51 protein-coding genes, 1 tRNA gene and 1 pseudogene (2 of these 53 running past the window's edge) are annotated in these 57671 nt (G+C 62.8%); 32 read left to right on the top strand and 21 right to left on the bottom strand.

The annotated features are described in order from the left end of the window. Window positions 1-348, top strand: partial view of a DUF2157 domain-containing protein gene (locus BGP85_RS15565; RefSeq protein ID WP_103448745.1) — the end only. 693 nt of this gene lie to the left of the window's left edge; only the last 348 of its 1041 coding nucleotides appear in the window; the start codon falls outside the window, past its left edge; the stop codon is at window positions 346-348. Window positions 349-391: 43 nt separating this feature from the next. Here BGP85_RS15565 and BGP85_RS15560 read toward each other — a convergent pair whose 3' ends face one another. Next, the gene (locus BGP85_RS15560; protein WP_060482851.1) at window positions 392-814 is read right to left on the bottom strand and encodes an OsmC family protein; all 423 of its coding nucleotides are present in this window, start codon (window positions 812-814) and stop codon (window positions 392-394) included. Window positions 815-1005: 191 nt separating this feature from the next. On the opposite strand from BGP85_RS15560, the gene crp reads away from it, so the two are divergent. Beyond that, window positions 1006-1650, top strand: coding sequence for a cAMP-activated global transcriptional regulator CRP (gene crp / locus BGP85_RS15555; protein WP_103449863.1), 645 nt, complete (start codon window positions 1006-1008; stop codon window positions 1648-1650). Here the strand turns inward: crp and BGP85_RS15550 are convergent. The 4 genes from BGP85_RS15550 to BGP85_RS15535 all read right to left on the bottom strand — a co-directional run bounded on the left by BGP85_RS15550 (window position 1647) and on the right by BGP85_RS15535 (window position 4940). Continuing rightward, the gene (locus BGP85_RS15550) at window positions 1647-2351 is read right to left on the bottom strand and encodes a lipoate--protein ligase family protein (protein WP_103448744.1); all 705 of its coding nucleotides are present in this window, start codon (window positions 2349-2351) and stop codon (window positions 1647-1649) included. The two genes, crp and BGP85_RS15550, sit on opposite strands and share 4 nt — an antisense overlap. A 106-nt stretch (window positions 2352-2457) precedes the next feature. Next, window positions 2458-3291 carry an indole-3-glycerol phosphate synthase TrpC gene (gene trpC / locus BGP85_RS15545; protein WP_103448743.1) on the bottom strand — a complete coding sequence of 278 codons (834 nt, stop codon included), beginning with the start codon at window positions 3289-3291 and terminating at the stop codon, window positions 2458-2460. Next, the gene (trpD, locus tag BGP85_RS15540; protein WP_103448742.1) at window positions 3288-4337 is read right to left on the bottom strand and encodes an anthranilate phosphoribosyltransferase; all 1050 of its coding nucleotides are present in this window, start codon (window positions 4335-4337) and stop codon (window positions 3288-3290) included. The genes trpC and trpD overlap by 4 nt, the downstream gene beginning before the upstream one ends. Window positions 4338-4346: 9 nt before the next feature. After that, window positions 4347-4940 (bottom strand): aminodeoxychorismate/anthranilate synthase component II, encoded by a 594-nt coding sequence (locus BGP85_RS15535; protein ID WP_054885201.1) that lies wholly within the window; start codon window positions 4938-4940, stop codon window positions 4347-4349. Window positions 4941-5315: 375 nt separating this feature from the next. On the opposite strand from BGP85_RS15535, the gene estP reads away from it, so the two are divergent. Then, complete coding sequence (estP, locus tag BGP85_RS15530; protein WP_103448741.1) at window positions 5316-7196, top strand: esterase EstP; 1881 nt, start codon at window positions 5316-5318, stop codon at window positions 7194-7196. A gap of 32 nt (window positions 7197-7228) precedes the next feature. Here estP and trpE read toward each other — a convergent pair whose 3' ends face one another. The 9 genes from trpE to BGP85_RS15485 all read right to left on the bottom strand — a co-directional run bounded on the left by trpE (window position 7229) and on the right by BGP85_RS15485 (window position 17878). Then, complete coding sequence (gene trpE, locus BGP85_RS15525) at window positions 7229-8710, bottom strand: anthranilate synthase component I (protein WP_103448740.1); 1482 nt, start codon at window positions 8708-8710, stop codon at window positions 7229-7231. A gap of 70 nt (window positions 8711-8780) precedes the next feature. Continuing rightward, entirely contained in the window at window positions 8781-9599 is an 819-nt protein-coding gene (locus tag BGP85_RS15520; protein WP_103448739.1) for a phosphoglycolate phosphatase, read from the bottom strand. Further along, on the bottom strand, window positions 9596-10270 hold the full coding sequence (rpe, locus tag BGP85_RS15515; RefSeq protein WP_103448738.1) for a ribulose-phosphate 3-epimerase: 675 nt from the start codon (window positions 10268-10270) through the stop codon (window positions 9596-9598). The genes BGP85_RS15520 and rpe overlap by 4 nt, the downstream gene beginning before the upstream one ends. Before the next feature lie 93 nt (window positions 10271-10363). Continuing rightward, window positions 10364-11191, bottom strand: coding sequence for an ABC transporter permease (locus BGP85_RS15510; protein WP_079226329.1), 828 nt, complete (start codon window positions 11189-11191; stop codon window positions 10364-10366). Window positions 11192-11202: 11 nt separating this feature from the next. Further along, window positions 11203-12450, bottom strand: a complete 1248-nt coding sequence (locus tag BGP85_RS15505) for an ABC transporter permease (RefSeq protein WP_103448737.1) — start codon at window positions 12448-12450, stop codon at window positions 11203-11205. Window positions 12451-12510: 60 nt separating this feature from the next. Then, the gene (locus tag BGP85_RS15500; protein WP_103448736.1) at window positions 12511-13545 is read right to left on the bottom strand and encodes an ABC transporter substrate-binding protein; all 1035 of its coding nucleotides are present in this window, start codon (window positions 13543-13545) and stop codon (window positions 12511-12513) included. Between the two features lie 40 nt (window positions 13546-13585). Further along, window positions 13586-14710 carry an ABC transporter ATP-binding protein gene (locus BGP85_RS15495; RefSeq protein ID WP_103448735.1) on the bottom strand — a complete coding sequence of 375 codons (1125 nt, stop codon included), beginning with the start codon at window positions 14708-14710 and terminating at the stop codon, window positions 13586-13588. 140 nt (window positions 14711-14850) lie between these two features. After that, window positions 14851-15480: a response regulator gene (locus tag BGP85_RS15490; RefSeq protein ID WP_103448734.1), complete on the bottom strand. Its 630-nt coding sequence runs from the start codon at window positions 15478-15480 to the stop codon at window positions 14851-14853. 10 nt (window positions 15481-15490) lie between these two features. Next, entirely contained in the window at window positions 15491-17878 is a 2388-nt protein-coding gene (locus tag BGP85_RS15485) for a PAS domain-containing sensor histidine kinase (RefSeq protein ID WP_103448733.1), read from the bottom strand. 95 nt (window positions 17879-17973) lie between these two features. On the opposite strand from BGP85_RS15485, the gene BGP85_RS15480 reads away from it, so the two are divergent. Next, on the top strand, window positions 17974-18972 hold the full coding sequence (locus BGP85_RS15480; protein WP_103448732.1) for an alpha/beta hydrolase family protein: 999 nt from the start codon (window positions 17974-17976) through the stop codon (window positions 18970-18972). Between the two features lie 34 nt (window positions 18973-19006). Here BGP85_RS15480 and BGP85_RS15475 read toward each other — a convergent pair whose 3' ends face one another. The 3 genes from BGP85_RS15475 to BGP85_RS15465 are packed head-to-tail and all read right to left on the bottom strand — an operon-like array spanning window position 19007 to window position 21460. Further along, window positions 19007-19771: a TerB family tellurite resistance protein gene (locus BGP85_RS15475; protein WP_103448731.1), complete on the bottom strand. Its 765-nt coding sequence runs from the start codon at window positions 19769-19771 to the stop codon at window positions 19007-19009. A gap of 1 nt (window position 19772) precedes the next feature. Then, complete coding sequence (gene murU / locus BGP85_RS15470) at window positions 19773-20444, bottom strand: N-acetylmuramate alpha-1-phosphate uridylyltransferase MurU (protein WP_103448730.1); 672 nt, start codon at window positions 20442-20444, stop codon at window positions 19773-19775. Next, window positions 20441-21460, bottom strand: a complete 1020-nt coding sequence (locus tag BGP85_RS15465; RefSeq protein ID WP_103448729.1) for an aminoglycoside phosphotransferase family protein — start codon at window positions 21458-21460, stop codon at window positions 20441-20443. Before BGP85_RS15465 ends, murU begins: the two co-directional genes overlap by 4 nt. Before the next feature lie 130 nt (window positions 21461-21590). Between BGP85_RS15465 and BGP85_RS15460 the strand changes: the two genes are divergently transcribed. From BGP85_RS15460 to BGP85_RS15410, 11 genes are all read left to right on the top strand, one after another. Further along, window positions 21591-24389: an LPS-assembly protein LptD gene (locus tag BGP85_RS15460; protein ID WP_103448728.1), complete on the top strand. Its 2799-nt coding sequence runs from the start codon at window positions 21591-21593 to the stop codon at window positions 24387-24389. Next, entirely contained in the window at window positions 24370-25689 is a 1320-nt protein-coding gene (locus tag BGP85_RS15455) for a peptidylprolyl isomerase (protein ID WP_103448727.1), read from the top strand. Before BGP85_RS15460 ends, BGP85_RS15455 begins: the two co-directional genes overlap by 20 nt. Next, window positions 25686-26675: a 4-hydroxythreonine-4-phosphate dehydrogenase PdxA gene (gene pdxA / locus BGP85_RS15450; RefSeq protein WP_103448726.1), complete on the top strand. Its 990-nt coding sequence runs from the start codon at window positions 25686-25688 to the stop codon at window positions 26673-26675. The genes BGP85_RS15455 and pdxA overlap by 4 nt, the downstream gene beginning before the upstream one ends. Beyond that, complete coding sequence (gene rsmA, locus BGP85_RS15445) at window positions 26672-27460, top strand: 16S rRNA (adenine(1518)-N(6)/adenine(1519)-N(6))-dimethyltransferase RsmA (RefSeq protein WP_103448725.1); 789 nt, start codon at window positions 26672-26674, stop codon at window positions 27458-27460. The genes pdxA and rsmA overlap by 4 nt, the downstream gene beginning before the upstream one ends. 134 nt (window positions 27461-27594) lie before the next feature. Beyond that, window positions 27595-27975 carry a Co2+/Mg2+ efflux protein ApaG gene (gene apaG, locus BGP85_RS15440; protein ID WP_027917463.1) on the top strand — a complete coding sequence of 127 codons (381 nt, stop codon included), beginning with the start codon at window positions 27595-27597 and terminating at the stop codon, window positions 27973-27975. Beyond that, a complete protein-coding gene (locus tag BGP85_RS15435) occupies window positions 27975-28841 on the top strand; it encodes a symmetrical bis(5'-nucleosyl)-tetraphosphatase (protein WP_103448724.1) in 867 nt (288 codons plus the stop codon). The genes apaG and BGP85_RS15435 overlap by 1 nt, the downstream gene beginning before the upstream one ends. Window positions 28842-28855: 14 nt before the next feature. Beyond that, complete coding sequence (gene glpE / locus BGP85_RS15430) at window positions 28856-29185, top strand: thiosulfate sulfurtransferase GlpE (protein ID WP_103448723.1); 330 nt, start codon at window positions 28856-28858, stop codon at window positions 29183-29185. Between the two features lie 284 nt (window positions 29186-29469). Then, a complete protein-coding gene (locus tag BGP85_RS15425) occupies window positions 29470-31392 on the top strand; it encodes a PrkA family serine protein kinase (RefSeq protein WP_060484777.1) in 1923 nt (640 codons plus the stop codon). 141 nt (window positions 31393-31533) lie between these two features. Further along, complete coding sequence (locus BGP85_RS15420) at window positions 31534-32805, top strand: YeaH/YhbH family protein (protein WP_103448722.1); 1272 nt, start codon at window positions 31534-31536, stop codon at window positions 32803-32805. Beyond that, on the top strand, window positions 32802-34370 hold the full coding sequence (locus tag BGP85_RS15415; RefSeq protein ID WP_103448721.1) for a SpoVR family protein: 1569 nt from the start codon (window positions 32802-32804) through the stop codon (window positions 34368-34370). The genes BGP85_RS15420 and BGP85_RS15415 overlap by 4 nt, the downstream gene beginning before the upstream one ends. A gap of 54 nt (window positions 34371-34424) precedes the next feature. Further along, window positions 34425-35537 carry a multifunctional CCA tRNA nucleotidyl transferase/2'3'-cyclic phosphodiesterase/2'nucleotidase/phosphatase gene (locus BGP85_RS15410; protein WP_103448720.1) on the top strand — a complete coding sequence of 371 codons (1113 nt, stop codon included), beginning with the start codon at window positions 34425-34427 and terminating at the stop codon, window positions 35535-35537. Here the strand turns inward: BGP85_RS15410 and folK are convergent. Next, entirely contained in the window at window positions 35527-36036 is a 510-nt protein-coding gene (gene folK / locus BGP85_RS15405) for a 2-amino-4-hydroxy-6-hydroxymethyldihydropteridine diphosphokinase (protein ID WP_103448719.1), read from the bottom strand. The genes BGP85_RS15410 and folK overlap by 11 nt on opposite strands. Further along, window positions 36027-36383: a dihydroneopterin aldolase gene (gene folB / locus BGP85_RS15400; RefSeq protein WP_103448718.1), complete on the bottom strand. Its 357-nt coding sequence runs from the start codon at window positions 36381-36383 to the stop codon at window positions 36027-36029. The genes folK and folB overlap by 10 nt, the downstream gene beginning before the upstream one ends. Before the next feature lie 74 nt (window positions 36384-36457). On the opposite strand from folB, the gene plsY reads away from it, so the two are divergent. Beyond that, entirely contained in the window at window positions 36458-37027 is a 570-nt protein-coding gene (gene plsY, locus BGP85_RS15395; RefSeq protein ID WP_103448717.1) for a glycerol-3-phosphate 1-O-acyltransferase PlsY, read from the top strand. Window positions 37028-37042: 15 nt separating this feature from the next. Here the strand turns inward: plsY and tsaD are convergent, their stop codons facing one another. Then, window positions 37043-38068, bottom strand: coding sequence for a tRNA (adenosine(37)-N6)-threonylcarbamoyltransferase complex transferase subunit TsaD (tsaD, locus tag BGP85_RS15390; protein ID WP_103448716.1), 1026 nt, complete (start codon window positions 38066-38068; stop codon window positions 37043-37045). Window positions 38069-38272: 204 nt separating this feature from the next. Between tsaD and rpsU the strand changes: the two genes are divergently transcribed. From rpsU to BGP85_RS15310, 16 genes and pseudogenes are all read left to right on the top strand, one after another. Then, window positions 38273-38488 (top strand): 30S ribosomal protein S21, encoded by a 216-nt coding sequence (gene rpsU / locus BGP85_RS15385; RefSeq protein ID WP_003255575.1) that lies wholly within the window; start codon window positions 38273-38275, stop codon window positions 38486-38488. Between the two features lie 288 nt (window positions 38489-38776). Beyond that, on the top strand, window positions 38777-40759 hold the full coding sequence (dnaG, locus tag BGP85_RS15380) for a DNA primase (protein WP_103448715.1): 1983 nt from the start codon (window positions 38777-38779) through the stop codon (window positions 40757-40759). Between the two features lie 67 nt (window positions 40760-40826). Continuing rightward, the gene (gene rpoD, locus BGP85_RS15375; RefSeq protein ID WP_103448714.1) at window positions 40827-42677 is read left to right on the top strand and encodes an RNA polymerase sigma factor RpoD; all 1851 of its coding nucleotides are present in this window, start codon (window positions 40827-40829) and stop codon (window positions 42675-42677) included. 118 nt (window positions 42678-42795) lie between these two features. Next, the gene (locus tag BGP85_RS15370) at window positions 42796-46539 is read left to right on the top strand and encodes a bifunctional diguanylate cyclase/phosphodiesterase (protein WP_103448713.1); all 3744 of its coding nucleotides are present in this window, start codon (window positions 42796-42798) and stop codon (window positions 46537-46539) included. Window positions 46540-46555: 16 nt separating this feature from the next. Then, window positions 46556-46632 (top strand) — tRNA-Ile (locus tag BGP85_RS15365). Window positions 46633-46749: 117 nt separating this feature from the next. Next, window positions 46750-47211 carry an Lrp/AsnC family transcriptional regulator gene (locus tag BGP85_RS15360; RefSeq protein ID WP_103448712.1) on the top strand — a complete coding sequence of 154 codons (462 nt, stop codon included), beginning with the start codon at window positions 46750-46752 and terminating at the stop codon, window positions 47209-47211. 138 nt (window positions 47212-47349) lie between these two features. Further along, window positions 47350-47451 (top strand): annotated as a pseudogene (locus tag BGP85_RS29300) (toxin); the annotation flags it as partial. Between the two features lie 159 nt (window positions 47452-47610). Continuing rightward, window positions 47611-49293: a flavin monoamine oxidase family protein gene (locus BGP85_RS15350; RefSeq protein WP_103448711.1), complete on the top strand. Its 1683-nt coding sequence runs from the start codon at window positions 47611-47613 to the stop codon at window positions 49291-49293. Window positions 49294-49308: 15 nt separating this feature from the next. Further along, a complete protein-coding gene (locus tag BGP85_RS15345; protein ID WP_103448710.1) occupies window positions 49309-50103 on the top strand; it encodes a carbon-nitrogen hydrolase family protein in 795 nt (264 codons plus the stop codon). 57 nt (window positions 50104-50160) lie between these two features. Beyond that, window positions 50161-52440 carry a pyrroloquinoline quinone biosynthesis protein PqqF gene (gene pqqF, locus BGP85_RS15340; protein ID WP_103448709.1) on the top strand — a complete coding sequence of 760 codons (2280 nt, stop codon included), beginning with the start codon at window positions 50161-50163 and terminating at the stop codon, window positions 52438-52440. A gap of 169 nt (window positions 52441-52609) precedes the next feature. Then, window positions 52610-52681 (top strand): pyrroloquinoline quinone precursor peptide PqqA, encoded by a 72-nt coding sequence (pqqA, locus tag BGP85_RS15335; RefSeq protein ID WP_003243383.1) that lies wholly within the window; start codon window positions 52610-52612, stop codon window positions 52679-52681. Window positions 52682-52761: 80 nt separating this feature from the next. Continuing rightward, window positions 52762-53673, top strand: a complete 912-nt coding sequence (pqqB, locus tag BGP85_RS15330) for a pyrroloquinoline quinone biosynthesis protein PqqB (protein ID WP_103448708.1) — start codon at window positions 52762-52764, stop codon at window positions 53671-53673. A 28-nt stretch (window positions 53674-53701) separates the two neighbouring features. Continuing rightward, entirely contained in the window at window positions 53702-54439 is a 738-nt protein-coding gene (gene pqqC, locus BGP85_RS15325) for a pyrroloquinoline-quinone synthase PqqC (RefSeq protein ID WP_181004558.1), read from the top strand. Then, complete coding sequence (pqqD, locus tag BGP85_RS15320) at window positions 54436-54711, top strand: pyrroloquinoline quinone biosynthesis peptide chaperone PqqD (protein ID WP_103448706.1); 276 nt, start codon at window positions 54436-54438, stop codon at window positions 54709-54711. The genes pqqC and pqqD overlap by 4 nt, the downstream gene beginning before the upstream one ends. Further along, a complete protein-coding gene (gene pqqE, locus BGP85_RS15315) occupies window positions 54683-55831 on the top strand; it encodes a pyrroloquinoline quinone biosynthesis protein PqqE (protein ID WP_103448705.1) in 1149 nt (382 codons plus the stop codon). The genes pqqD and pqqE overlap by 29 nt, the downstream gene beginning before the upstream one ends. Then, complete coding sequence (locus tag BGP85_RS15310; protein ID WP_103448704.1) at window positions 55797-57620, top strand: S9 family peptidase; 1824 nt, start codon at window positions 55797-55799, stop codon at window positions 57618-57620. The genes pqqE and BGP85_RS15310 overlap by 35 nt, the downstream gene beginning before the upstream one ends. Window positions 57621-57652: 32 nt before the next feature. Here the strand turns inward: BGP85_RS15310 and BGP85_RS15305 are convergent, their stop codons facing one another. Then, a protein-coding gene (locus BGP85_RS15305) for a YqaE/Pmp3 family membrane protein (RefSeq protein WP_009681539.1) crosses the window boundary here: on the bottom strand, window positions 57653-57671 show its end. The gene runs 140 nt beyond the window's last position; 19 of the gene's 159 nt are visible here — the last part of the coding sequence; its start codon lies off the right edge, out of view — the gene reads right to left on this strand; it ends in the stop codon at window positions 57653-57655.

The raw sequence follows: 57671 nt of genomic DNA, 5'->3' as shown, positions 1-57671 counted from the left end.
GCCGGCCTGGCGGCATTCTGGGGTGGGCTGACGATGATGGACAGCGACAGCGAACTGGGCAAAGCGCTGTATTGCCTGATCAACCTGGGCCTGATGGGCATGGCGGTGCTGTTGCGCCGGCCGGTGTTCATGGTCTTCGGAGCGTTGGGGGTGGCGGCTTATCTGGGGTATCTGTCTTACGAAGTGTTTGCCGAATCGCTGCTGTTCCCGGTGGCGCTGACTTTGATCGGGCTGGCGGTGATTGGCTTGGGGTTGGGATATCAGAAGCGGCGGGAGCAGTTGAGCCAGGCGCTCAGAAGCAGCTTGCCGGAATGGTTGTTGGTCGCCCTTCCGGCCCTGCGCGACTGACTGGAAATCGCCGGGGCTGCTGTGCAGCCCCAAAATCTCGAAGTCAGCCCAACTCTACGATTTCGTAGCCATGGGTAATTTCAACGCCGGCACGCTCAAGCATGATCGACGCCGAGCAATACTTCTCTGCCGACAGCTCCACCGCACGCTTGACCTGAGCCTCTTTCAGCCCACGGCCTTTGACCACAAAGTTCATGTGGATCTTGGTGAACACCTTCGGGTCTTCACTGGCACGGTCGGCTTCCAGGAACGCTTCGCAGCTTTCCACCGCCTGGCGCGACTTCTTCAGGATGCTCACCACGTCGAAGCTGCTGCAGCCACCGAGGCCGAGCAGGAGCATTTCCATCGGGCGCACGCCCAGGTTGCGGCCACCGGCTTCGGGTGGGCCGTCCATCACCACCACGTGGCCGCTCCCCGATTCACCGAGGAACATCGCTTCACCGGCCCACTGGATGCGTGCCTTCATCTGTCCGTACTCCTGGATTTCGCAAAAGGGTGTCAGCTTAAGCCTTGTATGCCTGTCGGAAAAGCTCAATGCGAGTCGCTTTAGTGTCAAATTTTCCAGCGCTGTCTGATAAGCTGGCGCCAATTGACTGGCGCGTCGCGTCAGACAAGGCCTAACAAGAGCCTATGCCTCGCATCGAACAGGATTTCGTGATGGTTGCCTCAGCCCTACCCGCCAAGATCAAGAACATCGACAAGCTGCTGGTTCACTGCCAGCGCCGCCGCTACACCGCCAAAAGCAACATCATCTGCGCCGGTGACCCTGCCGAAACGTTGTCGTTCATCATCAAAGGCTCGGTCACCATCCTGATCGAAGACGACGAAGGCCACGAGATGATCATCGCTTACCTCAACAATGGCGACTTCTTCGGCGAGCTAGGCCTGTTCGAACCGGCAGGCGGCGAGCAACAGCGCAGCGCCTGGGTACGCGCCAAGACCGAGTGCGAAGTAGCAGAGATCAGCTACGACAAGTTCCGCGAACTGGCCCGCCAGGACCCGGAGATTCTCTACGCCCTGGGCAGCCAGATGGCCCAACGCCTGCGCAACACCACGCGCAAGGTCGGCGACCTGGCCTTCTTCGACGTTACCGGCCGCGTCGCCCGTTGCCTGCTCGACCTGTGCAAGCAACCGGACGCCATGACCCACCCGGACGGCATGCAGATCAAGATCACCCGTCAGGAAATCGGCAGAATCGTCGGTTGCTCACGGGAGATGGTCGGCCGCGTCCTCAAGGACCTCGAAGAACGCAGCCTGGTACAGGTCAAGGGCAAGACCATGGTGGTGTACGGCACCCGTTAATCCTTGGGCAGCGCCGCCAGCACGTCGCGGTAGGCCACGGACAGGCGCTCGAACCAGGGCGCCTCGGGCGCAACTTCGTGCAGGGCGATATGGCTGTCGGCGCGACAGCGCTGCTCAAGGTCACAGCATTCATTGAAGCGGTTGACCGCCGCGACCATCGATTCGCGCTCGTTGTCCAGCAGCAGCGCGCCATGCACCAGCACCACCGGGCGTTTGCCACCCAGACCCTGGCGCCAGCGCTGGGCCGTGCCGACCAGTTTGCGGCCGTTGAGGTTGACGTTGTAACGGCCGTCGCAGAAGGCACCGTCGATTTCACCCACCGAAGCGACGCCACCCCACTCGCGCAATACATCGCACAATGGCAGGCACAGGCGTTCGTAGGCGCTTTCGATACGGCCATGATCGCCTTCGCTGCGCGGCGCCACGTAAACCAGCGCAACATTCACCGTCGCTTGCGACTGCGGAACCGGCTCGCCACCGGTTTCACGCAGCAGGACCGGCCAGCCGGCAACCGCCAGTTCCGAACAGGCTGCTTCGAAGTTGTCCAGGCGGCTCATGCGGCGCGGCATGACCAGGGCGTGATCGGTGGGACGCCAGAACAGCACGCCGCAATCGCGCTCGCCGCGGCACACAGCAGCCAGCAGCTCCTGCTCGGCATGCAGGCCCTGTTCGACGGTGAGGGCCAGGGGTTGATCGGTCATTGATCCACCTTTGATGTTGGGTTTACCGGTCTCTTCGCAGGCAAGCCCGCGAGTGGGCCGTAACAGGCGTACAAAAAAGCCGGCATAAAGCCGGCTTCGATTTTGATCAGTCCAGAGGCTGAACAGTCTTCTTCACCTGTTCCGGGAAGAACAACCGCTGCAATTCCAGCCCCGGCTGCGGGGCGCGCATGAACGCCTCACCGACCAGGAACGAGTAGACCTCGTTGATCTCCATCAGCTCGACATCGGCGCGGTTGAGAATTCCGCTCTCGGTAATCGCCAGACGGTCTCGTGGAATGCGTGGCAGCAGGTCGAGGGTGGTTTCCAGGCTGACTTCGAAGGTGTGCAGGTTACGGTTGTTCACCCCCACCAGCGGCGTATCCAGGGTTTTCAGCGCACGCTCCAGCTCATCGCCGTCATGCACCTCGACCAGCACGTCGAGGCCGACATCCTTGGCCACCGAAGCCAGCTCCGCCATCTTCACATCATCCAGCGCCGACACGATCAATAGCACGCAGTCAGCACCCAGGGCACGGGCCTCGACGATCTGATACGAGTCGACCATGAAATCCTTGCGGATAACCGGCAGCGAAACAGCCGCGCGAGCCTGCTGCAGGTACTCGTCTGCGCCCTGGAAGTAATCCACATCGGTCAGCACCGACAGGCAGGTCGCCCCACCTTTCTCGTAGCTGACGGCGATGTCTGCCGGCACGAAGTTTTCGCGGATCACGCCTTTGCTTGGCGAAGCCTTCTTGATTTCGGCGATTACCGCCGGCTGCTTGCGCTTGGCCTGCGCGATCAGCGCATTGGCAAAGCCACGCGGGGCGTCGGCTGCCTTGGCCAGGCGCTCCAGTTCGGCAAGGCTGACGCGCGCGCTGCGTTCGGCCACTTCCTGGAACTTGCGGGCGATGATCCTTTCCAGCACCGTCGGCACACTCATGCTTCGTTCTCCACCTTGAATACTGCAGTAAAGGCGCCCAGTTCCTGCAGTTTTTCCCAGGCCAGCCCGGTGTGCAGTACATCGTGGGCCAGTTCCACGCCAGTTTTCAGGCTCATGGCATGGTCAGCGGCATACAGGGCCGCGCCGGCATTGAGCACGATCATTTCGGCGGCCTTCTGGCCGTTTTCGGTCTTGCGCCGGCCCAGGGCATCGCGGATCAGCTCCAGCGACGCCTGTGGGTTTTCCACCGCCAGGCCATGCAAGCTCTGGCTCTTCATGCCGAGGTCTTCGGGTTCGACCCAATACTCAGTGATCTCGTCGTTCTTCAGCTCGGCAACAAAGGTTGGCGCGGCCAGGCTGAATTCGTCCAGACCATCCTTCGAATGCACCACCAGCACATGCTTGCTGCCCAGGCGCTGCAGCACCTCGGCCAGTGGACGGCACAGCGCCTGGGTGAACACGCCGACTACCTGGTGCTTCACACCGGCCGGATTCGTAAGCGGGCCGAGCATGTTGAACAGGGTACGCAGCCCCAAATCACGACGCGGGCCAGCGGCATATTTCATGGCGCTGTGATGGCTCTGGGCGAACATGAAGCCAATCCCCAGGCTATCGATGCAGCGGGCGACCTGGGTCGGGGTCAGGTTAAGGTAGATGCCAGCGGCTTCCAGCAGGTCGGCGCTGCCGCTCTTGCCCGATACCGCGCGGTTGCCATGCTTGGCCACGGTGCAGCCAGCGGCAGCGAGGACGAACGACGACGCGGTGGAAACGTTGAAAATATTGGCGCCATCACCACCTGTACCGACGATGTCGACCACGCCATCAAGGTTTTTCAGTTCGACCTTGTCTGCCAGCTCGCGCATCACCGAGACCGCGCCGACGATCTCGTCGATGCTCTCGCTCTTCATGCGCATGCCCATCAGGAAGGCGCCGATCTGCGCTTCGCTGCACTGGCCGGTCATGATCTGGCGCATGACATCACGCATTTCATCAGTGCTGAGGTCCAGGTGGCCGACGATGCGGCTCAATGCACTCTTGATATCCATGGTCGATCCTTAGCGGCGGCCGCCGGTCTGCTTGAGGAAGTTGGCGAACAGCTCGTGGCCCTGCTCGGTGAGGATGGACTCGGGGTGGAACTGTACCCCTTCGATGTTCAGAGTCTTGTGTCGCAGGCCCATGATCTCGTCGACCGAACCGTCTTCATGGGCAGTCCAGGCGGTGACTTCCAGGCAGTCCGGCAGGGTTTCGCGCTTGACTACCAAGGAGTGGTAACGGGTCACCGTGAGCGGGTTGTTGAGTTCGGCGAACACGCCCAGGTCGCGGTGGTGCACAGGGCTGGTCTTGCCGTGCATGACCTGACGGGCACGCACCACATCACCGCCAAAGGCCTGGCCGATGGACTGATGACCCAGGCAAACGCCGAGGATCGGCAGCTTGCCGGCAAAATGCAGGATGGCTTCGATGGACACGCCAGCTTCGCTCGGCGTGCACGGGCCTGGGGAAACAACGATGCGCTCGGGGTTGAGGGCTTCGATTTCGGCGATGGTCATTTCATCATTGCGAATGACCTTGACCTCGGCACCCAGCTCGCCAAGGTACTGAACGACGTTGTAAGTGAATGAGTCGTAATTGTCGATCATCAGTAACATCGGGCTAAACCTCTTGAATCTACTGACTTCAAAAAACGAACCTTCCTACACCGGCCATGGGCACGGCTTTGCCACGAGGGGCGGTCGCTAAACGGACAGGAAGGCAAACGGGGGCGGGCCGGACGGGCCGGCAGGAGATAAAGTCAGGCGCGCCAACGCCAACGGGCGTGGGCCTTGATAACGCGCATCAAGAGTTTGCTGACGATCAACACAGGATAGGTCTCGCTCATACTTGCACGCACAGTAGCCTACCGGGGCGGCGGGCGCAATATGCCCGTAAACACGGGGAAACGAATGGACTTGGGAGGGATGCGCGGCAATTTGCTAAGGTCGATCGGGTTGTCCTGATAAAAATAAAGAAAAGGATGTTCTCTGATGCGAAAAGCACCGTTGTTGCGCTTTACCTTTGCCTCATTGGCCTTGGCTTGCAGCCAGGCCTTCGCCGCCCCCTCGCCCTACTCCACCCTGATCGTGTTTGGCGACAGCCTCAGTGATGCCGGGCAGTTTGGTGGCGCGCGCTTCACCAACCGCGATGCCAATGGCAACTATGCCCCGGTGTCGCCGATGATCCTGGGCGGGCGGTTGGGTGTGAGCCCGACAGAGCTGGGCCCTTCCACCTCCCCCGTCAACCAGGCACTGGGACTTGCCGATGGCAACAACTGGGCGGTCGGTGGCTACACCACCCAGCAGATTCTGGATTCGATCACCACCACGTCCGAGACGATCATCCCGCCAGGGCGCCCCGGCGCCGGGCAGGTATTGCGAGAAAAGCCAGGCTACCTGGCCAACGGCCTGCGCGCCGACCCCAATGCCCTTTACTACCTGACCGGTGGCGGCAATGATTTTCTTCAGGGCCAGATAAACAGCCCTGCCGACGCCGTGGCCGCCGGAGGCCGCCTGGCAGCTAGCGCCCAGGCCCTGCAGCAAGGCGGCGCCCGTTACATCGTGGTCTGGCTGCTGCCCGACCTGGGGCAGACCCCCAACTTCAGCGGTACGCCACAGCAGAACCCGCTGTCGCAGCTGTCCAGCGCGTTTAACCAGTCGCTGCTCAGCCAACTGAGGCAGGTCGATGCCGAAATCATCCCCCTGAACATTCCTGTGCTGCTGAGCGAGGCGTTGGCCAGCCCCAGTCAGTTCGGTCTGGCCACCGGCCAGAACCTTGTTGGCACCTGCTACAGCGGCGAAGGATGCGTGCAAAACCCGGTATATGGCATCAACGGCATAACACCAGACCCGACCAAACTGCTGTTCAACGACTCGGTACACCCGACCATCGCCGGGCAGCAACTGATCGCGGATTACGCCTACTCGATCATTTCCGCCCCTTGGGAGCTGACCTTGCTGCCGGAAATGGCCCACGCCAGCCTCCGCGCGCACCAGGACGAACTGCGCAACCAGTGGCAGACACCCTGGCAGGCAGTGGGCCAATGGCAGGCCTTCGTCAGCACTGGCGGGCAGGATCTGGACTTCGATGACCAGCACAGTGCGGCCAGCGCTGACGGGCACGGCTACAACCTGACCTTGGGCGGCAGTTACCGGCTCAATGATGCCTGGCGCCTGGGCCTTGCCGGTGGCGTGTACCGGCAGAAGCTGGAGGCCGGTGAACAAGACTCGGACTACAAGCTCGACAGCTACCTGGCCAGCGCCTTCGCCCAGTTTCGTCAAGACCGCTGGTGGGCCGACGCCGCACTGAGCGCCGGCCATCTGGATTACCACGACCTCAAGCGCACCTTTGCGCTTGGCGTCAACGACCGCAGCGAGAAGGGCGACACCGATGGCGAGGCCTGGGCCGTGACGGCCCGGCTGGGCTACAACCTGGCGGCCGACAGCAGTCGCTGGCAACTGGCACCGTTTATCAGTGCCGATTATGCGCGGGTGAAGGTCGATGGCTATGACGAGAAAAGCGGGCGCTCGACAGCACTGGGCGTCGATGACCAGGAGCGGACTTCACGGCGCCTGGGCGTTGGGCTGCTAGGCAGCGTACAGGTACTGCCGAGCACCCGGCTATTCGCCGAGGTGGCGCAGGAGCATGAATTCGAGGATGACCAGCAGGATGTGACCTTGCACCTGACCACTTTGCCAGCGAATGACTTCACGTTGACCGGGTATACGCCGCACAGTGATCTGACTCGGGCGAGCCTGGGGGTGACTCATGAGCTCATGGCGGGGGTGCATCTGCGCGGGAACTATAACTGGCGCAAGAGTGATGAGTTGACTCAGCAAGGTGTCAGCCTTGGAGTCAGCGTGGACTTCTAAAACATTGGGGCCGCTTTGCGGCCCCAATCGATTTACTTGGCGGTAGTCTGCTCAGCCAGCGCCACGGCACGGAACATTGCCCGGCGCTTATTGATGGTCTCTTCCCACTCCAGCGCCGGCACCGAGTCGGCAACGATGCCGCCACCAGCCTGCACGTGCAGTTCGCCGTCCTTGATCACCGCAGTACGGATGGCAATCGCGGTATCCATGTTGCCGTTCCAGGCGAAGTAACCGACCGCACCACCGTAAACGCCACGCTTGACTGGCTCCAGCTCGTCGATGATCTCCATCGCGCGAATCTTCGGCGCGCCCGACAAGGTACCCGCCGGCAGGATTGCCCGCAGCGCATCCATCGCGGTCAGGCCTTCACGCAGTTGGCCGGTCACGTTGGACACAATGTGCATCACGTTCGAGTAGCGCTCGATCACCATCTTCTCGGTCAGGCGCACGCTACCGGTCGAGGACACCCGGCCCACGTCGTTGCGGCCCAGGTCTATGAGCATCAGGTGCTCGGCGATCTCTTTGTCGTCCGAAAGAAGGTCGTCTTCCAGAGCACGGTCGGCCTCCTCGGTAGCTCCACGCGGGCGGGTTCCGGCAATCGGGCGCACGGTGACCAGGTTGTCTTCCACCCGCACCAGCACTTCCGGCGAGCTGCCGACCACATGGAAGTCGCCGAAATTGAAGAAGTACATGTACGGCGTCGGGTTGAAGCAGCGCAGCGCGCGGTACAGGTCGATGGGGGCAGCCTTGAAGTCGATCGACATGCGCTGCGACGGCACGACCTGCATGCAGTCACCGGCCAGGATGTATTCCTTGATACGGCCCACCGCGTTCTCGTAGTCATCACGGGTGTAGCTGGAACGGAATTCCGGCTCGGCAGCCATCGGCCCGCTCAGGTCCAGGCCACGGCGAGGGGTGATGGGCTGACGCAGTTTCTCCAGCAGGCGTTGCAGGCGTGCCTGGCCTTGCTCGAAGGCCTGCTCTTCTGCCGGGTCGACCAGCACGATGGCGTGCATCTTGCCCGCCAGGTTGTCGAACACCACCACCGCGTCGGAAACCATCAGCAGGATGTCCGGCACGCCCAGCGGGTCCGGGTTTGGACTGTCACCCAGGCGCTTCTCGACATAGCGCACGCAGTCATAGCCGAAGTAGCCGACCAGGCCGCCGTTGAAACGCGGCAAGCCAGGGATGTCGGCGACCTTGTAGCGGTCCTTGAAGCTTTCGACAAAGGCCAGCGGGTCCTCGACATCGTGGCTTTCCACTTCCAAGCCATCCTGCAGGATGCTCACGTGGTAGCCATGCACGCGCATCACGGTGCGCGACGGCAGGCCGATCATCGAGTAACGGCCCCACTTTTCGCCGCCCTGCACGGACTCGAGCAGGTAGGAGTTGGCTTGGTCGGCCAGCTTCAGGTAGATCGACAGCGGCGTGTCGAAGTCGGCCAGGGTTTCACAGGCCAAAGGGATGCGGTTGTAGCCGGTAGCGGCCAGGCGCAGGAATTCTTCGCGGGTCATGGGTAGCCTCGTGGCAAGCAGCAATGGGGTCGGGCAAGCGGACGGGCCGGCAGGCGCCGGCGGGCATAAGTCAGGCGCGCCAGCGCCAACGGGCCAGGGCCTTGATGACTTTCATCCAGAATTTGCCAGTGACCGCCACGGTGGACTCTCTGTCTTGGGAGGCTTGAAGGTCCGCCAACGTTATCCCAGTGGCCGGGTCTGCGCAACCGGGCAGCAGTGCGCGCAGGTCGTCGATCACCAGGCTGGGGGACTCCTCGGTGATCGGCCGGCCATGATTGTAGCCGTAGGTGAGGCCCACGCATTGCACGCCGGCCGCCCTGGCCGCCAGCACATCGCTGCGCGAATCGCCGACAAACAGCGACTGCTGCGGGCTGACACCGGCCATCTGCATGACGAACAGCAACGCTGCCGGGTCGGGCTTTTTCTGCGGCAAGGTATCGCCGCCGATGATCCAGCGGAAATAGCGGCCGATCTTCATCTGGTCGAGCAATGGCGCGACGAAACGCTCCGGCTTGTTGGTGATCAGCGCCATTTCCACGCCTTGCTTCTGCAGCCAGCGCAGGGTGTCCTTCACCCCAGGGTAGAGCACGGTGAGCTCATGGCTTTGGGCATAGGCATCCATGAACAGCGCCAGGCCCTTTTCCGCCAGCGCATCGTCCACGGCATCATGCTCGATGCCACCGGCCAGGGCGCGGCGCACCAGCACCTGGGCGCCGTTGCCAACCCAGTGGCGCACGGCCTCAAGGCCGGCGGGCGGGCGCCCCAGTTCGAGCAGCATGCGGTCCACGGCGGCAGCCAGGTCGGGTACCGAGTCGATCAGGGTACCGTCCAGATCGAACATCACCAGCCTGGGCAGCGTCCCCGGGAACAGCTGCTCGAAGCCACTCATGGGCGGGCCTGGGCCAGTTCGGAGCGCATCTTGGCGATGACTTCCTGGTAGTCCGGGGCGTTGAAGATCGCCGAGCCGGCCACGAAGGTGTCAGCGCCAGCGGCGGCGATTTCGCGGATGTTATTGACGTTGACGCCACCATCGATCTCCAGGCGGATATCGCGGCCGCTGGCGTCGATCAGCGCGCGGGCTTCACGCAGCTTGTCGAGGGTACCGGGGATGAACTTCTGCCCGCCGAAGCCTGGGTTGACGCTCATCAGCAGGACCATGTCGACCTTGTCCATCACGTACTTCAGGGCGTCCAGGCTGGTGGCCGGGTTGAACACCAGGCCGGCCTTGCAGCCGCCATCCTTGATCAGTTGCAGCGAACGGTCGATGTGCTGCGAGGCTTCCGGGTGGAAGGTGATGTAGGTGGCGCCGGCCTCGATGAAGTCGCCGATGATGCGGTCGACCGGGCTGACCATCAGGTGCACGTCGATTGGCGCGGTCACGCCGTACTTGCGCAGTGCGGTGCAGACCATCGGGCCAATGGTCAGGTTGGGTACGTAGTGGTTGTCCATGACATCGAAGTGAACGATGTCGGCACCCGCGGCCAGAACCTTGTCGACGTCCTCGCCCAGACGGGCGAAATCGGCAGAGAGAATGGAGGGGGCAATAGCGTAGGGCTGCATGGCGCACCTGTTGGCAGAATCACGGTGGCGCGCATTGTAACTCAGGGAAACGGATCGGGGCTGATTGGTATCAACCCCGACCACACCATTGCTTCAGGCAGGTTGTTGGGTACGAAGCTTCTCGCTACGTCCACGCAACCACTCCAGGGTCAGCAACAAGACCACCGAGAAGGCAATCAACAGGGTCGCCGCCGCCGCAATGGTCGGGCTGAGGTTCTCGCGAATGCCGCTGAACATCTGCCGTGGCAAGGTTGCCTGCTCCGGCCCGGCGAGGAACAGCGTCACCACCACTTCGTCGAACGACGTGGCAAAGGCGAACAGCGCTCCCGAGATCACCCCGGGGGCAATCAGCGGCAAAGTCACTCGACGGAAGGTCAGCAAAGGCGAGGCACCGAGGCTGGCCGCCGCACGTACCAGGTTGTAGTTGAAGCCCTGCAGGGTCGCCGACACGGTAATGATGACGAACGGCACACCCAGCACCGCGTGCACCAGGATCAGCGAGATGAAGCTGTTGCCCAGGCCCAGCGGGGCGAAGAACAGGTAGCTGGCCACACCGATGATCACCACCGGCACCACCATCGGCGAAATCACCAGCGCCATCACCAGCGACTTGCCCGGGAAATCACCACGGGTCAGGCCGATCGACGCCAGGGTGCCAAACACCATGGCCAGTACCGTGGCCGCTGGCGCCACAATGATGCTGTTCTTCAGCGCCCGCATCCACTCGGCCGAGGCGAAGAAGTCGTGGTACCACTGCAGCGAAAAGCCCTGCAGCGGGTACACCAGGAAACTGCCGCTGTTGAACGACAACGGCACGATTACCAGCACCGGCAATACCAGGAACAGCAGGATCAGACCGCAGAGGATGCGCAGGGTGTAGAACCACACCCGCTCGACGGGCGACATGTAGGGGCTCAGCATCTCAAGGCTCCTCAGCTCAGGCGCAGGCGGCTGGCGCCGACCAGCCAGCTATAGATCAGGTACAGCAGCACGGTCGCCAGCAGCAACAGCCCGCCCAGCGCGGTGGCCATGCCCCAGTTGATGCTGGTGTTGGTGTAGAAGGCGACGAAGTAGCTGACCATCTGGTCGTTCGGGCTGCCGAGCAGTGCCGGGGTGATGTAGTAGCCGATGGCCAGAATGAACACCAGCAGGCAACCGGCACCCACACCGGCGTAGGTCTGCGGGAAATACACCCGCCAGAAGCTGGCGAACGGGTGGCAGCCCAGCGAAATCGCCGCACGCATGTAGCTCGGCGAAATGCCTTTCATCACGCTGTACAGCGGCAGGATCATGAACGGCAGCAGGATGTGCACCATCGAGATGTACACCCCGGTGCGGTTGAACACCAGCTCCAGCGGCTGGTCGATGATGCCCATCGCCATCAGCGCGCTGTTGATCAGGCCGCCGGACTGCAGCAGCACGATCCATGCGGCCACCCGCACCAGGATCGAGGTCCAGAACGGCAGCAGCACCAGGATCATCAGCAGGTTGCTCTGCCGCGTCGGCAGGTTGGCCAGCAGGTAGGCCAGCGGATAGGCCAGCACCAGGCAGATGGCGGTGATCACCACACCCATCCACAGGGTGCGGGCAAAGATATCCAGGTAGATGGCCTGGTCGGGGGTGGCCTTGGCCAGCTCGCCGAGGTCATCGATACGGTGGTCGAGCGAAGCCAGCAGGTAGAACGAAGTCACCGAACTGGTATTGCGGCGGATTGCCTGCCAGTAGGCCGGGTCGCCCCAACGCTCGTCGAGAGCCTGCAAGGCATCTTTATAGGAGGCAGGTTCGGCCTTGAACGGCAGCGCCCGTGCAGTCTTGGCCAACAGGCTGCGGTAGCCGGCCAGCTCCATGTTCAGGCGTTTGGAGAGGTCGCCCAGGGTCTGGTTCTTGCGAGATTCGGCCAGGTCCTGGCTCAGTGCCTTGTAGACGTCTTCGCCCGGCAGGCTCTTGCCGTCCCACTGGCTGATCACCTCGACCGTGCGCGGCAGGCCGCCGACCACTTCCGGGTTGCCGACGCTCTTGTACAGCAGCGCCGCGATCGGCACCAGGAACACCAGCAGAAGAAACAGCGCCAGCGGCGCGATCAACGCCTGCGCCTTCCAGCGGTTGACCCGCTCGGCATGCTTGAGGCGCTGCTTGAGGCTTGGACCTGCGCCTTCGTTGAGGGGCACTGCAATGGCCATGGCGAACTCCGCGATACAGGCTGAAATTGGAGCCGCACAGCGGCCCCGCTTCCCGGGTTGTTACTTCTTCGCCGCCCAGGCGTTGAAGCGTTGCTCCAGCTGCTCGCTGTTGTCGGCCCAGAAGGCCACGTCGATCTGCACCTGGTTGGCGATGTTCTCAGGCGTGGTCGGCATGTCCTTCTTCACCGCATCGGCCAGCAGCGGGACGGCCTTGGAGTTGGCCGGGCCGTAGGCGATGTTCTCGGAGTAGGTCTTTTGTTGCTCTGGCTGCACGGTGTAGGCGATGAACTTCTTCGCTTCTTCCACATCCTTGGCGCCTTTCGGGATCGCCCAGGCGTCGAAGTCGTAGATACCGCCGTTCCACACCACCTTTAGGTTGCTCTCTTTCTGCACCGCGGCGATGCGGCCGTTGTAGGCCGAGCTCATGACCACGTCACCCGAGGCCAGGTACTGTGGCGGCTGGGCGCCGGCTTCCCACCACTGGATGCTCGGCTTGAGCTCGTCGAGCTTCTTGAAGGCGCGGTCCACACCCTCCTTGGTACCCAGCACCTGATACACATCCTTCGGCGCAACGCCGTCGGCCATCAGGGCGAACTCCAGGGTGTACTTGGCGCCCTTGCGCAAGCCACGCTTGCCCGGGAATTTCTTGGTGTCCCAGAAGTCAGCCCAGCTGGTGGGTGCGGTCTTGAGTTTGTCGGCGTTGTAGGCCAGCACCGTGGACCAGACGAAGAAGCCCACGCCGCAAGGCTGGATGGCACCCTTCACATAATCGGACTCGTTGCCGAACAGCGCCGGGTCGAGCTCCTCGAACATGCCTTCGTCGCAACCACGAGCCAGCTCTGGCGACTCCACCTCCACCAGGTTCCACGACACGCTGTTGGTGTCGACCATGGCTTTGACCTTGGCCATTTCACCGTTGTACTCGCCCGCGACGATCTTGCCCTTGCCGGCCTTCTCCCATGGCTCGTAGAACGCCTTGACCTGGGCCGCCTTGTTGGCACCGCCGAAGGAAACCACGGTCAGGTCCGCCGCCATGGCCTGGCCAGCGACGCACAGGCCGAGGGCCAGGGCGGTCAGTTTCAACTGCTTGCGCATTATTATTCTCTCCACAGTACAGGGTTGGTGAAGCAATCCATCAGTGGGCTTCGGCAATCGGATCGAGCGCGCGGGCGTGCTCCACCTCCCAGCCCAGCGGTACCACATCGCCCACGGCCAGCGCCGGGTCGAGCTCGGCGATCGGCTGCTTCACGAAGAAGTCGGCCTTGCCGCAGACTTCCAGGCGCACCCGTACGTGGTCGCCCAGGTAGATGAACTCGGCCACGCGGCCAGAGAAGCGATTGACGCAGCTTTCGCTGTGGCCGTTGAGGCGCACGCGCTCGGGGCGTACCGACAGGGTCACCGGCTCGCCGGCATGGCCGACGTTCACCGCCAGCGCCTCGACCCGCTCGCCGCGGGCCAGCTGCACCTGGCAACGCTTGCCATCGCTGGCCAGCAGGGTGCCGTTGATGCGGTTGTTCTCGCCGATGAAGTTGGCGACGAAGGTGTTGCAGGGTTCTTCATAGAGAGTGCGCGGGTCGGCGATCTGCTGGATCTCGCCCTGGTGGAACACCGCCACGCGGTCGGACATGGTCAGCGCCTCACCCTGGTCGTGGGTCACGTAGACCACGGTCACGCCGAGGCGCTGGTGAATATGCTTGATCTCCATCTGCATATGTTCACGCAGCTGCTTGTCGAGGGCGCCCAGCGGTTCGTCCATCAGCACCAGCTGAGGTTCGAACACCAGCGCCCGGGCCAGCGCCACACGCTGCTGCTGACCACCGGAAAGCTGGCCGGGGTAGCGCTTGGCGAAGGCATCGAGCTGGACCATGTTCAGTACCCGCTTGACCCGCTCGCTGATGTCGGTCTTGCTCAGGCCGCGTACGGTTAGCGGGAAGGCCAAGTTCTCGGCCACGGTCATGTGCGGGAACAGTGCGTAGTTCTGGAACACCATGCCGATGTCACGCTTGTGCGGCGGCACGTTGTTGATCGAACGCCCGGCCAGCTGGATTTCACCGGCGGTGGGGGTTTCGAAACCGGCCAGCATCATCAGGCTGGTGGTCTTGCCCGAGCCGGAAGGGCCGAGCAGGGTGAGGAATTCACCCTTGCGAATGTCCAGGTTGAGGTTTTTGACGATCAGCGATTCGCCGTCGTAGCTCTTCTGCACACCACGGAAGCTGACCAGCGTCTCGCCGGTGGCAGCGTTCGAATTCGCCTCGCTCATGCCTGCACCTTCTTGTTGGAATGACTGCGTAGGCAAAAGAGTAGAAGAGCCGCAAGCGCCCGGAAATCGGCGGTGCTGAGAGAATGCCATCATCCCGCTGGAAGATTTGTTGTAGGGCAATCCCTACAAGGATGTCGCAATCAGACCAGCTTGTGCTCCATGGCGTACTTCACCAGTTCCGCCAGCGAATTGACCTTGAGCTTCTGCATCAGCCTGGCCTTGTGGGTGCTGATGGTCTTGCTCGACAGTGCCAGCTGTTGGGCGATGTCGTTGACGTTGGCGCCCTGAGCCAGGCGCTCGAACACCGAGAACTCGCGCTCCGACAACAGCGTGTGCAGTGGCCGGCTCTCGGTCAGGCCCACCTCGAAAACCATGCGGTCGGCCAGTGCCGGGTCGATATAGCGCCCGCCCCCTGCCACCCGGCGAATCGCCGTGAGCAACAGGGCCGGGTCGCTGTCCTTGGTCGCATAGCCCGCTGCACCGGCTTTCAGCGCGCGGGCAGCCATCTGCGCCTCATCGTGCATCGACAGCATCAGGATCGCCGGGGCATCGTTCAGCGCGCGGATGCGCGGAATCGCCTCCAGGCCATTTACCCCCGGCATGGAGATATCCAGCAATACCACCTCGCAAGGCGTGTGGCGCAGGGTCTCGAGCAATTGCTCGCCATTCCCGGCCTCCCCCGCCACCTGCATGTCCTTGGCCAGGCCGATCAACTGCTTGATACCTTCCCGGACAATGGTGTGGTCTTCGGCCACCAGCACTCGAATCACGCTCGCTCTCCTACTCCAAGGGAATGGCCACGCTCAGGCTGGTGCCCTCGCCTGGTTCACTGTCCAGCGCCATGCTGCCACCGAGCATCAGCACCCGCTCACGCACGCCGACCAGGCCGAACGACGTGGGCCTGGGCTGGTCCCGGCAGAAGCCGGTGCCATCGTCACTGACGGTCATGCGCAGTTGCCCGTCTTCACGCACCAGCTCGATCTCAACGCTGTGAGCCTGGGCATGGCGCATCACGTTGGTCAACGCTTCCTGCAGAATGCGGAACAGGCCGGTGGCCTTGGCATCGCTCAATGCTGGCAGATTATCCGGTACCTGTACCAGACACGGTATCTGCGTGCGCGCTTCGAAGCGCCGCGCCTGCCATTCGATGGCCGAGGCGATGCCCGCGTCGAGGATCGGTGGACGCAACGCGGTGGCGACGTCGCGCACCAGCTGGAACAGCTGGGCGATCAGGCGCTTCATGCTGCCCAGGCGCTGGTGCAGGCCAGGATCCAGCTCGGCAAACGCCAGCTCGCACATCGACACTTCCAGCTTGAGCACGGTCAGCATCTGCCCAAGTTCATCGTGCACTTCACGGGCGATGCGGGCCTTTTCTTCTTCGCGCACGCTCTCCAGGTGCGCCGACAGCTCGCGCAGCTGCTCCTGCGACTGGGCCAGCGCCAGCTCGGCGCGCTTGCCTTGGGTGATGTCCCAGACGATACCGTCCCACGCCACCCGGCCATTGGGCAAACGCCGGGCACTGGCCTTGATGTCGGCCCAGCGCTGCTCGCCCTGACGGGTGAGGATACGCCCCTGCCACGACCAGTCCTGATCGCTGGCAATCGCCAGATCCTGGACCTGGTGATAATCGGCCCGATCGTCTGGGTGAACGAGATTGCGCAAACCCATCAGTGGGTGCTGGATCTGCGCGGGCGTGTAGCCGACCAGCGCCTCGCTGCCCTCGCTGATGTACGGAAATTCCGGCTCACCTTCGGCAGGTGCTGGCTCAAGGCGGAACACCAGGCCCGGCACGTTGCCGGCGATGCCCTTGAGCCGCGCCTCGCTTTCGCGCAAGGCCGCCAGTGCGCGATGGCGCTCGGTGACATCGGCGAGGTATACCACCAGGTATTCGGCATCGCGAAAGCGCAGGAAACTGAGCGACAGTTCCACCGGTAGCAAGCTGCCGTCGGCGCGTCGACACTGGGTTTCGAATTGTCGGGCACCGCCATCGCCGGCACGGGCGCCCTTCCACAGTTCGAGCCAGCGGTCCATGGTCAGGTTCGGCTCGAAGTCGATCAGCGGGCGCTCCAGCAGCTCGGCCTCGGCATAGCCGAGCATGTGTTCCACCGCATGGTTGGCGTAGCGTACATGGCTGTCCCAGTTGACCCAGAGAATGCCCACCGTGCTCTGATCGATGGCGAACTGGCTCAGGCGCAGTGCCTCTTCGCGCCCCTGCCGCTCGGTCAGGCTTTCCCGTGCGGCCAGCAGGCTGCGTTCCAGCTGGCGTTGCTGCCGACGCTGCCACACCAGCGTGGCCAGGGCGCACAGCAGCAACATGCCGAACAGCAAGGCCAGGTTCTGCCAGAAGCCCGGCGACTCACTCAAGCGCGGGTACTTGGGCTGCAACCAACGCTGATGAAGTTGCTCCAGTTCCTTGGCCGGCATGGCCTGCAGCCCGCGTTCGAGCACATCGGCAAGCACCGGCCAGTCGCGTCGCGAACCCACTCGCAGCAACTGCGGCAAACCAATATCACCTACCACCACCAGCTCGGCGAACTCACTTTCCCGTGATAGCCGACTCAGCTGTGCCTCATCGAGCACGGCGTAACTGGCCTGGCCACCGACCACCAGTTGCAAAGCCTCGCGCTCGCTGGGCACGCCCTGAAGATTGAGGCCGCTGTAGTTGCCACGCAGATAGTCGGCAAGGGCACTGGGCATGCGCACTGCGACGCGGGTTTCAGCATCGAGCTTTTCCAGCTCCACGGCCATCGCCCCGGTACGCGGCCCCACCACCAGCTGCGGTACTCGCATGTAAGGGTCGCTGAACAGCCACAGGCGCAAGCTGGCCGGTGTTTGCGTCAGCCCCGGGGCGAAATCGATCTCCCCCGCTTGCAAGCCATGTTCAAGGCTGGCCTGGTCGGTGAAGTTGCGCCAGGTCAGGTCCAGGCCCAGCGCTTGCCCCAGCCAGTTCACCAACTCGACGTTGGCGCCGTAAAGTTGCTGCAGGCGGCGGTCAAACTGAGCGTAGGGCGCCTGCAGCACCAAGCCGACACGCAGGCTGCGATGGCTCTCGAGCCATTGCTGCTGGGCAGGCTCCAGTGTCACCGTTGGCGGCACTTGCGGCCGTGCCAAGGCGATCAAGGGCAGGCACAACCAGCCGATAACCAACAGGCGACGCAATCGCTTCATCTACACGCTCGTCTTGGCAAGGGCGGCCATGCAGCATGGCCGCCGCGGGCAAATACTATTAGGCTGCCGGTATCATTCTGGCCTTGGGTTGATTCATGTCCACACTTTATCGCACGACGCTGGCAATGTGCTGCCTGGCCTCGCTCCTACCACTCGGCGCCCTGGCCGCTGACGCCGCCAAGCCGGAGGCACCAGCCGAGGCGCCCGCCGCCCCGGCGCCACGCCCGCCGCTGCTGGAGCGTAGCCAGGAAGACGCGCAAGCCCTGGAGCGCCTGGTGCCAAAAGCCGAACAACAGACCCTGCAGGCCGGAGCGGACAGTTTCCTGGCCCTGTGGAAGCCGGCCAACGACAGTGATCCGCAGGGTGCCGTGATCATCGTCCCGGGCGCTGGCGAGAATGCCGACTGGCCCAACACAGTCGGCCCGTTACGGCGTAAGTTCCCGGATATCGGCTGGCACAGCCTGAGCGTGAGCCTGCCCGACCTGCTCGCTGACGCCCCGCAAGCGCGGGTAGAGGACAGGCCGGCGCCAGCGCCTGAGAAGAAAGCAGGCGAAAGCGCACCGGCCAAAGACACCCCCGCCGACGCCAACGCCAACATCGCCCAGGCCACCGCCGCCGACACCGATACCGCAGAAAGCACCGACGCCGAGCAGGCCAGCGAACAGAACGACGCGGCCGATGCCGAACGCATCTTCGCTCGCCTGGATGCTGCCGTGGCCTATGCCCAACAGCACAACTCGCGCAGCATCGTGCTGATTGGCCACGGCAGTGGCGCCTATTGGGCAGCACGCTACCTGAGCGAAAAGCAACCGCCGCAGGTGCAGAAGCTGGTGATGGTTGCCGCACAGACGCCGGCCCGGGTCGAGCACGACCTGGAAAGCCTTGCGCCAACCCTCAAAGTGCCGACGGCTGACCTCTACTACGCCACCCGTACAGGGGACCGCAATGCGGCGGCGCAGCGCTTGCAGGCCAGCAAGCGGCAGAAGGACAGCCAATACAAGCAGCTGTCACTGATTGCCATGCCGGCCAACAAGGACGGTGAACAGGAGCAGTTGTTCCGCAGGGTTCGGGGCTGGATGAGCCCGCAACAGTAGTTTCAGGTTGCCATGGGCGCCCAGGCGCCCCCTTCTAGAACCCGCCCCGCTTGCGAACGATCGCATAGGCCTGGTGCAGCTCGCGGGTCCGCTCGGTCGCCTCGCGCACTTGCGCCTCGCTTGCTCCGCTGCCCGCCAGTTTGTCGGGATGATGCTTGCTGACCAGGCGCCGGTAAGCCTGCTTGACCTGGTCCCCCTCGGTGTCGGCCTCGACGCCCAGCAAGCGCAGCGCTGCCGCGAAGTTCATCACACCCGCTGACACCGGTGCCTTGCGCGGCTCGTACTCCAGTGACATCGCCTGCACCTGACGCCGGCTCAGGCCCAGCTTGTGCCCCCACTCCAGCAGCAGTTCACGCTCGTGCCGCCCAGCCTTGCCGTCGGCCCAGGCCATGCGCCAGCAGGCTCGCAAGGTACCCTCGGCGGCATGCGGCTGCAGGCGGATGCGGCGCAGGTGACCGGACAGCCGGTCTTTGCCAGCCTTGCCTCGGTTAAACGCGGCTATGGCCCGCAAACGCGCAGCCTCGGCCATGTCCAGGCGGACCATTTCCTGCCGCGCCTGCTGGATGTGCTGCTCGGCCACACGGCCATCGCTCTTGGCCAGCCGCCCGAGCAAGACGAACAGCAATTCATCGTCCTGCAAGACCGGGCGACCGCCCAGGCGCTCGCACATGTCGTCCCAGCCCTGCAAGCGAATGCGTCGGTCCATCGCCTGGCCCAACAAGGCACCGAGCAACGCACCGGGGATGCTGGCGACCGCAAAGCCTGCGCCCAGCCCGATTACCGTGCCTGGCCACCACATGTCAGGCGCGCTCGCCGATCAAGCGCTCGGCCTCGGCCAGGCGCTCCAGGGTACCGACATCCACCCAGTGGCCGCGGAAATGCTCACCGCTCACCTGGCCTGACGCCATCGCCTGGCGCAGCAACGGCGCCAGCTTGAAGGCGCCCGCCTGGCAGCCTTCGAACAAGGCCGGGTGCAGCACCGAGAGGCCGCTGAAGGTCAGCGTGCCGGGGGCGTCGTCACCATCGACCACCCGACCCTCGCTCAGACGGAAGTCGCCACGCCCGTGATGGCCGGGGTTATCGACCAGCACCAGATGCGCCAGCCCGCGCAGCGGCGCGCGCAGGAGGCTGAGGTCATAGTCGGTCCAGATATCGCCGTTGATCAGGGCGAACGGTTCATTCCCCAGCAATGGCAGGGCTTTGAAGATGCCACCGCCGGTTTCCAGCGGCTCACCTTCGGCCGAGTAGCGAATGCGTAGGCCGAACCGGCTGCCATCGCCCAGATGGTCCTCTATCTGCTGGCCAAGCCAGGCGTGGTTGATCACCACCTCGGTAAACCCGGCCGCCGCCAGCGCGCGCAGGTGATACTCGATCAGTGGCCGACCCGCGACTGGCACCAGCGGTTTTGGGGTATGCAGGGTCAGCGGGCGCATGCGCTCGCCTTTGCCTGCTGCAAGAATCATCGCCTTCATGCACGCGCTCCGTCTTGCAACTCGGCGATCAGCTGGCCCAGTTCGGCAAGCTCCGGGCGACGGCTGACCACTTCATCTATATAGGCGAAGAATCGCGGGACGTCGGCCAGATAACGCGGTTTTCCGTCACGATGGCAGATTCGCGCGAAGATACCGATCACTTTGAGATGGCGCTGCACGCCCATCAGGTCGCTGGCGCGCTGGAAATCGTCGAATACCGGCTGTACCGGAATGCCCGCAGCCTGCGCCTGCTCCCAGTAGCTGCGCAGCCAGCCTTCGACCTGCGCCTGCGGCCAGCTGAGGAACGCATCCTTGAACAGGCAGGTGATGTCGTAGGTGACCGGCCCATAAACCGCGTCCTGGAAGTCCAGTACCCCTGGGTTCGGGGTGCTCTGCATCAGGTTGCGCGGCATGTAGTCCCGGTGCACCAGTACCTTGGGCTGGGCCAGGGCGCTGTCGATCAGCAGTTGGCTGATACGCTGCCAGCTGGCTTTCTGCGCATCAGTGAGGGCCAGGCCGAGCTCGCGGCCAACGTACCACTCTGGGAACAGTTCGACTTCACGGCGCAGCAAGGCGTCGTCGTAGCTGGGCAGCGGCGCGTCCATCGGCAGGCGCTGGAAAGCCAGCAGAGCCTCGATGGCATCCGCGAACAATGCATCGGCGTTGTCAGCCTGAATGATGTCCAGGTATGTCTGGTGGCCCAGATCACCCAGCAACAGGAAACCACGTTCCAGGTCCTGCGCATGAATCTGCGGCACATGCACGCCTGCGCGGGCCAGCAGATGATCAATGGCGACGAATGGTCGGCAGTTTTCCTGTGGCGGTGGCGCGTCCATGATCACGAAGCTGTGGCCTGCGCCCTGCCAGCGGAAGTAACGGCGGAAGCTGGCATCGCTGCTGGCGGCAGTCAGGCTGCCCTCAGGCACCTCACCCCAGGCGTTGTCGCGGAAAAGCTGATCGAGCTGCTCACGGAGCCAGACGGTCAGTTGTTGCAGGCGTACATCGTGTTCAGGCATTACAAGGGTCTCCGACGGCCCTAGCCGTCAAGCGGGTCATGCTTTATTATCCAGCATCTTTTTCAGACCATCGAGAGGCGTGCGGCCCCACACGCGGGCAGATGGCACGCAGGAAGCCCGGACTAATAAGATGGCATTGAAATCCCCCGCGTTTCGTAGAAAGTTTCCGTTGCTGGTGACCGGCGGCCTGCTGGCCATGCAACCTTTGGCCACCCCCTATGTGGTGGCTGCCGAGCAGTTCGACTGCCAAGTGTCCGCCTCCGGTGGTTGGGACTGCAAGCCCAAGACCCCAGCCAACAACCTGCCTCCGCGCCCGGTGCATGAAGGCGCCGCGCTCACGTCGGGTACCGAAGCCGAGCCGGCCGAGTCCGCTGACAAGCCGATGCTGGTCACCGAGGCCAAGGGCCGTGGCCTGAAGTCGCGCAGCGAAGACTACAGCCACCTCGACTGGGTTCCACGCGAGAAGCTCACTGCAGCCCAGCTGGCCGAAACCGGCCCGTACTGCGGTGGCGCGTACATCGAGCCCACTCGCCCAGGCATGGCCGACTCCACGCCCAAGGACGAATCGCCGACCTACATCAACGCCAAGGTGTCCAAGTACCAGCAGGAGCAGCAGATCGCTACCCTCGCCGGTGACGTGGTCATGCGTCAGGGCAGCATGCAGGCCGAAGCCGACGAGGCCAACCTGTACCAGGCCGAGAACCGTGGTGAGCTCAAGGGCAACGTCAAGATCCGCGACAACGGCTCGCTGGTCGTCGGTGACCAGGCGCAGATTCAGCTCGATACCGGCGAAGCCCAGGTCGACAACGCCGAATACGTGATGCACAAGTCGCACATTCGCGGCAACGCCCTGTACGCCAAGCGTGGCGAAAACGCCATCATCCGTCTCAAGGACGGTACGTACACCACGTGCGAACCGGGCAGCAACGCCTGGCAGCTGAAGGGCAACAACATCACCCTGAACCCGGCGACCGGTTTCGGTACCGCGACAAACGTCACCCTGCGGGTCAAAGATTTCCCGGTGCTCTACACACCGTACATCTACTTCCCGATCGATGACCGTCGCCAGTCCGGCTTCCTGCCGCCGTCGTTCAGCAGCACCAGCGACACCGGCTTCATGCTGGTCACGCCTTACTACTTCAACCTGGCGCCCAACTATGACGCCACGTTGTACCCGCGCTACATGACCAAGCGCGGCATGCTGATGGAAGGCGAGTTCCGCTACCTGACCAAGTCCAGCGAAGGCCAGTTCGGTGGCGGCTACCTCAATGACGAGGACGACGACCGCAAGCTGCAGACGGACTACAAGAAAGAACGCTGGATGATCAACTGGCAGCACAAAGGTGGCCTGGACGAGCGCCTGATGACTGAAGTTGACTACACCGACATCAGCGATCCGTTCTACTTCCAGGACCTTGAAACCGACCAGATCGGCGTCAAGAGCCGGGACGTGGTCAACCAGCAAGGTGCCCTGACCTGGCGTGGCGACACTTACACCGCCCGCCTGAATGCACAAGCGTACGAGATGGCGACCCTGTCGCAGATCACCCCGTACGACAAACTGCCGCAGATCACCCTCAACGGCGCGCTGCCGTTCCATCCAGGTGGCCTGGACATGGGTTACGAAACCGAAGCGGTACGCTTTGATCGTGACCTGAAGAACGACAAGGTATTCGACAAGGACGGCAACCTCGACACCACCGCCGGTCCCGATGGCCGCCGCCTGGACCAGAACATCACTGGTATTGCGCGGGCCAACGGTACGCGCCTGAATGTCGCGCCGTCGATCAGCCTGCCGATGCAAGCCAGCTATGGCTACATCACGCCCAAGCTGAAGTATGCGTACACGCACTATGACCTCGACCTGGACAGCCAAGGCCAGGCACAGGCGATTGCGCAATCGGCCAACCCGGCATACGGCAGCTACAACAGCACGCTGAACCGTGACATTCCGATCGTCTCGGTCGACAGCGGCCTGTATTTCGACCGCAACACGTCGCTGTTCGGTACCAACTACCGGCAGACCCTCGAACCGCGCATGTACTACCTCTACGTCCCGTACAAGGACCAGAAGGACATCCCGCTGTTCGATACGGGTGAAACCCTGTTCAGCTACGACTCGCTGTTCCGCGACAACCGCTTCTCCGGCACCGACCGCATCGGTGACGAGAACAAGCTGTCGCTGGGCGTGACCACGCGCTGGATCGAGGACAACGGCTTCGAGCGTCAGAATTTCAGCATCGGCCAGGCTTACTACTTCAAGGACCGCAAGGTCCAGCTGCCAGGCATCGACTACCGTACCCGCAAGGACTCGCTGTCGGATGTGTCGCCGTACGCGTTGCTGTACAACTACTACTTCAACCGCGACTGGCGCTTCAATTCGGACTTCAACTGGGACCCGGACAGCCGCAGCACCCGCTCGGGCAGCGCGATGTTCCACTACCAGCCTGAAGACAACCCGAACAAGATCGTCAACGTCGGTTATCGCTACCGCAACGACACCATCGCCTACGACTCCACTACCGGTACCTGGAAAGTGGGCGGCGGCGACTATGGCACGCCGGGCGATCCGAACTACATCAAGGATTACTACAAGATCCAGCAGCACGACTTCTCGGTCATCTGGCCGGTCGTACCGCAATGGAACGTGATCGCCCGCTGGCAGCATGACTACAACCGCAACCGTACCCTGGAAGCCATGGGCGGCTTCGAGTACGACAACTGCTGCTGGAAGCTGCGCCTGATCAACCGTTACTGGGTCGACTACGACGACTTCAGCCAGGCTACCCCTGCAAACGAAAAAGGCGACCACGGCATCTTCCTGCAAATCGTCCTGAAAGGCCTCGGCGGCGTAGTGGGCAACAAGGTGGAATCGTTCCTCGACCAAGGCATTCAAGGTTACCGTACACGTGAAGACCAAGCTTATTGATCGACTGCGCCCGGTGTTGCTGGGCGCTGCATTGCTGAGTGGCGCGGTGCATGCCGCGGTACAACCCATCGACCGCGTGGTGGCCATCGTCGACAACGACGTGGTCATGCAGAGCCAACTGGACCAGCGTGTCCACGAGGTGCAGCAGACCATCGCCAAGCGCGGCGGCGGCGTGCCGCCGACTGGCGCACTGGAGCAGCAGGTACTGGAACGCCTGATCGTCGAGAACCTGCAGCTGCAGATCGGCGAACGTTCGGGCATCCGCATCACCGACGAAGAGCTGAACCAGGCCATCGGCACCATTGCCCAGCGCAATGGCATGTCCCTGGAGCAGTTCCGCGCCGCCCTTGCCCATGATGGCCTGTCGTTCGACGACGCCCGTGAGCAGGTCAAGCGCGAGATGATCATCAGCCGCGTGCGTCAGCGCCGCGTTGCCGAGCGCATCCAGGTTTCCGAGCAGGAAGTGAAGAACTTCCTCGCCTCGGACATGGGCAAGATGCAGATGTCGGAAGAGTACCGCCTGGCCAACATCCTCATCCCGACCCCGGAAGCCGCCAACTCGGACGACATCCAGAAGGCTGCGCGCAAGGTCGGCGACCTGTACCAGCAATTGCGCCAGGGTGCCGACTTCGGCCAGGTGGCGATTGCCAACTCGGCCAGCGAAAACGCCCTTGAGGGTGGTGAGATGGGCTGGCGTAAAGCGGCCCAGCTGCCACCGGACTTCGCCAAGATGCTCAGCAGCATGGCGGTCGGCGACATTACCCAGCCAATTCGCATCCCCAACGGCTTTATCCTCCTCAAGCTCGAGGAGAAGCGCGGTGGCGGCGAGAACGTGCTGCGTGACGAAGTGCATGTCCGCCACATCCTGATCAAGCCGAGCGAAATCCGCAGCGAAGCAGCCACCAAACAGCTGGCCGAGCGCCTGTACGACCGCATCCAGAACGGCGAGGACTTCGGCGAGCTGGCGAAGAGCTTCTCGGAAGACCCTGGTTCCGCACTCAACGGCGGCGACCTCAACTGGGTTGACCCGAACAGCCTGGTACCGGAGTTCCGCGAGCAGATGGCCAACGCCCAGCAAGGCGTGGTGACCAAACCGTTCAAGACCCAGTACGGCTGGCACGTCCTTGAAGTGCTGGGCCGCCGTGCCACCGACAGCACCGAGCAGGCGCGTGAGCAACAGGCCATGAACGTGCTGCGCAACCGCAAGTACGACGAAGAGCTGCAGACCTGGCTGCGCCAGATCCGCGACGAAGCCTACGTTGAAATCAAGCTGCCTGGCGCTGACCAGGCCGCACAGTGAAGCCCCTGCGCTTCGCCGTCACTCCCGGCGAACCAGCCGGCATAGGCCCCGACCTGTGCCTGCTGCTCGCCGCCGACGCCCAGCCCCACCCCCTGATTGCCATCACCAGCCGTGACCTGCTCGCCGAGCGGGCCGCGCAGCTGGGGCTGGCTGTCAACCTGCTGCCGGTAATGCCAGGCCAATGGCCCGACCTGCCTGCGCCTGCCGGCAGCCTGTATGTGTGGGACACACCCCTGGCCGCGCCAGTGGTGCCAGGCCAGCTGGACAAGGCCAACGCGGCGTTCGTGCTGGAAACCCTGACCCGTGCCGGCCAAGGCTGCCTTGACGGGCAATTCGCCGGGATGATCACCGCGCCGGTGCACAAGGGCGTGATCAACGAAAGCGGTATCGCCTTCTCCGGCCATACCGAATTCCTTGCCGACCTCACCAGCACCGCCCAGGTAGTGATGATGCTGGCCACCCGTGGCTTGCGTGTCGCCCTGGTGACGACGCACCTGCCGCTGCGAGACATTGCCGACGCCATCACTGCCGAGCGCGTGGAGCGGGTCACCCGCATCCTGCACGCTGATATGCGCGACAAGTTCGGCATTGCCAACCCGCGCATCCTGGTCTGCGGCCTCAACCCGCATGCCGGGGAAGGCGGCCATCTTGGCCGCGAAGAAATCGACATCATCGAGCCAACGCTGGCCCGCCTGCGTACCGAAGGCATGGACCTGCGCGGCCCGCTGCCGGCCGATACCCTGTTTACCCCCAAATATCTGGAGCACTGCGACGCGGTGCTGGCGATGTACCATGACCAGGGCCTGCCCGTACTCAAGTACAAAGGCTTTGGCGCTGCCGTCAATGTGACCCTGGGCCTGCCGATCATCCGCACATCGGTCGACCACGGCACCGCCCTGGACCTGGCCGGCAGCGGCAAGGTCGACACCGGCAGCCTGCGCGTCGCCCTGGAAACCGCCTACCAGATGGCCGAGAACCGACCATGAACGAGCAATACCAACACCGGGCGCGCAAGCGCTTCGGCCAGAACTTCCTGCACGATGCGGGCATCATCGACCGCATCCTGCGCGCCATCAACGCCAAGGCTGGCGAACACCTGCTGGAAATCGGCCCGGGCCAAGGCGCCCTGACCGAAGGCCTGCTGGGCAGTGGCGCCCAGCTGGACGTGGTGGAGCTGGACAAGGACCTGGTGCCGATCCTGCAACACAAGTTTGCCGGCCGCGGCAATTTCCGCCTGCACCAGGGCGACGCCCTGAAGTTCGACTTCAACCAGCTTGGTGTGCCGCCGCGCAGCCTCAAGGTGGTCGGCAACCTGCCGTACAACATCTCCACCCCGCTGATCTTCCACCTGCTCAGCCACGCCGGGCTGATCCGTGACATGCACTTCATGCTGCAGAAGGAAGTGGTCGAGCGCATGGCGGCCGGCCCAGGCGGTGGTGATTGGGGCCGCCTGTCGATCATGGTGCAGTACCACTGCCGGGTGGAACACCTGTTCAACGTGGGCCCGGGCGCGTTCAACCCGCCGCCGAAGGTCGACTCAGCGATCGTGCGCCTGGTACCGCACGAAGTGCTGCCCCACCCTGCCAAGGATGCACGGTTGCTGGAGCAAGTGGTGCGTGAAGCGTTCAACCAGCGTCGCAAGACCCTGCGCAACACCATGAAAGGACTGCTCGACAGCGCCGCCATCGAAGCCGCAGGCGTGGATGGCAGCCTGCGCCCTGAACAGCTCGACCTGGCGGCCTTCGTGCGCCTGGCCGATCAGCTGGCCTGATTCAGCCTGTACTGGCCTCTTCGCGACGGTTGGACGCGAAGAGGCCGCACTCCCCCGAGGCTGCGCGCCGCTGGCCCTCCCCCCTGCCAATGGCCTAGACTGCATTATTGCGTCAGTTCGCCCAAGGCCCTTGCATGTCCGACCCTCGCTATCAGATCGACGTCAGCGTCGTGACCCGTTACCTGAAAGATCAATCCGACCCCGAAAGCAGTCGCTTCGCCTTCGCCTACACCATCACCGTGCAAAACAACGGCTCGGTCAAAGCCAAGCTGTTGTCGCGTCACTGGCTGATCACCAACGGTGATGGCGAGGTCGAGGAAGTGCGCGGTGCCGGCGTAGTTGGCCAACAGCCAACCATCGAGCCCGGCCAGAGCCATACCTACAGCAGCGGCGCGGTGATCAGCACACGCGTCGGCACCATGCAGGGCAGCTACGAAATGTTCGCCGAAGACGGCAAGCGCTTCGAAGCCGACATCGCACCCTTCCGCCTCGCGGTGCCTGGGGCGCTGCACTGATGGCCACCTACGCCGTCGGAGACCTGCAAGGCTGCCTGGGGCCGCTCAAGTGCCTGCTCGAACGGGTCAACTTCAACCCGGCGGTCGACCGCCTGTGGCTGGTCGGCGACCTGGTAAACCGCGGCCCCGACTCGCTGGAAACCCTGCGTTACCTCTATTCGATCCGCCAATCGCTGGTATGCGTGCTGGGCAACCATGATTTGCACCTGCTGGCCGCCTGGCACAACGTCGAGCGCCTGAAGAAAAGCGACACCCTGCGCGAGATCATCGAAGCGCCGGACGCCGATCAACTGCTTGACTGGCTGCGCCAGCAGAAGCTGCTGCATTACGATGAGCCGCGCGGCATCGCCCTGGTCCATGCCGGTATTCCGCCGCAATGGACCCTGGGCCAGGCACTGCAACTGGCCGAAGAAGTCGAGCAAGTGCTGCGCGACGACAACCGCCTGCAACTCTACCTCGACGGCATGTACGGCAACGAGCCGAACAAGTGGAGCAAGAACCTCACCGGTGTCGAGCGCTTGCGGGTGATCACCAACTACCTCACGCGCATGCGCTTCTGCACCGCGGCAGGCAAGCTCGACCTCAAGAGCAAAGAAGGCCTCGATACCGCACCCAAAGGCTACAAGCCCTGGTATGCGCACAAGGACCGCCGCTCGCGCCACGTGAAGATCATCTTCGGCCACTGGGCTGCCCTCCAAGGCCAGGTCAACGAACCCGGCATCATCGCCCTCGACACCGGCTGCGTGTGGGGCGGCGCCATGACCCTGTACAACGTCGACAGCGGCGAATACCAGCGCTGCGACTGTACCGACGATGGCCATGTCCGCCTGCCGCCACAAGCCACTACACTGAACGATCAACCCTGAAGAGAACCGTACCCATGAGCGAATTCAAGCGCATCCCTCCCGAGCAGGCCCTGGCCCTGCGCGCGCAAGGTGCGGTAGTCGTCGACATTCGCGACTCGCAAGCCTTTGCCGCTGGCCACATCACCGGCGCCATGCATCTGGATAACCACTCGGTCGCCGAGTTCATCCGCAATGCCGACCTGGATGCACCGACCCTGGTGGTCTGCTACCACGGCAATTCCAGCCAGAGCGCAGCCGCCTACCTGGTCGGCCAGGGCTTCTCCGACGTGTACAGCGTCGATGGCGGCTTCGAACTGTGGCGTAGCACCTACCCGGCCGAGACCGCCCAGGGCACCGCCGAATAATTTTTTTCATTTTTACTCCAGCCCGCGTCCCACGCGGGCTCGCAGCCCACCTGACGAACGGTCGTTCGCAACTTCTCCGCCGCCCGCCCTTGATCTTGCGGATAACCAACTATTCTTAAGCGCAGGCCATCCAGAAAAAGGGGAGAGCCGGTACACCGGCGTGCGGGTCATCGGTAGCGTTACAGGGTGTTCTGGGGGGTATACAGCAATCGGCGAACCCGGTTGCATGCCAGCATCAGCTGACTGATCCGGCGTCGTCTCCACGTATCGAGCGAGGTGACGTCATGAGTATTTTTAGCCACTTCCAACAACGCTTCGAGTCTACGCGCCAGGAAGAACTCTCGCTGCAGGAGTACCTCGAGCTGTGCAAAGAGGATCGCAGTGCCTACGCATCGGCGGCTGAACGGCTGTTGCTGGCCATCGGTGAGCCAGAACTGATCGACACCTCTTCCAACTCCAGGCTGTCGCGAATCTTCTCCAACAAGGTCATTCGCCGGTATCCGGCCTTTGCCGACTTCCATGGCATGGAAGAGTGCATCGACCAGATCGTTTCGTACTTCCGCCATGCCGCCCAAGGCCTGGAAGAGAAGAAACAGATCCTCTATCTGCTGGGCCCGGTAGGCGGCGGTAAATCGTCGCTGGCCGAGAAACTCAAGCAGCTGATGGAAAAGGTACCTTTCTACGCCATCAAGGGCTCGCCGGTATTCGAGTCACCCTTGGGCTTGTTCAATGCCACCGAAGACGGGGCCATTCTCGAGGAAGAGTACGGCATCTCGCGGCGCTACCTGAACACCATCATGTCGCCTTGGGCCACCAAGCGCCTGCAGGAATTCGGCGGTGATATCAGCAAGTTCAGGGTGGTGAAACTGTACCCCTCGATCCTCAACCAGATCGCCATCGCCAAGACCGAGCCGGGTGATGAGAACAACCAGGACATCTCCGCCCTGGTCGGTAAAGTGGATATCCGCAAACTCGAAGAATTCCCGCAGAACGACGCCGATGCCTACAGCTATTCGGGCGCACTGTGCCGGGCCAACCAGGGCCTGATGGAATTCGTCGAGATGTTCAAGGCGCCAATCAAGGTCCTGCACCCCTTGCTCACCGCCACCCAGGAAGGCAATTACAACAGTACCGAAGGCCTTGGGGCCATTCCCTATACCGGTATCCTGCTGGCCCACTCCAACGAATCGGAGTGGCACACCTTCCGCAACAACAAGAACAACGAGGCGTTCATCGACCGGATCTATATCGTCAAGGTGCCGTACTGCCTGCGCGTCAGCGATGAGATCAAGATCTACGACAAGTTGCTGGTCAACAGCTCGCTGGCCAAGGCCCATTGCGCGCCAGACACGCTTAAGATGCTTGCCCAGTTCACCGTGCTCTCGCGCCTCAAGGAGCCGGAAAACTCCAACATCTACTCGAAGATGCGGGTCTACGATGGCGAAAACCTCAAGGACACCGACCCGAAAGCCAAGTCGATCCAGGAGTACCGCGATGCGGCGGGCGTCGACGAAGGCATGAACGGCCTGTCGACCCGCTTCGCCTTCAAGATTCTCTCCAAGGTGTTCAACTTCGACCCGCATGAAGTGGCAGCCAACCCGGTGCACCTGCTGTATGTGCTGGAACAGCAGATCGAGCAGGAACAGTTCCCGGCCGAAGTACGCGAGCGCTACCTGCGCTATCTGAAGGAATACCTGGCACCGCGCTACATCGAGTTCATCGGCAAGGAAATCCAGACCGCCTACCTTGAGTCCTACAGCGAATACGGCCAGAACATCTTCGACCGCTATGTGCTGTACGCCGACTTCTGGATCCAGGATCAGGAATACCGCGACCCGGAGACCGGCGAAATTCTCAACCGCATCGCCCTCAACGAAGAGCTGGAAAAGATCGAGAAACCGGCAGGCATCAGCAATCCGAAGGACTTCCGCAACGAAATCGTCAACTTCGTGCTGCGTGCCCGTGCCAACAACAATGGCAAGAACCCGAGCTGGCTCAGCTACGAGAAGCTGCGGGTGGTGATCGAGAAGAAAATGTTCTCCAACACCGAGGACCTGCTGCCGGTCATCAGCTTCAACGCCAAGGCCAGCAAGGAGGACCAACAGAAGCACAACGACTTCGTCACGCGGATGGTGGAGCGTGGCTACACCGACAAACAGGTGCGCCTGCTGTCGGAATGGTACCTGCGGGTCAGGAAATCGCAATAAAGCGGCAAGCTACAAGCCGCACGCTTCAAGCTGCCCAGCGCCGGGCGCAAGCCCGGCGCCGTAGCTTGCAGCAGCGGCGGCTGCTCTTTTCTGCAGCCTGAAGCTTGTGGCTTGCAGCTGCTCCCAGCTACCGGAGGGACCATGAGCTACGTTATCGACCGACGCCTGAACGGCAAGAACAAGAGCACGGTCAACCGCCAGCGCTTCCTGCGGCGTTACCGTGAACACATCAAGAAGGCGGTCGAAGAGGCCGTGAGCCGCCGTTCCATCATGGACATGGAGCACGGTGAACAGATCAGCATTCCGGGACGGGACATCGATGAACCCGTGCTGCACCATGGTCGTGGCGGCAAACAGACCATCGTGCACCCAGGCAACAAGGAGTTCACCGCTGGCGAGCACATCCCTCGGCCGCAAGGCGGTGGGGGTGGCAGTGGTCGCGGCAAGGCCGGCAACTCCGGCGAGGGCATGGACGATTTCGTCTTCCAGATTACCCAGGAAGAGTTCCTCGAATTCATGTTCGAAGACCTCGAACTGCCCAATCTGGTCAAACGTCACCTGACCGGCGCCGACACCTTCAAGACCGTAAGAGCCGGTATCGCCAACGAAGGCAACCCGTCACGCATCAACATTGTCCGCACCCTGCGCTCGGCCCACGCCCGGCGCATCGCTCTGACCGGCAGCAGCCGAGCGCTGCTGCGCGAAGCACAGAAGGAACTGGACCGACTGAAAGTCGAGGAACCCGACAACTTCACCGACATCCAGGAAGTCGAACAGGAAATCGAGCGGCTCAAGGCACGCATCAACCGCCTGCCCTTCCTCGACACCTTCGACCTCAAGTACAACCTGCTGGTCAAGCAGCCCAACCCCAGTTCCAAGGCGGTGATGTTCTGCCTGATGGACGTGTCCGGCTCGATGACCCAGGCCACCAAGGACATCGCCAAACGCTTCTTCATCCTGCTGTACCTGTTCCTCAAGCGTAACTACGACCGCATCGAGGTGGTGTTCATTCGCCACCACACCAGCGCCCGCGAAGTCGACGAGGAAGAGTTCTTCTACTCCCGGGAAACTGGCGGAACCATCGTCTCCAGTGCGCTGAAGATGATGCAGGAGATCATGGCTGAACGTTACCCGGCCGCCGATTGGAACATATACGCCGCCCAGGCCTCAGACGGCGACAACTGGAACGACGACTCGCCGATCTGCCGCGAGATCTTGTCCAAGCAGATCATGCCGCATGTGCAGTACTACACTTACGTTGAGATCACCCCGCGTGAGCACCAGGCGCTGTGGTACGAGTACGAGCGAATCGGCGAGGCCTTCCCCGACACATTCGCCCAGCAGCAGTTGGTATCGGCCGGCGATATCTACCCGGTCTTCCGTGAACTCTTCCAGCGCAGGTTAGCCACATGACCGCCAGAGCACAGAGACGCCAACCCATTTCCACCGGGTCCGAGTGGACGTTCGAGCTGATCCAGACCTACGACCGGGAAATCAGCCGGCTGGCCGAGCGTTACGCCCTGGATACCTACCCCAACCAGATCGAGGTGATCACCGCCGAGCAGATGATGGATGCCTATGCCTCCGTCGGCATGCCGCTGGGTTATCACCACTGGTCTTACGGCAAGCAGTTCCTCAGTACCGAGAAGTCCTACAGCCGGGGGCAGATGGGCCTGGCTTACGAGATCGTGATCAATTCCGATCCGTGCATCGCCTACCTGATGGAAGAAAACACCATGTGCATGCAGGCACTGGTGATTGCCCACGCCTGCTATGGCCACAACAGTTTCTTCAAGGGCAACTACCTGTTCCGCACCTGGACCGACGCCACGTCGATCATCGACTACCTGGTGTTCGCCAAGCAGTACATCGCCCAGTGCGAGGAACGCCACGGCATCGATGCCGTGGAGGATCTGATCGACTCTTGCCACGCGCTGATGAACTACGGAGTGGATCGCTACAAACGCCCCTATCCGATCTCCGCCGAAGAAGAACGCCGGCGCCAGAAGGACCGTGAAGAGCACCTGCAGCGGCAGATCAACGACCTCTGGCGCACGATTCCAAAGGGTGCCGAAAAAAGTGGCGAGCGCGACGATGCGCGATTCCCCTCCGAACCGCAGGAAAACATCCTCTACTTCATCGAGAAGAACGCCCCGCTGCTGGAACCCTGGCAGCGCGAAGTGGTGCGAATCGTGCGCAAGATCGCCCAGTACTTCTACCCACAGCGTCAGACCCAGGTGATGAACGAAGGTTGGGCTACCTTCTGGCACTACACCCTGATGAACGACCTGTACGACGAAGGCCTGATCACTGAAGGCTTCATGATGGAGTTTCTGCAGTCGCACACCAGCGTGGTGTTCCAGCCCGGTTTCGACAGCCCGTACTACAGCGGCATAAACCCCTACGCGCTGGGCTTTGCCATGTACACCGACATCCGTCGCATGTGCGAAAACCCGACCGAGGAAGATCGCCGCTGGTTCCCCGACATTGCCGGCAGCGACTGGCTGTCTACTATCAAGTTCGCCATGAGCAGCTTCAAGGACGAGAGCTTCATCCTGCAGTACCTGTCACCCAAGGTGATGCGTGACCTGAAGCTGTTCAGCATCCTCGATGACGACCAGCGCGATGACCTGCTGGTACCGGCCATCCATGACGAGTCTGGCTACCGGATCATTCGCGAGCAACTGGCAGCGCAGTACAACCTCGGCAACCGCGAGCCCAACGTGCAGATCTGGAGCATCGACCGCCGTGGCGATCGCTCGCTGACCTTGCGCCACCAGCAACACAACCGCAAACCGCTGGGCGATTCCACCGAGGAAGTGCTCAAGCACCTGCACCGCCTGTGGGGCTTCGATATCCATCTGGAGACCGTACAGGGCGACCAGGTGGTCAAGACCCATCACATGCCGCCGCGTGGGGAGCATGCCGAGAGCGGCGACTACGGGCGCATGGACCTCGCCGTCATCCACCACCTCTGATGCACCGCCATTGCTGCCGACAGGGTATCCTGTGGGCAGTAATGGAGGCTGCACATGCACATCTACAAAGTCGGCGGCGCAGTACGCGACCGCCTGCTCGGGCGCCCGGTCAGCGATATCGACTGGCTGGTGGTCGGCGCCACGGTCGAAGAAATGCACGCCCAGGGTTTTCGCCCGGTCGGCGCTGATTTCCCGGTGTTCCTGCATCCGAAGACCGGCGAGGAATATGCCTTGGCGCGCACCGAGCGCAAGAGTGGGCGCGGTTATGGCGGGTTCACTTTTCACGCTAGCCCCGACGTGACGCTGGAGGAAGACCTTATCCGTCGAGACCTGACCATCAATGCGATGGCCGAGGATGAACAGGGAGCGGTCTACGATCCCTACCACGGCCAGGCCGACCTTGAGCAACGTATTCTGCGCCACGTCTCGCCCGCGTTCGCCGAAGATCCCCTGCGCGTGCTGCGCGTTGCCCGCTTTGCCGCGCGCTATGCCCCACTAGGTTTTCAGGTCGCCGATGAAACATTGGCACTGATGCGCCAGATCTCCGAATCGGGCGAGCTGCAGGCGCTGACAGCCGAACGTAGCTGGAAGGAGATCGAACGGGCGCTGATGGAAAGCCAGCCGCACGTATTCATCCAGGTGCTGCACGCCTGTGGCGCCCTGAAGGAATTGATGCCGGAACTGGAACACAGCGCGGATACGCTGGCTGCACTTCACCGGGCGGCAGAGCACCAACAGCCGCTGGCTGTGCGCTGGGCGTGCTTGCTGCGAGGGCTGGAACCAGTGGCGATCAAGGCGCTCAACCAGCGTTTCAAGGCCCCGCGTGAATGCCAGGAACTGGCCGTGCTGGTGGGTGAGTTTGCCATGCGCGCCGACGAGGCTTTGCAGCTAACGCCTGCAGATTTGCTGGAAATGTTGCAGAAGTTCGACGTTTATCGGCGGCCGCAGCGTTTCGAGGATTTCATTGCAGCGTGTGAGATGGCCTCGCCTGGAAGTTATCCACAGGCCGATTATCTGCGAGGAGCAGCGGTGGCGGCACGGGCGGTGGATGTTAAGCCGCTGGTGGAAGCCGGGATGACCGGGCAAGGCCTGGGCGAGGCTCTCAAAGATGAGCGACTGAAAGCGCTCGAAACTTACAAGACGGGCCGTTACAGGCTCACGCCTTAGTCAGCTGCAAACCGCGCCACTCGAAGGCAACAGGCGCCAACACCTGGTCGATCCGCGCCTCCTGCCACAACTGCGCCATGCTCTTCCCGGCACCGGGAAGCACAAGCTCCGGCGCCAGCAGCGACAACGGCCACAGCACGAAGGCATTCTTCAGGATCTCCGCCCGAGGCAGCACCAGCCCATCGAACGTGCCATGCAGGTCTTCATACATGAGCACGTCGATATCCAGCGGCAGGCCCTTGCGGTCCGGCGCATAGCGGCCGTTGTCCGCCTCGATGAACTTGAGCCGGCGATCCAGCTCCATCAGGGGCAGATCGGTCTTGCCGGTGACCACGAAGTTGATGAACGGCCCGCTCTTGATCCCCACCGCCTGGCTCTCGAACGCCGGGGAACATTGCATGTCGCTGAGAATGGCCGCCAACGCATCGAGCCCCGCACACAGGTGCTGGTGGCGATCAATGTTGCTGCCAAGGCCCAGATAAACCGTGCTCAGAGACATCCGCGCTCGATCTCCACGCCAACACCGCCACGGGCAGCGGGAACGGCACCCGGCTTGGTCAGCTTCAAGCGAACCCAGGGAATGTGGAATTCCTCCATCAGCGCTGCCACCAGGCGCTCGGCAAAGGTTTCCACCAGCTCGAAGCGCGCCTGCTCGGCAAATGCCTGGACTCGTGCCGAAACACTGGCGTAGTCGAGCGCCAGGTTCAGGTCGTCACCGGCCGCTGCCGGACGGTTGTCCCAGGCAAAACTCAGGTCCAGGCGCAGGCACTGGCGAATATCCCGTTCCCAGTCATAGGCACCGATGACGGTATCGACTTCCAGGCCTTCGATGAACACTCTGTCCAAGCACTTCTCTCCACAGCACGACAAGGGCGACTGGCGCCGTTAGAATCAGGGCGTCCTCGCCCGGAATAGTTAGCATGTTTTGGTTATTGGCGCTGCTCGCCTACCTGCTCGGCTCGCTGTCCTTCGCCATCGTCCTCAGCCGCCTTTCGGGCAGCCCGGACCCGCGTTCCAGCGGTTCGGGCAATGCCGGCGCCACCAACATGCTACGCCTGGCGGGCCGTAAAATGGCGATCCTGACCCTGCTTGGCGACCTGTGCAAGGGCCTGCTGCCGGTTTTGCTCGCCCGCGCTGCCGGCCTTGGCCTGCAGGAGCAGGCCTGGATCGGTGTCTGCGCAGTGCTCGGCCACCTGTTCCCGCTGTACTTCCGCTTTCGCGGCGGCAAAGGCGTCGCCACCGCCGCCGGCATGCTCATGGGCCTGTATTTCCCGGCCGCATTGCTGGCCATCGGCGCCTGGCTGCTGACCTTCTACCTCACCCGCACCAGCTCGCTGGCAGCGCTTGTCGCGACCCCGCTGACCTTGCCACTGCTGGCCTGGCGCGAGCCGGAGGCGCTGCTGCCGATCGCTGTGCTCACGGTGATGATCGTCTGGCGCCACCGCAACAATCTGCGCGATTTGTTTGCCGGGCGCGAAAGGCATTTCTGACACGCCCGCAAGCCTTCACACCGGCGGCAACTGCTCCATCGGCCAGCGCGCCTGCACGCTGATCGCCAGGTCCTGATGCTGCCCGGCCAACAGGCGCTGGCAACCGGCATAGGCGATCATCGCGCCGTTGTCGGTGCAGAACTGCGGACGCGCGTAGTACACGTTGCCCTTGAGACCGGCCAGCATGTCTTCCAGCGAGGCGCGCAACGCCTTGTTGGCACTGACGCCACCGGCGATGACCAAGCGTTTGAGGCCGGTCTGCTTGAGGGCGCGCTTGCACTTGATGGTCAGAGTCTCCACCACCGCCTGCTGGAATGCCAGGGACACGTCGCAACGGGTTTGCTCGTTGTCGTCGCCAGCATTCTTGCATTGCTGCCAGGTGTTCAGGGCGAAGGTCTTGAGACCGCTGAAGCTGAACTCAAGGCCCGGACGATCGGTCATCGGTCGCGGGAACACGAAGCGCCCAGGCACCCCCTGTTCGGCCAAGCGCGCGATTTCCGGGCCACCTGGGTAGTTGAGGCCGATCAGTTTGGCGGTCTTGTCGAACGCTTCGCCAGCCGCATCGTCGAGGCTCTCGCCCAGCAGCTCGTAGTGACCGATGCCATCCACCCGCACCAGCTGGGTATGGCCGCCGGAAACCAACAAAGCGACGAACGGAAACTCGGGCGGGTTTTCCTCCAGCATCGGTGCCAGCAGGTGGCCTTCCATATGGTGCACACCGATCGCCGGGATATCCCAGGCGAAGGCCAATGCCTGGGCGCACGAGGCACCGACCAGCAGCGCACCGACCAGGCCAGGACCCGCGGTGTAGGCGATGGCGTCGATCTCGGTGGCGACGCAGCCAGCCTCCTCCAGCACCTGGCGGATGAGCGGCAGCATGCGCTTGACGTGGTCACGCGAGGCAAGCTCGGGCACCACGCCACCGAACACGCGGTGCAGGTCGATCTGACTGAACAGCGCGTCGGCCAACAAACCGCGCTCGCTGTCGTATAATGCGACGCCGGTTTCGTCGCAGGATGTTTCCAATCCCAGTACTAGCATGGGCTCGTCCCTTGTGGGGGCTGAATTCGAAGCCGCGCATGATAGTCCCCGTGCCGGGTGCCGACCAGCGGTTTTCGATCAGAGGCTTTGCATTCCGGCGTACTAAGGGTTAACATCCGCAACCCTTGAAAACCGACGTTCTCCAGCACACCTTTGTTTTGCCAGGAGCACGTCTACCCCGGTAATGAATTAAGGTAGCCCTGGATGCCAGCCGTCAAAGTTAAAGAGAACGAACCCTTCGACGTAGCTCTGCGTCGTTTCAAGCGCTCCTGCGAAAAAGCCGGTGTACTGGCTGAAGTTCGTAGCCGCGAGTTTTACGAGAAGCCGACCGCCGAGCGTAAGCGCAAAGCAGCTGCTGCTGTTAAGCGTCACGCCAAGAAAGTTCAGCGCGAACAGCGCCGCGCCGTTCGTCTGTACTAATACAGACGTTCTACGCTAGAGCTTCTGCCCTGCCCGGTTCACCGCCGGGCCGATGGCAGCGGTTTGATTCAAACCTTGAGCAGCTAGCCCAAGGCGCCCGTCGCAACCTGCAGTGGGCAAATGCATCAAAGCGTCAGATCTGGCTTCGGCCAGGCGTGCACGTCCTGACTGACGGGCCCTTGCGGCTACAGACGAGCACACATTCCCTCGCACTTCCCCTACTCAGCATTCGCCCCTCTGCGGCGCGTTAGCGATTAGACTTGCCAGTTGCCAGATGACGAGACTGCCATGGCCGGGCTGATTCCCCAAAGCTTCATCGACGACCTGATCAACCGCCTCGACATTGTCGACGTGGTGAGTTCGCGCGTTCAGCTGAAAAAAGCCGGCAAGAACTACTCCGCCTGCTGCCCGTTCCACAAGGAAAAGACCCCTTCCTTCACGGTCAGCCCCGACAAGCAGTTCTACTACTGCTTCGGCTGCGGTGCTGGCGGCAACGCCCTCGGCTTCGTCATGGACCACGACAACCTGGACTTCCCCCAGGCCGTCGAAGAACTGGCCCGCGCAGCTGGCATGGAAGTACCCAGGGAACAAGGCCGTCGCGACAACAAGCCGCGCCAGCCGACCGATTCGCCGTTGTACCCATTGCTGGATGCCGCCTCGGAGTTCTACCGCCAGGCCCTGCGCAGCCATCCGACCCGCAAGGCGGCGGTGGACTACCTCAAGGGCCGCGGCCTGTCGGGCGAAATCGCCCGCGACTTCGGCCTGGGCTTCGCCCCGCCGGGCTGGGACAACCTGCTCAAGCACCTGGGCGCCGACACCCTGCAACAGAAGGTGATGATCGACGCCGGCCTGCTGATCGAAAACGCCGAAAGCGGCAAGCGATACGACCGCTTCCGCGACAGGGTGATGTTCCCGATCCGCGACAGCCGCGGGCGCATCATCGCCTTTGGCGGCCGGGTACTGGGCGACGACAAGCCCAAGTACCTCAATTCCCCGGAAACCCCGGTGTTCCACAAGGGTCAGGAACTCTACGGGCTGTACGAGGCACGCAAGCACAACCGCAACCTCGACGAGATCATCGTCGTCGAGGGCTACATGGACGTGATCGCCCTGGCCCAGCAGGGCCTGCGCAATGCCGTGGCCACCCTCGGCACCGCGACCAGCGAAGAGCACCTCAAGCGCCTGTTCCGCGTGGTGCCCAGCGTGCTGTTCTGCTTCGATGGCGACCAGGCCGGGCGCAAGGCCGCCTGGCGCGCACTGGAATCAACCCTCTCGGCACTGCAGGACGGCCGCCGTGCGCGCTTCCTGTTCCTGCCCGAAGGCGAAGACCCGGACAGCCTGGTGCGTGCCGAAGGCACCGATGCCTTCAAGGCGCGGATCAACCAGCACGCGCAGCCACTGGCCGACTATTTCTTCGAGCAACTGAGCAATGAAGCCGACCCGCGCTCGCTGGAAGGCAAGGCACACATGGCGACTCTGGCCGCACCGTTGATCGAAAAGATCCCCGGCGCCAACTTGCGTCAGCTGATGCGCAACCGCCTGAAGGAAATCACCGGCCTGGACCCACAGCAGGTCGAGCAACTGTCGCAACAGGCTCCGGCGGCCAGCAGTGTGCCTGACTATGACCCTGGCTATGACTACGATGCCATGGCCAGCTTCACCCCCGACTACGGCGACATGCCACAGCACGACTACGCTCCCGTTCATCAAGAGCCGGAGTGGAAGCCGAACAAAGGCGGGGGCAAAAAGCAGTGGAGCGATAAGCCGTGGGACAAGAACCGCAAGGGCGGCAAGCCATGGCAGCAGCGCGACGAAGCGCCGCCGCGGGTGCCGGCACCGGTCGAACCACCGACCCTGGCTGCCCTGCGCACCTTGCTGCACCACCCGCTACTGGCCGGCAAGGTCGAGGATGCCAGCCACTTCGCCGACGAAGAACACCTGTACAGTCAACTGCTGGTGGCCCTGATCGAAGCTGCGCAGAAGAATCCTGGGCTAAGCTCAATGCAGCTGATCGCACGTTGGCACGGCACTGAACAAGGCCGCCTGCTGCGGGCCCTGGCTGAAAAGGAATGGTTGATCGTGGCTGACAACCTTGAACAACAGTTTTTCGACACTATAACTAGCTTGTCCGCCCGCCAACGCGAGCGCAGCCTGGAACAACTGCTCAGGAAATCACGTCAAAGCGAATTGACCAGCGAGGAAAAATCACAGCTCCTCGCCCTGCTGAGCCGGAATGTTCCCGCACAAACGCCGACCTCATCTGGCGCGTGAGGCCCATGCTCGGGTATAATCCTCGGCTTGTTTTTTGCCCGCCAAGACCTTCAGTGGATAGGGTGTTATGTCCGGAAAAGCGCAACAGCAGTCTCGTATCAAAGAGTTGATCACCCGCGGTCGTGAGCAGGGCTACCTGACTTACGCGGAGGTCAACGACCACCTGCCTGAGGATATTTCAGATCCGGAACAGGTGGAAGACATCATCCGCATGATCAACGACATGGGGATCAACGTATTCGAGAGTGCTCCGGATGCGGATGCCCTTCTGTTGGCGGAAGCCGACACCGACGAAGCCGCGGCCGAAGAAGCCGCTGCTGCGTTGGCGGCAGTTGAAACCGATATCGGCCGCACGACCGACCCGGTGCGCATGTACATGCGTGAAATGGGTACCGTCGAGCTGCTGACCCGCGAAGGCGAGATCGAAATCGCCAAGCGGATCGAGGAAGGCATCCGTGAAGTCATGGGCGCCATCGCTCACTTCCCGGGTACTGTCGACTACATCCTCGGCGAATACGACCGCGTCACCGCCGAAGGCGGCCGCCTGTCCGACGTTCTCAGCGGTTACATCGACCCTGACGACAACATTGCCGCGCCGACCGAAGAAGTGCCAGTACCTGGCGCCAAGGCCCCAGCGGCCAAGGAAGAGTCGGACGACGAAGAGGAAGAAAGTGAAGGCGGTGACGACGAGGAAGAGGCCGAAAGCGGGCCTGATCCGGTCGTTGCAGCTCAGCGCTTCGGCGCCGTTGCCGATCAGCTTCAGGCCACCAACAAGGTCCTGAAGAAGGGCGGCCGCAACGCCAAGGAAAGCATCGAAGCTCTGCAGGCCCTGGCTGATCTGTTCATGCCGATCAAGCTGGTACCGAAGCAGTTCGACGTCCTCGTCGAGCGTGTGCGCGATGCCCTGAACCGCCTGCGTCAGCAAGAGCGTGCGATCATGCAGCTGTGCGTGCGTGACGCCCGCATGCCGCGTGCCGACTTCCTGCGCCTGTTCCCGAGCAACGAAACCGACCAGACCTGGTCCGGTGACCTGGCCAAGCGCAGCACCAAGTGGGCTGCCGCCCTGGGTGAAAAGGACGCCGCCATCGTCGCCTGCCAGCAGAAGCTGATCGACCTTGAGACCGAAACCGGCCTGACCGTCGCCGAGATCAAGGAAATCAACCGTCGCATGTCCATCGGTGAGGCGAAAGCCCGCCGCGCCAAGAAAGAAATGGTCGAGGCGAACCTGCGTCTGGTGATCTCCATCGCCAAGAAGTACACCAACCGTGGCCTGCAGTTCCTCGACCTGATCCAGGAAGGCAACATCGGCTTGATGAAGGCGGTGGACAAGTTCGAATACCGTCGCGGCTACAAATTCTCGACGTACGCCACCTGGTGGATCCGCCAGGCGATCACCCGCTCGATCGCCGACCAGGCGCGCACCATCCGTATTCCGGTGCACATGATCGAGACGATCAACAAGCTCAACCGTATTTCCCGCCAGATGCTGCAGGAAATGGGTCGTGAACCGACCCCGGAAGAGCTCGGTGAGCGCATGGAAATGCCTGAGGACAAGATCCGCAAGGTATTGAAGATCGCCAAAGAGCCGATCTCCATGGAAACCCCGATCGGTGACGACGAAGATTCGCACCTGGGCGACTTCATCGAGGACTCGACCATGCAGTCCCCGATCGACGTGGCCACGGTCGAAAGCCTCAAGGAAGCGACCCGTGACGTGCTCTCGGGCCTGACCGCACGCGAAGCCAAGGTGCTGCGCATGCGCTTCGGTATCGACATGAACACCGACCACACCCTCGAAGAGGTGGGCAAGCAGTTCGACGTGACCCGTGAGCGGATCCGTCAGATCGAAGCGAAGGCGTTGCGCAAACTGCGCCACCCGACTCGCAGCGAGCACCTGCGCTCCTTCCTCGACGAGTGATGACAAACCCCGGCCCAGGCCGGGGTTTTTCTTATCCGACAAATAGTTGTGATCGGCCGCTCGGCTGGCTGAATGCCCGTCTACACTCGACTTCAGACCAACTGAATGCGAGGCCGCTATGCTGCCGAAGCCGGCCATTCTGTTGCTGCTCCTGATGCTGTGGAACACAACGGCCGGCGCCCTGACCCTGACAGACGAGGAAAAAACCTGGCTCGCTGCCCACCCGCAGTTGAGACTGGGCGTCGACGCCTCCTGGCCACCATTTGAATTTCGTGACCAGGAGGGCCGGTACCAGGGATTGGCCGCCGATTACATCGCCTTGCTCCAGGATCGCCTGGGAGTATCACTGAAACCGGTCGAACCCAGCAGCTGGACCGAGGTGCTGCAGCAGGCGCGCGAAGGCCGTATCGACCTGTTGCCCGGCATCATGTCGACGCCGGAACGTCAGGGCTACCTGGCGTTCACCCGCCCCTACCTCGATTTCCCCATCGTCATCCTGGCCCATGATGGCGGTCCGCAACCGCGCACGCTCAAGGACCTGTACGGGCTGAAGGTCGCCGTGGTGGAAAACTACGCGCCCCATGAACTGCTACGTACTCACCACCCGGACCTCAACCTGGTGGCGATGCCCAATGTCAGCTCGACCCTGCAGGCACTGGCCACGGACGCGGTGGACGCCGTGGTCGGCGACCTCGCCTCGAGCATCTGGAGCTTGCGCCAGCTCAAGCTCGAAGGGCTATACGTGAGCGGCGAAACGCCCTACCGCTATCAACTGGCAATGGCCGCGCCCCGTGACCAGCAGGTACTGATCGGCATCCTCGACAAGGTGATGGCCGACATGTCCAGCGATGAAGTCAGCCATATCCAGCAGCGCTGGGTTGGCAACGTGGTCGACCAACGCAGCTTCTGGCGTGACACGCTGCTCTATGGCCTGCCCGCCGTCCTGCTGCTGATCGCCATTCTCGCCGTGGTCATCCGCATCAATCGCCGGCTCAGTTCGGAAATCTCCCGGCGCATCGCCCTGGAGCAGGAGCTGCGCAGCAGCGAATACCACTATCGCGGCCTGATCGAGAGCCTGTCGGCAATCGCCTGGGAAGCCGACGCCAACGACTTCACCTACAGCTATGTCTCGCCCCATGCCGAAGACTTGCTGGGTTACCCCCTGCACGACTGGCTCAAGCCCGGCTTCTGGCGCAGCATCCTGCACCCCGAAGACGCACTCTGGGCCCAGGCCTTCTGCGAGAGTGAAACCGCTGCCGGGCGTGACCACAGCCTCGATTACCGCGTGATGCGCGCCGACGGCCAACCGCTTTGGGTACGCAATATCGTCAGCATGATCGAACACGGCCACCGGCCCGTGATGCGCGGCCTGATGATCGACATCAGCGAGACCAAACGCACCGAAGTCGCCCTGCGCCTGTCGGAACAGAAGTTCGCCTCGGTGTTCGAGCAGTGCCCGGACATTCTGCTGATCGCACGGCACAGCGATGGCGTGCTGCTCGAGGTCAATGAAGCGTTCGAAGAGCAGATTGGCCTGACACAGGGCGAAGTAATCGGCCGCACCGCCACCGAGCTCAACTTGTGGGGCATCGAAGGAATGGGCCCGAGGCTGCTCGAACGCCTGCACCAAGGCGGCATCCGCAACATCGAAATGACCTTCCGCCGCAGCAACGGCCAGTTGTTCACCGGCCTGACCTCAGCCGAAACCTTCGAGCTTGACGGCACCCTGGCGCTGGTCGTGGCCGTTCGCGACATCAACCAGCTCAAGGAAACCCAGCAACAGTTGCAGACTTCCGAGGAAAAGTTTGCCAAGGCATTCCACGCATCACCTGATGGCCTACTGCTGTCGCGTCAGAGCGATGGCCTGCTGTTGGAGGTCAACGAGGGTTTCTGCCGCCTGACCGGTTACGAATTCAACCCGCCTATCGACCAGACCTCGTTCGACCTGGGGATCTGGGTAGACCTCAACGAACGCAAGCGCCTGATCGACCAGCTTGGCCGCGATGGCTTCGTGCGAGACTTCAGTTGCCACCTGCGCCGCAGCGACGGGCAGATTCGCCTCTGCGAGCTGTCGGCTCGGCCACTGCCGATCGGTGGTGTCGACTGCATGCTGACCATCGCCCGCGACATCACCGAACGCCACCTGATGCAGGAAAAGCTGCAACTGGCTGCCACCGTGTTCGAAAATACCGCTGAAGGCGTGTTGATCACCGATACCGACCAACGCATCAGCGCAGTCAACCGTGCCTTCAGCGAGATCACCGGCTACAGCGAGATCGAAGCACTCGGCCAGACCCCGCGCCTGCTCGCCTCTGGTCAGCATGACAGCGCTTTCTACGCTGCCATGTGGCACCAGCTCACTGCTGAAGGTCACTGGCAGGGCGAGATCTACAACAAACGCAAGAATGGCGAGCTGTATCCCGGCTGGCTGACCATCAGCGCCGTACGCAACAGCGAGCGCGACGTCACCCATTTCGTCGCCGTGTTCGCCGACATTTCCAGTCTCAAGCATGCCCAGGCCAAACTCGATTACCAGGCCCACCACGACCCACTGACCGGCCTGCCCAACCGCGCCCTATTCGAAAACCGGCTGCAGGCCGTGCTGACCTGCTCGCAGGTCTCCAATCGCCAGGGCGCGGTGCTGTTCCTCGACCTGGACCGTTTCAAACACATCAACGACAGCCTCGGTCACCCGGTCGGCGACCTGCTGCTCAAAGGCATCGCCCAACGCCTCAAGGAACAGGTGCGCGACGTCGACACCGTGGCCCGTCTGGGTGGCGACGAGTTCATCATCCTGCTGCCCGGCCTGCACAAACCCAGCGATGCCCATGCCATCGCCAACAAGCTGTTGGCCTGCTTCGTCGCCCCGTTCCAGGCCGGCGAGCACGAGTTCTTCACCAGCGCCAGCATCGGCATCAGCCTCTACCCGCAGGATGGCACCGACGTCGCCACGCTGATCCGCAACGCCGATGCTGCCATGTACCGCTCCAAGGCCAAAGGCCGCAACCGCGTGGAAGCCTACACCCGTGACCTGACCGTGCAGGCCAGCGAACGCATCGCCATGGAGCACGAGCTGCGCCGCGCCATCGAGCGTAACGAGATGAGCCTGAGCTTCCAGCCCAAGCTGAGCCTCAAGACCCAGACCCTAGTCGGGGCCGAAGCGCTGATTCGCTGGAGCCACCCGACATTCGGCGAGGTACCGCCCGAGCATTTCATTCACTTGGCCGAAGAGAACGGCACCATTCTCCAGCTGGGCGACTGGGTGCTGGAGCAGGCATGCCAGCAGATGCACCGCTGGAAGAAGACTTACCAGGCCTTTGGGCCACTGTCGATCAACCTGGCGGGCGCGCAGCTGCGTCACCCCAACCTCGCCAAACGCATCGAGCATTTGTTGAAAGTCTACCAACTGAAAGCGGGCGACCTGCAGCTGGAAATCACCGAAAACTTCATCATGAGCCAGGCCGAGGAGGCCTTGGCCATATTGCACCAGCTCAAGAAGCTGGGCGTGCAGCTGGCGATCGACGACTTCGGCACCGGCTACTCGTCGCTGAGCTACCTCAAGCGCCTGCCGCTGGACATCCTCAAGATCGACAAATCGTTCATCCGCGGCCTGCCGGATGACCCGCACGACGCCGCCATCGCCCGCGCCATCATTGCACTGGGGCGCAGCATGCAATTGACGATCATTGCCGAGGGTGTAGAGAACCAGGCGCAGCAACGCTTCCTTGCTGCCGAGGGCTGCGAGCAGATCCAGGGCTACATCGTCAGCCTGCCATTGCCGCCGGATGAGTTCGCAGCGACGTTTCTTCGTATAGCACTGTCCGATCTTTCGGATGGCACGCTTTCAAAACCCTCGTTATAATCCGGGCACTTACTGAGGGCCTATAGCTCAGTTGGTTAGAGCAGAGGACTCATAATCCTTTGGTCCACGGTTCGAGTCCGTGTGGGCCCACCAGCTATGACGAAAGCCGCGCCGATGCGCGGCTTTTTTGTGCGCGAAGGATGACAATTTGGGGCTTGCCCTGCTTATCTGCGGCTGGCTAGGCTTACGAACCCTCCGTAGAGACTCACCATGTCGGACTCCCGCCCCATCGCCCTCGACGAAATCGACCGCCAGCTGATCGCCCTGCTGCAGATCAACGCCCGCGAAAGCGTCGCCACCCTCGCCCGCCAGCTCGGCATCGCTCGCACCACTGTCAACTCGCGCCTGGAACGGCTGGAAAAGAACAAGGTCATCACCGGCTACGGCGTGCGCCTTGGCCAGCGCCTGATTGGCGGTGGGCTGCAGGCCTATGTCGGGATCAAGGTGCAGCCACGCTCCGGCAAGGAAGTAGTGCGTCGCCTGAGCGCCATGGGGCAGGTACAGCAGTTGTGCGCGGTAAGTGGCGAGTTCGATTACGTGGCCTGGCTACGCAGCGATTCGCCGGAGCAACTCGACCAGCTGCTGGACCAGATTGGCAGTGTCGAGGGAGTGGAAAAGACCACCACGTCGATCATTCTCAGCAGCAAGGTCGATCGCGGGCAGCCTGTCTGATCCGTCGGACTGCCAAAGTCTTACCGGGTAATCCCGACACTTCCTACAGGCGTTACAAGCTGCAATTCAATGACGCTCTCTCAGCGCGCCGACGTGTATAAGCTGAAGCCCATCGACGGGCTCCACTTACCAAGCTGCCCAGATGCAGGCGATGTCATCAGAGGAACCGGAGGGCTTAGAAAAATCCGATTTTCTGATCCCCTCAGGCACAAGGGCAAACGGGGCGGCAATCAGCTGATCGTTAAAACTGATGTAGCTCTGGTCATAGCGACGATAAAAACTACATTCCGCCATCATTCTGCATCTTAATTACGAACACCCCGCTTCATAAAATGACCCCCAGCCATCTCCTATACTCAGGCTCCGCCCCTCGCGCAGCCGCTCTGGCAAGGTCACTTCATGAACAAGAATAACCGCCACCCCGCCGACGGCAAACAGCCCATCACCATCTTCGGCCCGGACTTCCCCTTCGCCTTCGACGATTGGCTGGAACACCCGGCCGGCCTGGGCAGTATTCCAGCCGAGCACCATGGTGAGGAAGTAGCCATCGTTGGCGCCGGCATCGCCGGCCTGGTCGCGGCCTATGAATTGATGAAGCTGGGCCTCAAGCCCGTAGTGTACGAGGCCTCGAAACTCGGCGGGCGGCTGCGTTCGCAGGCCTTCAACGGCACTGACGGCATCATCGCCGAGCTCGGCGGCATGCGCTTTCCGGTGTCCTCAACCGCTTTCTACCACTACGTCGACAAGCTGGGCCTGGAAACCAAGCCCTTCCCCAACCCCCTGACGTCCGCATCGGGCAGCACGGTGATCGACCTCGAAGGCCAGACCTACTACGCCGAAAAGGCCAGTGACCTGCCGAAACTGTTCCATGAAGTGGCCGACGCCTGGGCGGATGCGCTGGAAAGCGGCGCCAGGTTCGCCGACATCCAGCAGGCGATCCGTGACCGTGACGTGCCTCGGCTGAAAGAGTTGTGGAACAAGCTGGTACCGCTGTGGGACGACCGCACCTTCTACGACTTCGTCGCCACCTCGCGCTCGTTCGCTCAGCTGAGCTTCCAGCACCGCGAAGTGTTCGGCCAGGTCGGTTTTGGCACCGGTGGCTGGGATTCGGACTTCCCCAACTCGATGCTGGAAATCTTCCGCGTGGTGATGACCAACTGCGACGACCATCAGCACCTGATCGTCGGCGGCGTGGAGCAGGTGCCCCAAGGTATCTGGCGCCATGTGCCGGAGCGTTGCGCCCACTGGCCGGAAGGCACCAGTCTCAGCTCGCTGCATGGCGGTGCACCACGCACCGGGGTCAAGCGCATCGCCCGCGCGGCCGACGGACGCCTGGCGGTCACCGACAACTGGGGCGATACCCGTCATTATGGTGCGGTACTCGCCACCTGCCAGAGCTGGCTGCTGACCACCCAGATCGACTGCGAAGAGTCGCTGTTCTCGCAGAAGATGTGGATGGCCCTGGATCGCACCCGCTACATGCAGTCGTCAAAGACCTTCGTCATGGTCGACCGGCCGTTCTGGAAGGACAAGGACCCGCAGACCGGCCGCGACCTGATGAGCATGACCCTCACCGATCGCCTCACCCGCGGGACCTACCTGTTCGACAACGGTGACGACAAACCGGGGGTGATCTGCCTGTCCTACGCCTGGATGAGCGACGCCCTGAAGATGCTGCCTCATCCCGTGGAAAAGCGCGTGCAGCTGGCTCTGGATGCACTGAAGAAGATCTACCCCAAGACCGATATCGCCGGGCATATCATCGGCGACCCGATCACCATTTCCTGGGAGGCCGACCCGCACTTCCTCGGCGCCTTCAAGGGCGCACTGCCGGGCCACTACCGCTACAACCAGCGCATGTATGCGCACTTCATGCAGCAGGACATGCCCGCCGAGCAGCGTGGCATGTTCATTGCCGGTGACGATGTGTCGTGGACCCCGGCCTGGGTCGAAGGTGCGGTGCAGACGTCGCTGAATGCGGTGTGGGGTATCATGAACCACTTCGGTGGCCACACCCACCCGGACAACCCAGGCCCGGGCGATGTGTTCGACGAGATCGGGCCCATCGCCCTGGATGACTGAAACCAAGGAGGCAGCATGCGCATCGCTCTGTTCCAGGGCGCACCCAACCCGCTGGACGTGCCCGGCAACCTGCAACGGCTGCGCCACCAGGCGCAGCTGGCGGCCGAGCGTGGCGCACAATTGCTGGTGTGCCCGGAGATGTTCCTGAGCGGCTACAACATCGGCCTGGCGCAGGTCGAACGGCTGGCCGAAACCGGCGATGGTCCCTCGGCCATGGAAGTGGTGGAGATCGCCCAGGCGCACCGTATCGCCATCGTCTACGGCTACCCGGAGCGCGCCGATGACGGGGCGATCTACAACAGCGTGCAGTTGATCGATGCCCATGGCCGCAGCCTGTGCAATTACCGCAAGACCCACCTGTTCGGCGAGCTGGACCGGGCGATGTTCAGCCCTGGCGCCGACCATTTCCCGGTGGTCGAGCTGGATGGCTGGAAGGTCGGCATGCTGATCTGCTACGACATCGAGTTCCCAGAGAACGCCCGGCGCCTGGCGCTGGCAGGTGCCGAACTGATCCTGGTGCCGACGGCGAACATGACGCCGTACGACTTCGTCTGCCAGGTGACCGTGCGCTCGCGGGCGCAAGAGAACCAGTGCTACCTGGTGTATGCCAACTACTGCGGGGCCGAGGACGAGATCCACTACTGTGGGCAGAGCAGCATCATCGGGCCCGATGGCAGTTTGCTGGCCATGGCCGGGCGCGATGAGTGCCAGTTGCTGGCTGAGCTGGAGCATGAGCGGGTGGTGCGGGGGCGTGAGGCGTTTCCTTACCTGAGCGATCTGCGTCAGGAACTGCATCTGCGCCAGGGCTGACAGGGGCCGGGCCTGCCTTACAAATGGGTTAGCATGAACACCTGCTCCGGAGTTCCCATGCCTGACACCACCCGCCACCTCACCCTCGCCAACGGCTTGCAGCTGACCCTGCGCCATGCACCGCACCTGAAGCGCTCGGCGGCCGCCTTGAGGGTGCATGCGGGAAGCCATGATGCTCCAGCCGCATGGCCGGGCCTGGCCCACTTCCTGGAACACTTGTTCTTCCTCGGCAGCGCACGCTTCCCTCTGGAAAACGGCCTGATGCGCTACGTCCAGGCTCTGGGTGGCCAGGTCAATGCCTCCACCCGCGAGCGCACCACCGAGTTCTTCTTCGAAGTACCGCCCGCCGCATTGGCCGGTGGCTTGGAGCGCCTGTGCCAGATGCTTGCCGAACCGGACCTGAGCATCGAACGGCAACGCCGCGAGCGGGAAGTCATCCACGCCGAATTCATCGCCTGGTCACGCAACCCGCAGGCGCAGCAGCAATTTGCCTTACTGCAATCGGTGGCTGGCGATCATCCGCTGGTCAGCTTTCATGCAGGCAACCGCTATTCCCTCGTTTTGCGCAATATTGCCTTCCAGCAAGCGCTCAAGGGCTTTCACCAGCGCTTCTACCAGGGCGGCCAGATCACCCTGAGTCTCTGTGGCCCGCAGCCATTGGATGAACTGGAACAACTCGGCAGGCAATACGCCGGGCTCTTCGAAACGGGCGACCTTGTGCCACAAGCTTTGCCACCCGCCTTGACCGCCAACAAGCCGCTACTGTTCGCCCACGAGGGCCTGCCCGCAGGTGCAGAGCAGGCGCTGGAACTGCTGCTGGCCAACCTCGGCGACAACCGCCCCGGCACTTGGCTGGATGCTCTCGAACAGCGCGGCTGGCTCAAAGGGTGCAAGGTCGAGAAGTTGTATGCCTTCGCCGGGCAACTGCTCTGGCACATCGACCTGAAGCTCGTCCCGGGTGCCGACACCGATGAGGCGCTGAAGCTGCTGCACGGCTGGTTCGACTTCATCCGTCAGACAGACCCCGCCCAACTCAACAGCGCGTTTGGCCGCTTGCAACAACGTCGCGAACGCAGCGCCAGCGCATTGGAGCTGGCCCGCCGCGACAGCACCGGGCAGCCATTTGCAGCGCTGGATACACAAGCGCTGATCGCCCTCGAAGCGCTGCTTGAGCAGCTGCCACGTCACACATTTGGGCAATGGCAGCTGCCTGCGGCCGAGCCGTTGATGCTCGATGAACTGCCCACTGCTCGAACTGCAGAGCTGCCGCGTGCGCTGGGCATCAGCGACCTGCTTCCACCCGACAGGCAATACGCAGCACTTTATCTACGCTGGCACGTGCCATCGGCCATGCGCCAGCATCTGCAGGGTGTACTTGAGCGCGCCCTTCACCCCATGCAAGTACGTTGCGAGCAGGCCTGCGTGCAACTGCAGTTCAACGCTTCAGGCGAATACTGGCAGCTACGTTGCGCTGGCCATCCGGCAGCCGTGGTACGCGCCACAGGCCAGGCCCTGGCGCTGATGCAGGCGCCTTCCAACTGGCAGCCATCTGCAACCGAGGCGCTCGCCCTGATACCGATCAGGGCGCTAATCAATCAGCTACCTGACGCCGTGCTCGGCACTCGCCCCGCCGAAACGCCGCCCTGCACCCTCGATCAGGCGCTGCTCGACGACGCCTGGCAACACAGCCACTGGCAGGGCCTGGCCGTCGGCTTCAACACCAGCGCCGTGCAGGCATTGGGCGCAGTGCTGCAAGGCTGCCCAGGACAAGGCACGGTGCCCACGCCTGCCGCCCTCTGGACCGGCCATCGCTGGCAGCATGCCGAGGTCCCGGGCAGTGAAAATGCCCTGCTGCTGTTCTGCCCACTACCCGCCGGGCAGCAAGCCAGTGGTCGTCTGCTGGCCCAGCTGCTGCAAGGCCCGGTGTATCAACGACTGCGGGTCGAGCTGCAACTTGGCTATGCCGTTTTCAGTACCTTCCGTCAGATCGAAGGCATCGGTGGCCTGCTGTTCGGTGTGCAGTCGCCACATGCCAGCCAGGGCGAAATCCTCGATCACCTGCGCCAGCTTCTGGGTCAGGGCGTCACCCTCGATAGCCATGCCCGCCAGGCAGTGGCCGAGCAATTCGACGAACTTGCCATGGCCAACGCCGAGGTCGCCGAATGGGCATGGCAGACACACCTGGCCACACAACCCGGCGACCTGCTTGCGCTGCAACGGTCTATTCTGATGACACAACAAGCGGATCTGGACGACCTGCTACGCGGCCTGCTCGGCTGCGATTGCGCCTGGCTTTGCCTGGCCAACAGCCCCGCACCCGATGCGTCCTGGCACTGATCCCGTGGGGATTGTTACGTTTACTGCAAGGGCGCTTATCAAATAATTAACCTTTCAGTACAAAATTTTCTTGTAAGATAACGCTATCTCAGCCAATGGAACCTCCAGCTCCAGGTGGCACCCAATGAGTAGCTGAAGCACCCCAACCCCATCCGGAAGGAGAACGCCCATGTGGACCAAACCTGCATACACTGACCTGCGTATCGGCTTCGAAGTGACCATGTACTTCGCCAACCGCTAAGCCCTGCTTTGCGGTTCGACGCCTCGGCCCGCCGGGGCGTCGTCGTTTTTCCGATACGGCTTTTCGCAGAAGGAGTGGCCATGTACATCCAGATTCTCGGTTCCGCCGCCGGCGGTGGTTTCCCGCAGTGGAACTGCAACTGCGTCAACTGCAAGGGCTATCGCGACGGCAGCCTGCGTGCCACGGCACGCACCCAGTCGTCCATCGCCCTGTCCGACGACGGTGAGCACTGGATCCTGTGCAATGCCTCGCCCGACATCCGCGCCCAGCTCCAGGCCTTCGCGCCGATGCAGCCGGCGCGTACGCTGCGCGACACCGGCATCAACGCCATCGTCCTGCTCGACAGCCAGATCGACCACACCACCGGCCTGCTCAGCCTTCGCGAAGGCTGCCCGCACCAGGTCTGGTGCACCGACATGGTCCACCAGGACCTGACCACCGGCTTCCCGTTGTTCAACATGCTCGCCCACTGGAACGGTGGCCTGCAGTGGAACCGCATCGAGCTTGAAGGCAGTTTCGTCATCGACGCCTGCCCCAACCTCACGTTCACCCCCTTCCCCCTGCGCAGCGCCGCGCCGCCCTACTCGCCGCACCGCTTCGACCCGCACCCGGGCGACAACCTCGGCCTGCTGGTCCATGACACGCGCACCGGCGGCAAGCTGTTCTATGCCCCTGGCCTTGGCCAGGTCGATGCCCAGCTGCTGCAGATGATGCACGGCGCCGACTGCCTGCTGGTCGATGGCACGCTGTGGGAGGATGATGAAATGCAGCGCCGCGGTGTCGGCACCCGTACCGGCCGCGAGATGGGCCACCTGGCGCAGAACGGCCCGGGCGGCATGCTCGAAGTGCTCGATGGCTTCCCACGGCAGCGCAAGGTGCTTGTCCACATCAACAACACAAATCCGATCCTCGACGAAGATTCCCCCGAGCGCGCCGAAGTCCAGCGCCGCGGCGTCGAAGTCGCCTTCGATGGCATGAGCATCGAGCTGTAAGGAGGCCCCCGTGAGCGACGCACTGCCTATGTCACCTGCCGAATTCGAGCAGGCCCTGCGCGCCAAGGGCGCCTACTACCACATCCACCACCCGTACCATGTGGCGATGTACGAGGGCCGCGCCACCCGCGAGCAGATCCAAGGTTGGGTGGCCAACCGCTTCTACTACCAGGTCAACATCCCGATGAAGGATGCCGCGATCCTGGCCAACTGCCCGGACCGCGAAATCCGCCGTGAGTGGATTCAGCGCCTGCTCGACCATGACGGCGCGCCCGGCGAGGACGGCGGTATCGAAGCCTGGCTGCGCCTGGGGCAGGCGGTCGGCCTCGACCCCGACCAGTTGCGCTCCCAGGAACTGGTGCTGCCAGGCGTGCGCTTCGCCGTCGATGCCTACGTCAACTTCGCCCGCCGCGCCAGCTGGCAGGAAGCGGCCAGCAGCTCGCTGACCGAGCTGTTCGCCCCGCAGATCCACCAGTCGCGCCTGGACAGCTGGCCGCAGCACTACCCGTGGATCGACCCCGCCGGCTACGAGTACTTCCGCACCCGCCTGGGCCAGGCCCGGCGCGACGTGGAACACGGCTTGGCGATCACCTTGCAGCACTACACCACCCGCGCGGGCCAGGAGCGTATGCTGGAAATCCTGCAGTTCAAGCTGGATATCCTCTGGAGCATGCTCGACGCCATGAGCATGGCCTACGAGCTGAACCGCCCGCCCTATCACACCGTCACCCAGCAACGGGTCTGGCACAAGGGGATTGCCCTATGAGTTTTGACCGCAAGCAAGTGCCGAACTGGCGCCCCGGCTACCGCTTCCAGTACGAACCGGCACAGAAAGGCCATGTGCTGCTGTACCCCGAGGGCATGATCAAGCTCAACGACAGCGCCGGCCTGATCGGCGGGCTGATCGACGGCAAGCGTGACGTGGCGGCGATCATTGCCGACCTTGAACAACAATTCCCTGGTGTGCCCGAAGTCGCCGACGACATCGAGCAATTCATGGAGGTGGCCCGTGCCGAACACTGGATCACCCTCGCCTGAGGTGCCGGTCGGCCTGCCGCTGTGGCTGCTGGCCGAGCTGACCTACCGCTGCCCGCTGCAGTGCCCGTACTGCTCCAACCCACTGGACTTCGCCGCCCAGGGCCAGGAGCTGAGCACCGAGCAGTGGTTCAAGGTAATGGCCGAGGCCCGCGAAATGGGCGCCGCGCAGATCGGCTTCTCCGGTGGCGAACCGCTGGTGCGCCAGGACCTCGCCGAGCTGATCGGCGAGGCTCGCCGGCTAGGCTACTACACCAACCTGATCACCTCCGGCATCGGCCTGACCGAAACGCGCATCGCCGCCTTCAAGCAGGCCGGGCTGGACCATATCCAGATCAGCTTCCAGGCCAGTGACGAGCAGGTCAACAACCTGCTGGCCGGCTCGAAGAAGGCCTTTGCACAGAAGCTGGAGATGGCCAGGGCGGTGAAAGCCCACGGCTATCCGATGGTGCTCAACTTCGTCACCCACCGGCACAACATCGACAAGATCGACCGCATCATCGAGCTGTGCATTGCCCTTGAAGCCGACTTCGTCGAGCTTGCCACCTGCCAGTTCTACGGCTGGGCGCACCTCAACCGCCTGGGCCTGTTGCCGACCCGCGCGCAGCTAGAACGTGCCGAGCGCATCACCAACGAGTACCGGGAAAAGCTCAAGGCCGCGGGCAGCGCGTGCAAGCTGATCTTCGTCACCCCGGACTACTACGAGGAACGCCCCAAGGCCTGCATGAACGGCTGGGGCAGCCTGTTCCTGACCATCACCCCGGACGGCACTGCCCTGCCTTGCCACGGCGCCCGGCAATTGCCGGTGCAGTTCCCCAACGTGCGCGATCATGACCTGCACCACATCTGGTACGACTCGTTCGGCTTCAACCGCTTCCGCGGTTACGACTGGATGCCCGAGCCGTGCCGTTCGTGCGACGAGAAGGAAAAGGATTTCGGCGGCTGCCGTTGCCAGGCCTTCATGCTGACCGGCGATGCCAGCAAGGCCGACCCGGTGTGCGCCAAGTCGGCCGACCACGGCATCATCCTCAAGGCCCGCGAGGAGGCGGAGACCGCCCAACTCGCCATCGAAGAGATGACCTTCCGCAATGAGCGCAACTCCCGTGTCATCGTCCGCGGCTGACTTCAGCGCCGCCCAGGCCGTTGCCGCCGGCACCGACTTTGCCGAACTCAAGGTCAGTGCCGAGGGGCTGTTCTGGAACGAATTCCGCCCGGCCGATGGTGCCTGCCGCATCTGGCAGTGGCGTGACCACCAGGCGCGCTGCCTCACGCCCGATGGTTTCAGCGTGCGCAGCCGGGTCTACGAATACGGTGGTGGCAGCTTCTGCCTGGGTGGCGATGGGCTGCTGTTCATTAACGAAATGGATCAGCAGGTCTATACCCAGCGCCTCGAAGGCGATGCACCGCGCGCCCTGACCGACCAGGCCGATTGCCGCTATGGCGATGTGCAGTGGCACGACGGCAAGGTGCTGGCAGTCGAAGAGCACCATAGCGAAAGTGTCGAACATCGCTTGGTGGCACTGGACGGTACCACCCGCGAGGTGCTCGCCGAGGGCGCCGACTTCTATGCCTCGCCAACGATCAGCGCCGATGGCCAACGCCTGGCCTGGGTCGAATGGGACCGCCCGGCTCAGCCCTGGACCATCACCCGGCTGATGTGCCGAGAGCGCAGCCCCAGTGGCAACTGGGGTGCGGTGCGCTGCATGGCGGCTGATGACGAATCACTGCAACAGCCCCGCTTCGATGCTCAAGGCCGGTTGTATTGCCTGTCCGACCGCAATGGCTTCTGGCAACCGTGGGGCGAAATCGACGGCCGCTGGCAAGCCCTGCCAGCAGAGCCAGCGGACCACGCCGCCGCGCCCTGGCAACTGGGCACCAGCACCTGGCTGCCCATGGGGCCGCGGAGCTACCTGGCCAGCTGGTTTGAAGGTGGCTTCGGGCAACTGGGGCTGCGCTTGAACGATGGACGGGTGGAGCGATTCGCCAGCGCCTATACGCGCTTCCGCAATCTGGCCATGGATACCGAATACCTCTATGCCGTCGCGGCGTCACCGATCAGCCCGCCCGCAGTGATTGCCATTGCCCGCGCTAACCATGAGGTCAGTGTGCTGGCCGGTGGCGCAGAAGTGCTACCTGCAGCGCATATCAGCCTGCCACAATCGATCTGTTACAAGAGCGGCGACGCGTTTGCCCATGGCTTCTTCTATCCAGCAACGGCCACCAAGGGCCCTGCACCTTTACTGGTATTTATCCACGGCGGCCCGACCTCGGCCTGCTATCCGGTGCTCGACCCGCGCATCCAGTACTGGACCCGGCGCGGTTTCGCCGTGGCCGACCTGAACTACCGAGGCAGCACCGGCTATGGCCGGGCATACCGCCAGGCGCTGCACCTGCGTTGGGGCGAAAGCGATGTGCAGGATGCCTGTGCCGCCGTCGAGTATCTGGCTGGGCAAGGGCTGATCGACCCTGGCAAGGCCTTCATTCGCGGCGGCAGTGCCGGTGGCTACACCACGCTGTGCGCCCTGGCCTACCACGAAGTGTTCCGCGCGGGTGCCAGCCTTTACGGGGTAAGCGATCCGATCGCCCTGGGCCAGGCCACGCACAAGTTCGAAGGTGATTACCTGGACTGGCTGATCGGTGACCCGCAGCAAGATGCCGAACGTTATCGCCAGCGCACACCGCTGCTACATGCCTCGCAAATCAAGGTGCCGGTGATCTTCTTCCAGGGTGAACTGGATGCAGTGGTGGTGCCGGAGCAGACGCGCTCGATGCTGGCCGCGTTGCAAGCCAATGGCATCGAGGCTGACGGGCATTTCTATGCAGGGGAACGGCACGGGTTCCGCAAGGCCGAGAACCTGGCGCATGCGCTGGAGGAAGAGTGGAAATTCTATTGCCGGGTGTTGGAGAGCTGACAGCCCGGGGCCGCTGTGCGGCCCCGGCATCCTCAGCGCTTGGCAATGATG

It is taken from the genome of Pseudomonas putida, from assembly GCF_002906855.1.
In the GTDB taxonomy this organism is placed as follows: Bacteria; Pseudomonadota; Gammaproteobacteria; order Pseudomonadales; family Pseudomonadaceae; genus Aquipseudomonas; species Aquipseudomonas putida_N.
The sequence above is the reverse complement of the archived record's forward strand: the minus strand, read 5'-3'. Positions and strand labels throughout refer to the sequence as shown.

Bases quoted from the DNA above. Each gene is read 5' to 3' on its own strand.
- BGP85_RS15560 (WP_060482851.1), bottom strand. From the start codon at position 814: ATGAAGGCACGCATCCAGTGGGCCGGTGAAGCGATGTTCCTCGGTGAA.
- crp (WP_103449863.1), top strand. From the start codon at position 1,006: ATGGTTGCCTCAGCCCTACCCGCCAAGATCAAGAACATCGACAAGCTG.
- BGP85_RS15550 (WP_103448744.1), bottom strand. From the start codon at position 2,351: ATGACCGATCAACCCCTGGCCCTCACCGTCGAACAGGGCCTGCATGCC.
- trpC (WP_103448743.1), bottom strand. From the start codon at position 3,291: ATGAGTGTGCCGACGGTGCTGGAAAGGATCATCGCCCGCAAGTTCCAG.
- trpD (WP_103448742.1), bottom strand. From the start codon at position 4,337: ATGGATATCAAGAGTGCATTGAGCCGCATCGTCGGCCACCTGGACCTC.
- BGP85_RS15535 (WP_054885201.1), bottom strand. From the start codon at position 4,940: ATGTTACTGATGATCGACAATTACGACTCATTCACTTACAACGTCGTT.
- estP (WP_103448741.1), top strand. From the start codon at position 5,316: ATGCGAAAAGCACCGTTGTTGCGCTTTACCTTTGCCTCATTGGCCTTG.
- trpE (WP_103448740.1), bottom strand. From the start codon at position 8,710: ATGACCCGCGAAGAATTCCTGCGCCTGGCCGCTACCGGCTACAACCGC.
- BGP85_RS15520 (WP_103448739.1), bottom strand. From the start codon at position 9,599: ATGAGTGGCTTCGAGCAGCTGTTCCCGGGGACGCTGCCCAGGCTGGTG.
- rpe (WP_103448738.1), bottom strand. From the start codon at position 10,270: ATGCAGCCCTACGCTATTGCCCCCTCCATTCTCTCTGCCGATTTCGCC.
- BGP85_RS15510 (WP_079226329.1), bottom strand. From the start codon at position 11,191: ATGCTGAGCCCCTACATGTCGCCCGTCGAGCGGGTGTGGTTCTACACC.
- BGP85_RS15505 (WP_103448737.1), bottom strand. From the start codon at position 12,450: ATGGCCATTGCAGTGCCCCTCAACGAAGGCGCAGGTCCAAGCCTCAAG.
- BGP85_RS15500 (WP_103448736.1), bottom strand. From the start codon at position 13,545: ATGCGCAAGCAGTTGAAACTGACCGCCCTGGCCCTCGGCCTGTGCGTC.
- BGP85_RS15495 (WP_103448735.1), bottom strand. From the start codon at position 14,710: ATGAGCGAGGCGAATTCGAACGCTGCCACCGGCGAGACGCTGGTCAGC.
- BGP85_RS15485 (WP_103448733.1), bottom strand. From the start codon at position 17,878: ATGAAGCGATTGCGTCGCCTGTTGGTTATCGGCTGGTTGTGCCTGCCC.
- BGP85_RS15480 (WP_103448732.1), top strand. From the start codon at position 17,974: ATGTCCACACTTTATCGCACGACGCTGGCAATGTGCTGCCTGGCCTCG.
- BGP85_RS15475 (WP_103448731.1), bottom strand. From the start codon at position 19,771: ATGTGGTGGCCAGGCACGGTAATCGGGCTGGGCGCAGGCTTTGCGGTC.
- murU (WP_103448730.1), bottom strand. From the start codon at position 20,444: ATGAAGGCGATGATTCTTGCAGCAGGCAAAGGCGAGCGCATGCGCCCG.
- BGP85_RS15465 (WP_103448729.1), bottom strand. From the start codon at position 21,460: ATGCCTGAACACGATGTACGCCTGCAACAACTGACCGTCTGGCTCCGT.
- BGP85_RS15460 (WP_103448728.1), top strand. From the start codon at position 21,591: ATGGCATTGAAATCCCCCGCGTTTCGTAGAAAGTTTCCGTTGCTGGTG.
- rsmA (WP_103448725.1), top strand. From the start codon at position 26,672: ATGAACGAGCAATACCAACACCGGGCGCGCAAGCGCTTCGGCCAGAAC.
- apaG (WP_027917463.1), top strand. From the start codon at position 27,595: ATGTCCGACCCTCGCTATCAGATCGACGTCAGCGTCGTGACCCGTTAC.
- BGP85_RS15435 (WP_103448724.1), top strand. From the start codon at position 27,975: ATGGCCACCTACGCCGTCGGAGACCTGCAAGGCTGCCTGGGGCCGCTC.
- glpE (WP_103448723.1), top strand. From the start codon at position 28,856: ATGAGCGAATTCAAGCGCATCCCTCCCGAGCAGGCCCTGGCCCTGCGC.
- BGP85_RS15425 (WP_060484777.1), top strand. From the start codon at position 29,470: ATGAGTATTTTTAGCCACTTCCAACAACGCTTCGAGTCTACGCGCCAG.
- BGP85_RS15420 (WP_103448722.1), top strand. From the start codon at position 31,534: ATGAGCTACGTTATCGACCGACGCCTGAACGGCAAGAACAAGAGCACG.
- BGP85_RS15415 (WP_103448721.1), top strand. From the start codon at position 32,802: ATGACCGCCAGAGCACAGAGACGCCAACCCATTTCCACCGGGTCCGAG.
- BGP85_RS15410 (WP_103448720.1), top strand. From the start codon at position 34,425: ATGCACATCTACAAAGTCGGCGGCGCAGTACGCGACCGCCTGCTCGGG.
- folK (WP_103448719.1), bottom strand. From the start codon at position 36,036: ATGTCTCTGAGCACGGTTTATCTGGGCCTTGGCAGCAACATTGATCGC.
- plsY (WP_103448717.1), top strand. From the start codon at position 36,458: ATGTTTTGGTTATTGGCGCTGCTCGCCTACCTGCTCGGCTCGCTGTCC.
- tsaD (WP_103448716.1), bottom strand. From the start codon at position 38,068: ATGCTAGTACTGGGATTGGAAACATCCTGCGACGAAACCGGCGTCGCA.
- rpsU (WP_003255575.1), top strand. From the start codon at position 38,273: ATGCCAGCCGTCAAAGTTAAAGAGAACGAACCCTTCGACGTAGCTCTG.
- dnaG (WP_103448715.1), top strand. From the start codon at position 38,777: ATGGCCGGGCTGATTCCCCAAAGCTTCATCGACGACCTGATCAACCGC.
- rpoD (WP_103448714.1), top strand. From the start codon at position 40,827: ATGTCCGGAAAAGCGCAACAGCAGTCTCGTATCAAAGAGTTGATCACC.
- BGP85_RS15370 (WP_103448713.1), top strand. From the start codon at position 42,796: ATGCTGCCGAAGCCGGCCATTCTGTTGCTGCTCCTGATGCTGTGGAAC.
- BGP85_RS15360 (WP_103448712.1), top strand. From the start codon at position 46,750: ATGTCGGACTCCCGCCCCATCGCCCTCGACGAAATCGACCGCCAGCTG.
- BGP85_RS15350 (WP_103448711.1), top strand. From the start codon at position 47,611: ATGAACAAGAATAACCGCCACCCCGCCGACGGCAAACAGCCCATCACC.
- BGP85_RS15345 (WP_103448710.1), top strand. From the start codon at position 49,309: ATGCGCATCGCTCTGTTCCAGGGCGCACCCAACCCGCTGGACGTGCCC.
- pqqF (WP_103448709.1), top strand. From the start codon at position 50,161: ATGCCTGACACCACCCGCCACCTCACCCTCGCCAACGGCTTGCAGCTG.
- pqqB (WP_103448708.1), top strand. From the start codon at position 52,762: ATGTACATCCAGATTCTCGGTTCCGCCGCCGGCGGTGGTTTCCCGCAG.
- pqqC (WP_181004558.1), top strand. From the start codon at position 53,702: ATGTCACCTGCCGAATTCGAGCAGGCCCTGCGCGCCAAGGGCGCCTAC.
- pqqD (WP_103448706.1), top strand. From the start codon at position 54,436: ATGAGTTTTGACCGCAAGCAAGTGCCGAACTGGCGCCCCGGCTACCGC.
- BGP85_RS15310 (WP_103448704.1), top strand. From the start codon at position 55,797: ATGAGCGCAACTCCCGTGTCATCGTCCGCGGCTGACTTCAGCGCCGCC.